Source organism: Acinetobacter sp. ANC_7553, assembly GCF_056779895.1.
In genome coordinates, this window is sequence record NZ_JBWYIV010000002.1 from 1 (window position 1) to 57,671 (window position 57,671).

The following is a 57,671-nucleotide window of genomic DNA, read 5'->3' on the forward strand; positions in this document are numbered from 1 at the left end:
CCCAATCGCAATGGACCCAGGTCTACGTTTTGCGATCCGTGAAGGTGGTCGTACAGTTGGTGCTGGTGTTGTTGCGAAAGTAACTGCATAAGTATTGATTGTGTGAAAAAACGCCCCATTGGGGCGTTTTTTTATGTAATCTAAAAATTGTTAGACAATAAGAATTGTAAGCTGTCCTTAACTGATAATGATGTGACCTATAAGGCATTTATCATAAAAATAATAAATCACTAAGATGAAGTAATGAAAAGAATCATAAAACTAGATTTGGATAGATCCCGAATAGGAGTCCAGCAATGAATGCTAAAGTAAATATTACAAATCGTGCCGGTGCATCATTTCCAGTACGTCGTATGCAATTTGATTTTGATCACGTACCAGAATATTGGATGAATGGTTCAGCAGGACTAACTCATTTCATGACAGCGTTATCTGCATTATTTCCTGCAGGTGAAAAATTCTTTATCGATTCAGTCCGTGCGGTTCGCCAACATCCAGCCATTAAAGATAATGAAGATCTCCAAAAAGAGATTTCAGCATTTATTGGTCAGGAAGCAATGCATACACATGAGCATGCTGGCTTTAATGCATCAGCACAAAAATTTGGTCATGATGTTGCTGCACTTGAAAAAGCCACAGATACGGTCATTCAAACTTTTCGTAAGTCAGCTAGCACCGTTATGAAACCATTTGGTATTTCACAAGAAATGATCGATCTGATGGGAACGACTGCGCTAGAACATTTTACAGCAACCATTGCCTCAGAATTATTGCGTAACGAACATATTCAAGCATTAATGACTGATGAAACAATGGCGACGATGTGGGCTTGGCATGCCGTTGAAGAAAATGAGCATAAGGCTGTCGCATATGATGTATTTGAAGGTGTGTTCGGTAAAGGAATCAAATCTTATCTTGCTCGAACATCTTCTTTAGTGGCAGCAATGGTTGTGCTATTCATGGTGCAGACTTATTTTGTAGCGCGTTTATTGAAAGACGATAAACAGTTAAATATTGCATCTTTGAAAGATATCTATACCTATGGATATAGTCCATCTAAAGGCATTATTTCTGGTATGGGTAAGGAAATGTTGGCTTATTTTAAACCAGGCTTCCATCCGAATGATTTGGATACCGTGGGTTTATTGGTAACATGGAAAGCAAAACTCGGTTTTTAAGTATTTACTTTTGTGCATTCGGGCAGCGTAAGCTGCCTTTTTTTATTTCATTTATTTTCGAACTTTCTATAATGTACTAACTTAAAAAATGCAATGTAATGATTATGATTCGACCGATGCTGACATCAGATGTTGAGGTGGTATATGAAATTGAAAGTTTGGGGCAGACGCATCCTTGGACAAAAAAACAATTTTCAGAAGCGGTTGATTCATATCAATCCACAGTGATTGAATACCAGAATCGTGTTGTTGGTTTCTGTATTTTACAGCCTGTATTGGATGAAGCAAATTTGCTGTTGATGGCAGTTCATCCGAAAATGCGTGGAAAAGGGTTGGGATATCAATTGCTTGAAGCTTCAATGGCTCAACTCAATAATGATCCCGTACAAATCTTTTTAGAGGTCCGAGAAAGTAATAAGGCTGCGATTGCACTATATGAGAAATCCGGATTTCATCAAATTGATATGCGTAAAAACTATTATCCAACATTAGCTGGTGGAAAAGAGCATGCCATCATTATGGTAAAGGCATGCAGTGATAATTTTGCAGATTTATTCAAGTGACAAAATTCAATACCCTACTTTACGATAAAGTTATTCCATTCAGAGGGAAGTGTCGTCATCAGCATATGACCTAATTGATCGATTTCTTCGTTGCTGAGCATTTTATTAACACGTCGCCATTGACCATCCAGTAATAATTCAAAAGGCGCATATTGGGACTTATAGTTCATTTTGAATGAATGGGGTACCCAATATCCTAAATATACAAACTCTTGATTGTGCTGCTTTACATATTCAATTTGCTTAAGGACTGCAAAAACGCCTAAAGAACGTTTGGATTCATCTGGATCAAAAAATGTATAGACGGCGGATACTCCATCATCTAATACATCGCAGGTTGAGACACAAATGAGTCGATCATCTTTCCAAAGTTCTATAAAGAAACTATTGCTACAACTGTGAATCAAAAACTTCTCGAATTGATCATAGCTAGGGGGGAACATATCTCCATCTGAATGACGCTCATTGATGTAACGTTCATAGAGTTGATAGTGTAAATCAGTAGCATCTTGAGTTTGGGTTATTCTAACTTCTAAGTCTTGATTACGTTTCCAAGCTTTCTTTTGTTGACTGTTCATTTTAAAAGCATCAACAGGTACACGACATGAAAGGCATTGTCGACACAAATGACATTCAGGTCGATAGACAAAATCTCCGCTTCTTCGAAATCCTACACGAGACAATTCTGATAAAGTTACAACGTCGATTTTATGAGCAGGATCTAAAAAGACCATCCGTGCTGATTTCTCGGGAAGATAACTGCAGTCATGCGGTGGTGTAATGTAATACTGCAATTCATTTAATAGGGACTGGGGTTGATAAGAATTCATATTGTCCCTCCTATTTCTCAATCCATGAGTCGTTGATCAAATGCTATTGTTTTACTTGAAAATACACCGTCTTTATACTTTTGCCAATCAATCTGAGGCTGTTTTATCACATCTTGTAACGAATTAAGGTAGTCTTGGCGAGAAATTGTGCAAGCACCTAAGCTCATGAGATGATCATTCACCAATTGACAGTCAACCCAGGGTACCTGGTTTTCAAGGCTAATCAACATGAGGGTATAAAAAGCCATTTTTGAAACATCAGTCTCTCGACTAAACATGGATTCACCAAAAATACCCTGACCTATAGAGACACCATAGAGCCCGCCGACAATCGAATTTTCTCTGCGTACTTCGACACTATATGCATAGCCTGACTCAAATAATGAACAGTAACCCTGAATGATATCTTCAGTAATCCATGTTTCATTGGCATAACTTCGTGGTAATGAGCAAGAACGTATCACATGTTCAAAATCACGGTTAATGGTAATCGTATAATCATGTTTTTTCATGTTACGAATGAGTGATTTACTTGGATGGTATGACGAAGGGTAGATAATGCAGCGAGGTTCTGGACTCCACCAGCAGATCGGCTCACCTTCGGAAAACCAAGGAAATAAACCATGTGTATAAGCTTCAAATAATGTAGAAGGGGAGAGGTCAGCACCTATACAGATTAGTCCTTGACCTTCGGGATCGGATTCAATTGGATTAGGGAAAATAAATTCAGAAGGAGGGAGCATAGGGATTAAGTTCTAAAAATAATAATGAAAAACCGAAGATAAAAATGTTTAAAATGATTATGCCAAGTTGAAAGAATAAAAAAACCACCCGAAGGTGGTTTTTTGGGTTTTTAAATAAATATTAGTTGTCTAAATATTTCTCAGCGTCTAAAGCAGCCATACAACCTGAACCTGCTGATGTAATTGCTTGGCGGTAGATATTGTCTGCAACATCACCTGCAGCAAATACGCCTTCAACAGAAGTCGCAGTTGCATTACCACGTGTACCACTTTGAACTTGGATATAACCATCACGTAGTTCAAGCTGACCTTCAAACATTGCAGTATTAGGTTTGTGACCTATAGCGACGAACAATCCAGTCACTTCAACGTTTTGTGTTGTAGTATCAGTTGTAGATTTCAAGCGAACACTAGTAACGCCATCTTGAGGGTTACCAAGTACTTCTTCAACTTCATGGTTCCAGATGATGCTGATTTTGCCTTCTTTCTCTTTTACAAAAAGATGATCTTGAAGGATTTTTTCAGAACGTAATTTATCGCGACGATGTACAAGTGTTACATGTGAAGCAATGTTTGATAAATAAAGCGCTTCTTCAACCGCAGTGTTACCACCACCGACAACCATGACTTTTTGATTTTTATAGAAGAAACCATCACAAGTTGCACACGCACTCACACCTTGACCCATATAAGCAGCTTCGGATTCTAATCCTAAGTATTGAGCCGTAGCGCCTGTTGCAATGATCAAAGCATCACACGTGTATTCTTCCATATCACCTTTTAAAACGAATGGACGTACATTTAAGTCAACTTCGTTAATGTGATCGTAAACCAATTCAGTACCAAAACGTTCTGCGTGAGCTTGCATACGCTCCATTAAAGCAGGACCTGTTAAGCCTTCAGGATCACCTGGCCAGTTATCAACTTCTGTAGTTGTAGTGAGCTGACCACCCAATTGCATACCAGCGATCAAAGTTGGTTTTAAATTTGCTCGTGCAGCATATACAGCTGCGCTATAACCTGCAGGACCAGAACCTAAAATAATCAATCTTGAGTGACGAGCGCTCATGTATAAGCATCCTTTTAATTTGATATATCGATTTACTGAAAATTATACGTGAAACTTCACCACAGTTGTGTGGAATGAATGTGGATTATATTGATCAACTAAATCGAATTGAGCTATATAGTTAAAAGTGTTAACAAGGAAACCTTAGAAAGCTGCACCTTTTTTTAATGAACAGGTGCATAATAGTAAGTTTTCTATAATGAAGAAATTGTTCCATTTCAACATTAGAACATTAATGAATAATCGTTTACAGGACAGTATATGACTGCGGTGTCGAGTGTATATGCACAGCGCTTAGTTTTAACATTCTTCTTAATATCATTTGGTATTTATCTGTTTTTAGCAACAGTGACTTATACGCCATTTGATCCGGGTTGGATGCATATTTCGAGTGATACTCAACAAGTTTCAAATGCAAGTGGTGTCGCAGGTGCTTGGATTGCAGATCTCTTATTTGGATTTCTGGGCTGGGCAAGTTTACTGATCCCAATTTATTTATTCATTGAAGCGATTCAAGTGTGGTGGCCAAGAAGTTTTTTGAGTCGTCCATTTCGTTTTGCTGCTCAATTTTTCATTCTACTTACCGTCGCGAGTTTGTTTTATTTACTTTGGTCAGTGCCTGCAGATACGCTTGCTAACGCTTCAGGTGGAATCATTGGTTACGAATTGGGTGAGAGTTTAAAACAGCTTTTGACGATTTATGGCGCCGTTTTTTTTCTGATCGTACTCAGCATCGTTCTAATCACACTGGCTTTTGGTATTCAGTGGAACAAGACATGGTCTACTTTGAAGGCGACACCCGCTTATTTGCAAGATTTATTCTATAAAAATGTACCTGAGACTGAATCAGCTTATGATTTGACGACTCAGCCAAAAGCGAAAAAAGAAATTGAACCTCCTGTAAAAGATTCAGCTCCAGTCCCTCATCAAGCTGAGCTCAATGATGTCAGTCATTTAGAAGAAATAGATCAATTACAAGCGCGTCATGAACGTACTGCTGAAAAACTATTTGAAGATATGCGTTTCCAAGTGTCTCAACAAAATCATCGTTTTGATGAAGATGATGAGGCAGAGCTCGAGCGTACCATCGCGAAAGCGCATGAGTTAGAGCGTGAGAGTCAACGTATTGTTCCAACGGGTGAAGTTTGGAAAGCCTTGCATAGCGATGAAGATCATAAAAGAGAAATTGATGAGCTTTTGCGCGCAGCAGAGGAGGATCAGCTTGATCAACGTACTTCAGAAATTAATGATTTAAGTAAAAACGTTCGAGTAGAGCAGCGCTCAACTGTTCAAGATACTGCTTTGGACTGGAATGATGATCAAATCTTTGATGAATTGCTTGAAGTTGTTCCACAAGGACAGCACGCCAAAGATATTCATACTCCTTTTCATCATCAAACAAATCCTTCAGGTCAATCTGCTGATGATCAAAATACAGCATCCCTAATCCAAAATACCTCAGCTATTGGTGCAAGTGCTGTATACGCAAGTCAATCGAGCGCAGCGGCGGAAGCGATCACTAAAGCAGATCTGTTAGCTTCTGAGCTTGATGGTCTTGCATCACTTGCGGATGAAGCAGAAGCTTTGTCTAATCCAGAGGTCAAGCGTCCAAATTTGGTGACGCCAAATATTAAATTTATGACTTCACCTAAGTCAGATACAGTCGCAGAATATGAATCAGAGCAAGGTATTATTGCTCCATCACCACAAAATATGGTTGAGCAAGAGGGATCATTAATTCCTGTTGCTAAAGTGAGTGATGAGGAAAAACAACGTATATCTTCAGATAAGGATGCTTTTAGAGAAGCTTGGCAAGAAACGGTAGGTAAGCCCGAAGTTGAAGAGGATGAGTTTGATTTCGATGCGCCATTAACAGATGCTGCTGGTCGTCCAATGTCTCGTGCAATGCAAGTTGCTGAGCGCCGTAAAGATTTATCACCACTTCCTGGTTTGGATTTACTTGATGAAGTAGACCCAAATAAAAAAGTAAACTTCACTGCAGAGCAATTATCAAGATTATCAGAACTGTTAGAAATTAAATTACAAGAGTTTAATGTCAAAGCGAAAGTGATTGAAGCTCAACCGGGTCCTGTCGTGACCAGATTTGAACTGGATCTTGCGCCTGGTGTGAAAGCCTCGAAAGTAACTAATATTTCTCGTGACTTAGCACGATCAATGTCGATGGCATCAGTACGTGTTGTTGAGGTGATCCCTGGAAAACCTTACATTGGCATTGAAGTTCCGAATAGTACACGTGAGATGGTGCGCCTGATTGAATTGGTACAAATTCCAAAATTTAAAGATCCAGATGGAATCTTATCCATGGCCATGGGTAAAGATATTTCTGGCAACCCAGTCATTACTGAGTTGGGCAAGGCACCACATATGTTGGTTGCCGGTACCACAGGTTCAGGTAAATCTGTTGCTGTAAACTCGATGATTCTATCGATGCTTTTAAAATATACGCCAGATCAATTGCGTCTTATTTTGATTGATCCTAAACAACTTGAATTGGCGAACTATAACGATATTCCGCATTTACTCACGCCTGTTGTGACTGACATGAAAGATGCAGTCAGTGCTTTAAATTGGTGTGTGAATGAGATGGAGCGTCGTTATAAGCTGATGTCGTTCTTAAAAATACGTAAATTGAGTGACTATAACCGTAAAGTTGAAGAAGCAATTGCCAATGGTGAAGATCTATTTGATCCAACTTGGAAAGCCAGTGAGTCAGTTGCTGGAGAACGTGCACCTAGACTTACACCATTGCCTTCGATTGTGATTGTTGCAGATGAATTCGCAGATATGATCATGCAGGTGGGTAAGAAAGCGGAAGAAATGATCACTCGTTTAGCTCAAAAATCACGTGCTGCTGGCATTCATTTATTACTTGCGACACAGCGTCCATCCGTCGATGTAATCACGGGCTTAATTAAGGCGAATATACCGACGCGTGTTGCGCTACGTGTAAACTCTAAAATTGACTCGCGTACGATTTTGGATGCGGGTGGTGCAGAAGATTTGCTTGGACATGGTGATATGCTGTTCTTAGGACCAGGTAAAATTGAGCCTGAGCGTGTGCATGGTGCATTTATTGCCGATGACGAAGTGAACCGTATTTGTGATGCCTGGCGTGAGCGTGGTGCACCAAACTATGTGGATGAAATTCTCACCCCATTTGATGAAGAGCCAGCATCACGTGGCTTTGAGGATGGTGATGGTGCTTCTGACCGTGACGCACTTTATGATCAATGTGTTGCTTTTGTTTTAGAAACCCGCAAAGCATCCACTTCATCTTTACAGCGTAAGTTTAGTCTGGGTTATAATCGTGCCGCACGTATTATTGACCAAATGGAAGAAAACGGTATCGTGAGTGCAATGGGCGCAAATGGTAAACGTGAAATTTTAGTTTAACGAAGACTGACTCAGAAAAAGCAACCATAGGTTGCTTTTTTTTTATTTAACTCAAAAAAGTGTTGTTTTTGGGGGTAGTCCATTGGCTGGCAAATGTGATCAGTTCACTCACAGAGTGAACATTCAAGCTTTGATAAACTGACTTGACACAATCTTTAAATACCGCAGGGCTAATGGATAATTTTTGTAAAATTTCACTTTTATTCATGCCTGTAATTAACGAAAAAGCCACTTGGCATTCTCGGGGGGATAGATCAAGTGCTTCTAGTTTTTTTAAAATAATGAGGGAGCGTGGTAATGAGCGCTTTAAGTATAAGGCGATATTTGTATCGGTTGTATTTTGACTACTTAACCATTCAGCGCGAAGGGTTAATATTCCATTAGGAATGGTCAAACTAAGCTTGGGGATTTGTTGCCCATATTTAAGCTCATTGATGACTTGATAGCATGATTTTGGCAACGCTTTATATGGTTCCCAAAATTCATAATGTATCGGGAAGAGATTCAGTAAATCCTTTGCAGCATCAGTCATCATGACTAAATCATTTTGAGAATTCACGATTAACAACGCTTGATCTGATTCAATTACATCGTTGCCATCCTCCATTTGATTGTTAAGCGCATATTCGATATAGACACCAGCTTGTTCTAATAAACGATGATCTTGTAATTGGAAGGGTTGTGACATACGCCTATAGAGGGTAATACCTCCTGCAGGAATATGATTGCGTTCTAATCTTAAATCTAGTGTATGGTGAAGACCGCTTTGGCGCACAATCATCTGGTAGGTTAAGCTATGAAAATACGGATCATCTGGGCGTAAAAGATTTCCGACTTTGGGTAACATAGGGCAGTTGAGCCAGCGGATATGGCTTTCGGTTTTTAAGTTTAAGAATAATTCAGTATTTTCTTGGACATACCTCATCGACTGAGGGTTAAGATTTTTGTAATACAGTATATAAGGTTCACCATTTGGATAGGTCAGTGCCATACCGTAGGCATCATGTGGAATCAAAAAATTCAAATAGTCAAAAATACTGGGCGCAATGGTAAGGAGCGGAAGTTGAGTACAGCAAAGATTTCTCAGGCGATGGAGGGTGCCGAGCCTTGTTCGATCACTTTTACGAAAACTTATTGAATTCATCTTCGATTGAACTGTTTTGATTATAACAAATTCAAATTATAGATTTTTTTAAAAAAATTGAGATAAAAAAGTAAATATTAATCATTTTTTCACAAAAATATTTTTTTCATCCCCCTTAAAGGGGGGCTTCTAGATTATCAGCTTTATGGTTTGATTTTCCTCATTATAAAAGGTCTTTCTTGCAAACTATGGAAAACCTGCAAGTGACATGACCATGTCAAAAACTAAGGGGAATTACATGAACCATATATACCGAGTTATCCGTAATCGTAATGGAAAATTAGTCGTAACAGGGGAACTTGGACGTACACGTTTTGCACAATCTTTAAAAAATATTGGAATGACGACAGGTTATCTGATTTTAATTGGGGCATTAACCGCAATGACGAGTCAGGTGCAAGCTGATGAATGTGAGGGTTCAACAGGCACAGCGACGAATTCAGACACTACATCTTTCATCTGTGGTGAAAATAACTCAGTGGTTGCACCGAGCAGTGTGGTTATGGGACAAAGCAATAACGTCAATATTGGGATGAATCATACTGTTTTTGGTTTGAATAATACGGTGACACCAAACGCTGTAACGACAACGCAAAATAATGTGGTCATTGGAAATCAAAACACAACGCATCATACAAGTAATATTGCCATTGGTAATAATCAAGTGGTTAAGGGGGAAGGGAGTATTGCGATCGGTAGTTCAAATACTGCTGAAGGGGGTATCTCTATAGGTATTTCAAATTTAAACTCGTCTGTAAAATCTGTTGTTGTTGGTATGAATAATACTCATGATGTCGCAAGTAATGGCTCGATGATTTTTGGTAGATTTAATGAGGTTGATGCGACGAATTCTTATGTAATTGCCTCCGACAGTAATGTGGATGGTAGCAAAAATGTGGCTGTCGGTGGTTCAATTATTATTCGATCAAGACCAAATGATGATCGACCAGTAATAGAGTCAGTCGCGATAGGTGAGCTGAGTCAGGTTTATGCGAGCAACTCTGTTGCTTTAGGTAGTGCATCGGTTGCAGATCGAGAGAATGTTATTTCAGTCGGTAGTGATCAATTAAAACGCCGAATCATGAACTTAGCGAAAGGTTTAGATACTCATGATGCTATTAATGTTGATCAATTGACACAAGCTTTACAAAGAATAGTAGGTAGTGAAGTGACTATGTTTCAGGGGAGTGTGATGCCCCTTTCATTTGAAATGCAAGGCAATACATACCAAAACATAAATCAAACTATTGGAGGGATTGATATTGAATTTACAGCGTTAAAAGACCGAGTGTCTGCACTCGAAAATAATGGTGTTGGTGGTGAAACAGGTACAGGTACCACTGGACCAGCTGGAGCAAGTGCGTACGAGGTTGCTGTGAGTAATGGATTTGAGGGCTCTGAAACAGATTGGCTTACATCATTAAAAGGTGAAAAAGGCGATAAGGGAGATAAAGGGGATCAAGGTATACCAGGTACAAGCGGTGGACCTGGTGGCGGTGTAGGACCACAAGGTGATAGTGCTTACCAAGTGGCGGTGAATAATGGATTTGTAGGAACAGAGCAAGATTGGCTGACGTCACTCAAAGGAGATAAAGGTGACCAAGGTCCTCAAGGATTGAAAGGTGATAAGGGAGATCAAGGTGATCAAGGTGATCAAGGACTTCAAGGCTTAAAGGGCGATAAAGGTGATCAAGGACTTCAAGGCTTAAAAGGTGACAAAGGTGATCAAGGATTTAGTGCTTTTGAGATTGCTGTACAAAATGGCTTTAATGGCACCGAACAACAGTGGCTAACGTCTTTGGCTAGTGGTGGAACTGTCGCAATATCTGTTGGAACAAATCCTAGTGAAAATGCAATATTACCAAATGCAACAGGTGAAGATGCTCTTGCAATCGGAAGTTCATCAGTAGCATCGGGTCGTGAGAGTATTGTAATTGGGGCTGAATCACAAGTCGCTGGTGAACATGCAACAGCTTTAGGAAATCACAATACGGTTACGGGTGAAAATACGCATTCAGTTGGTAATTTCAACAATATTTCAGGAAATAGTACTGTAGTTCTTGGGAATAATATAACGTCTGACGCAAATAATGCTGTTCTTTTAGGAAATGCTTCGTCTACCGATCGGGACAATACGGTTTCAGTGGGTTCCTCTACGCAACAACGCCAAATTGTTAATGTGGCAGCAGGTACAGCGGATACCGACGCAGTCAATGTAAAACAAATGCGTCAAGCAGATCAGCAAGTTTTGAGCGATGCACAGGAATATACGAATATCCGAACCAATGAAATATTGAATCAGGCCAATGAGTATACTAGTCGACGTGTAAATGCTTTAGAACAGAGTTTTGCCGATGAACGACGTGACACTCGAGCAGCTATTGCAGCATCTTTGGCTGTCGCTTCATTACCCCAGCCAACTTATGCTGGTGCAAGTATGTTCAGTGCAGCTGCTGGTACATGGGATGGTGAGCAAGGTATTGCCATTGGATTTAGTGGGGTTTCTGAAACGAATCGCTTTGTCTATAAAGCATCTGGAACCGCAAGTTCACAAGGTGATGTTGGTGGTGCTATTGCATTGGGTTGGCAATGGAAATAATCTAAGTTTCACCCAAACGTAAAAGTAACCTTAATACGAAACTATTTTTTAACAGGTATAAGATAGATTTAAATCAAAAAAGCCTGCTCAAGCAGGCTTTTTTATCTGTTTTTTAGGCAAATTTTGCTAAAACAGCAAGGAATTCTGCACTTTGGCGTGGGAATTCTGCGATCACATCATGAATACGTTTGCCTTCAGGATTTTGAGCGTTAAGATCACGACCATCTGCTATAAATTTAGTGAGTAAACGCTCATAGTCATTAGCACGCATATGTTTAAAAGCATGATAGAGAACATGAAAATCAGCGTTTACACCTTCAGGAGGTAACTGATTTAAATAGGCAAAAACACGCTCGTCTGACCATTCTTCATTGAACGTGGCTGGCTGTGATAATGCCATCACAATCTCCTTGGTATTTTTAATCAATAAAAAAGGGCAAAATATGAGACTAGATGAGCAAAGCACTGCTTTGTCTAGTCGCAAGACTTGAAGCTCTGCTTCAAGTGGGCGGAATATAGCTAATAGCCTATTTCTGCCACTCTCATATTTTGCCCTGATTCAATTTGCTTGACTAATCAAAAATCAGATTAACGTTCTTCAGGCAAATTGATATTCATTTCTAGCATTTCGATATTTGCTTCTGAGCGAACCGACATTTGTATATGCTGTTCATCTACACCACGCACATAACGATTCACAACTTGCATGATTTCTTTTTTCATTAAATCAATTTTATCTTGGCTTAAACGCTTACCTAGACCATTTTCAGATGCCACGATAACTTTTAAGCGATCTTTAGCTGTTTGTGCACTTGATGGTTTGTCATCACTACTAAAAAGTTTACTCCAGAATCCTGCCATCTTTATGCTCCAAATAAACGTGCTAACCAGCCTTTCGGCTTCACAGAGATGTGACGATATGGACGTTCTTCACCAAGGAAGCGTGCAACAAGATCGTCATAAGCTTGTCCAGCTGCTTCTTCAGTATAAAGAATAACAGGCTTACCTTCATTCGAAGCTTGTAACACGCTTTTACATTCAGGAATTACACCGAGCGTTGGCACGCGAAGGATATCTTTAGAAATATCATCGACTGTTAACATTTCTTGCTTGTCAGCACGTTCAGGGTTGAAGCGTGTGATACAAAGATGCTTACGAATACGACCTTCGTTATTTTCTACTTTCTTCGTTTTACTGTCCAACATACCAATAATACGATCGGAATCTCGGACAGATGAAATTTCAGGGTTCGTTACAATGATTGCTTCATCAGCATGGTACATTGCTAAAATCGCACCACGTTCAATACCTGCAGGAGAGTCACAAATGATGTAGTCGAACTCTTGAGAAAGTTCGTCCATAACACGTGCAACACCTTCATCGGTCAACGCATCTTTATCACGGGTTTGTGATGCAGGTAAAATATATAGATTTTCGATTTCTTTATCGCGAATAAGTGCTTGTTGTAATCTCGCTTCGTTATTTAATACATTCACAAAATCATAAACAACACGACGCTCACAACCCATGATAAGGTCGAGGTTACGTAAACCTACGTCAAAATCGATTACAACAGTTTTGTGGCCACGAAGGGCTAAACCTGTTGCAAAAGATGCACTGGTAGTTGTTTTACCTACGCCACCTTTACCTGATGTTACGACAACAATTTTCGCCACCGAATCCACTCCTGTTATGTTTATCCCCAATACTATAGGGGTTCTCATGTTTAGTTATACATTAAAATTCGAGTGCTTCAAAGACAAGCTCTTGAGCATCATTTAAATAGATATGTACTGACTTTTTTAGCATATGTGGTGGAATATCATCTGCAACACAATATGTTCCTGCGATAGATACTAATTCAGCTTCTAAAACATGACAGAAAATTCGTGCTGCTGTATTGCCACCGGCGCCGGCGATGACTCTACCACGAGCAGAGCCATAAATATGTATATTTCCTGAAGCGATGATTTCAGAGCCACTATTAATTCCAGCAGTTAAAATAATATCGCCGTGATCTTGTACCAGACATTGTCCTGTTCTAAGCACTTCATCGTGATACGAAGTTTTATGTGTGGTTGCAGGAGCTATGTGTGTTGGAGCCTTCTCAGCTTCAGGGGTATTTGCTGGGGCTTCTACCACTTGTTCTTTTGTTGCTTTGATGCGCTGCAAAGGACGATCAGCCGCAAGAACTGGGAATTGGATCGCACGTGCTTCATCACCCATTAAACCATCAACGACAGCCATGGGCTGTAACCCTAAACTGATGACCAATTGAATGAGTCCAATAAGTTCTTGTTCAACGGTTGTGTCTAGAATGACAAGCGCACCTTCATAAGAGGTTTCACTCATCATGGCACTTAATTGTTGGCGGATAACATTATGATCATTGGTGTCAAAGGTAATTCGGGTAAAATTCACCATTCTACCGGTAATCCGAATATCTGCCATATTCATTCCTTGCTTGCTTCGCGCTTTATAATCGAAGTAAAAATTGTTAATTGTGCAAATGCTAGTTCAATTCTCAAGAATTCTCTAGCGGATATATTAAATTAATAGAGAAATGATCATTCCTTGACTTGATTGTTTTTTGATAACTCTATTTGCCATTGTTTTACTGCCACCTGTTTTCTTAAAGACTCAAGACTTTCATAAACGACAGATTCAACGAGTTGTTCTAATGCATGATTATCAATATTGAGCTGGCTAATTTTTTCAGCAATGAGTTGATAATGCGCATTCGGTTTATCAATGGTTCCAGAAATAAAAGGTTCAACTAAACCGTCGGTAATATTTTCACCTAATCGTTGACCAATGTTGTGGATTTGCTGTTCTATACGACCACCCACCAATGGAATCAGCTTTAAGAGCTGTGTTAGCTCTGGTGTGTCTTCAATTGCTTTAATGACAATGTGACCAACGCCTTGCGAGATATTATCTTTTTGAAGTTTTAATTCGGTTGCTAAAGATTCTTGTAAGACTTGCGCTAATGTCGTGGCAAACATGTCTCGATGGTGATTCACCAGATCATGAATGATTTTTTTATGGGTTGAGCTAGTGTCTAACTCTTTTTTTACACTATCAATGACAGTAATCACCACACGATCAGAGAGCTCTTCCATGATCACGTTATAGTAAAAATTAAGACGTCTGAACCATTTATTAGGTATGACTTTATAGCCTAGCTCATGCAGTCTATAGGCAATCACTCCGACGCGAATTAAACGTAAAAAGCGAAGGTAAGGGATAATAGCTAATATTTCATACCAATGAATGAAGGGAAAGAAAAACCAACGCTGATGATGTTTATTGACGATTGCAATCAGCCATCTTACAGCGAGTTCAACAATTAAAAATGTGATAAACCAACTTTCAGTAATGATGACCCATGGGTGAAGCTCGGATTTATAAAACTCCAGAATTTGAGGTAATTGAACCGTGTCAAATACCCATGAGCCAAAATTACTCATTAAAAATGCATTGGCACATAGACAAAACAAATTGACTAAAATAATGAGCATCATAAAGATGTCATAAATCAGGAACATCTTCCAAAATAACGTATCGTGACGCTGTGGACGGAAAGTTTTTCGAGAATTAGTCATGCGTTCTGTCATATGCAATACATTCTGAGGACAGCTTAATTTACAGATTCAGCTTGAAGCTGTTGTTTTAACTGTGTAATTAACTGATCTTTTTCTGTCCAAAGCTCATCAACCCATTTTTGGAAACGAGCGCGATAGTCGGCATCATCCTCATAATTGCCGCTATGAACCCAAGCAGGAATTTCAATTTTTCTTAAATTCACGGCAATTTGAGAAACTTCTCCTAACCAAAAATCTCCATAACCTGGCACACCATCTGGATAGACAATGGTCATATCGACTAGTGCATCAATTTCACTTCCTAGAATATTTAGGGCAAGTGCTAGACCACCCGCTTTAGGCTTGAGTAAATTTTTATACGGAGATTTTTGTTGAGCATGTTTTTCGGGCGTATAGCGCGTACCTTCTAAATAATTTAATAAGGTAAAAGGTTGGCTGAGCAGTTGTTCACACGATTTACGCGCTTCTTCCATATCACGATATTTCAGCGCAGGATTTTTTTCGATTTGCGCTTTGGTATGACGCTTCATCATAGGAAAACCAAGGATCTTGAATGCTTGCCCAACAAAAGGAATAAAAATGAGTTCCCATTTCGTAAAAAAACGTGTGAGCGGCATACGTTTAAGACCAAAATATTGAGTAACAGTTGTATCTACCCAGCTTTGGTGATTACAGGTCATGATGTAACGACCTTGTAGATTGAGATCTAGATCTTCATCAATCGTGATGTGCCATTTAAGCTCAGGGAGAACTTTTTCAATGAGCCAGTTATTCGTACCAATCCAACCATTGGCGATATTGATATTGGTTTCATCGATTTTTGATGATTTTTTTACGAGTTTAGTCAAACCTAATGCAAGAATAGGTGGGCCACGAAAAAATGTACTTCCTGTGATCACAGAACCTACGGTTAAACCCTTAGAAATTTTTTTTAAAATAGGTTGTTTCTGCTTCTCTGCTGCCATTGCACAGTCCTAAAAAGTGATTGCATGTGATTGAAATTTTTAAAACACTATAAATCGAGTCGCTCAAATCACAAAGCCCGTTTTCTTAACTATGTATAAAATATGATGAAGCATTAACGAAAGATGCTACAAAAGATTACATATTGTTAATAAACTGTTTATTATTAACAAAATAGTAATGGTTAAATTGTTTCTAACAAATCATTATTCATCACATACAAAAACATATAAAAGGAGTCATCCCATGCGTGCATTAGCTATTTCAGCTGCAGTGGTTGGGGCAATGGTACTTTCTGGTTGTCAAACAACTGGTAACAATATTGGTGGCGTCGAGTATGACAAAACTGCATTGGGTGCTTTAATTGGTGCAGCAGCTGGTTACGGTGTTTCTAAAGGTAATGCGAACACTAGCCGTCAAAATAACCGTGCAGCAGCGATTGGTGCTGTATTAGGTGGTGCTGCAGGCGTATATCTCGACAATAAAGAGAAAAAATTACGCCAAGCAACTGCTGGTACAGGTATTGATGTAAACCGTAATCCAGATGGCTCTATTAACTTAGTAATGCCAGGTGCTATCACGTTTGATACAAATAAATCAAATATCAAGCCAAACTTCTATGACACTTTAAACCGTGTTGCACAAGTTTTAACTGAAGACAACAAGAGCGGTATCCTTGTAACTGGTTATACTGATAGTTCAGGTAATGATGCGATTAACATCCCATTGTCACAAGCACGTGCTCAATCTGTTGCTAGCTATTTAGCATCTAAGGGTGTTTCTACAGCACGTATTAATGCTCAAGGTTTAGGTTCTTCAAACCCAATTGCTGATAACACAACTGCAGCAGGTAAAGAACAAAACCGTCGTGTAGAGATTGCTGTTTACGCAGTTCAATAATACATGATCTTAAAAAAGCCACCTTCGGGTGGTTTTTTTATGTCTGAAATTTATTCAAATATACCTTCATTAAATTTAACGTTAGTCATATTCGAAGCAGATGACTATAATCGAGCGCTGAAGGAAAAGAGGAAAGAATATGTCATCAGCCAGTCATTTGAACGACAAGCAACTTGAAGCCATGAAATACACTCAAGGACCCTTGTTAGTACTTGCTGGGGCAGGCTCAGGTAAGACCTCTGTAATCACACAGAAAATTGCATATTTAGTCAAAAAATGCGGTATACCAGCACATCGTATTACTGCGATGACTTTTACCAACAAAGCTGCACGAGAGATGAAAGAGCGTGTCGGTAAATTGCTTGGTAAAGAGGATGGAAAGGGTTTATCTGTTTCTACCTTTCACACCTTTGGTTTGAATTTATTAAGACTAGAATTAAAACATACGCCACTTAAAGCAAACTTTTCCATTTTAGATGCTGATGACTGTAAGCGTATTTTAATGGATTTAATGCACCGAGATAATTTGTCTGGTGCAGAAAGTAAAGAGCTGATCGCAAAAGCGATGAAGATGATCTCAGATTGGAAAAACGATCTAATTTTGCCGGAGCAAGCACATACGACTTGTGAAACGGCTGAAGATGTTCAATTTGCGCATCTCTATCAACTTTATGAGCGTAATTTACGTGCCTATAATGCGGTCGATTTTGACGATTTAATCGTAATGCCGACACGCCTTCTTCAAGAAAATGCTGAAGTCCGTGATAAATGGCAAAACCGTGTACGTTATTTGTTGGTTGATGAATATCAAGATACCAATACCGCCCAATATATCTTGGTCAAACTGCTTGTTGGTGTCATGGGACAATTTACGGCTGTAGGGGATGATGACCAATCAATTTATGCTTGGCGGGGGGCAAAGCCAGAAAATATGGCCTTATTGAAGGAAGATTTCCCCAATTTAAAAGTCATTAAGCTTGAGCAAAACTATCGTTCAACCAGTCGTATTTTAAAAGCTGCAAACCATGTGATTGAGAATAACCCACATATTTTTGATAAAAAATTGTGGAGTGATAAAGGTCATGGTGAGGTGATCCGCATTATTACTTGTCGTAATGATGATGATGAAGCGGAACGCGTTGTTAAAGATTTGCTGACTCATAAATTGATGAATGGTAAAAATTGGAAAGATTACGCCGTGTTATACCGTGGAAACTTCCAAGCACGTGTTTTAGAAACACAACTTCGTCAGATGCAGATTCCCTACAAACTTTCTGGTGGTCAGTCGTTCTTTGGTCGTGCTGAAATCAAGGATATTATGAGCTATCTACGTCTCATTATTAACCCTGAAGATGACAGTGCTTTCTTACGCATTATTAACACACCTAAACGTGCCATAGGACCTGTGACTTTAGAAAAACTAGGTTTATTTGCGCAAGAGAATAATCTTTCTTTACTAGGTGCCGCGAATGATCAGCGCCTAAGTATGGTATTACCGAAGAAGGCGACATCTCAATTGGCTGAGTTTGCTGATTTTATCGAAGGTTTTACGCGTGAACTGTTAGATGATGATGAACCTGTGCCTAAAGTCCGCCAAATGATGGTTGAGGCAGGATATATCGACTACATCAAAGAAACGGCAGCGACGCCAGCACAAGAAAAAACTAAAATTGACAATATTGAAGTGCTTTATAGCAGTATTCAAAGTTTGATCAATCGTGCTGAAGATGTCGATGAAAAAAATATCGAAAGTGTCATTCGTAAGATGGTGTTGCTGGATATGTTGGAGCAACAGCAAGAAGATGAAGATATCGATAAAGTAAACTTACTGACTTTGCATGCTTCTAAAGGTCTGGAATTCCCATTTGTTTATATTATGGGGCTTGAGGAAGAGTTGCTTCCGCACAAGAATTCAATTGTGGCTGATACCATCGAAGAAGAACGTCGACTGATGTACGTTGGTATTACCCGTGCCAAACAAGGTCTGACTTTGACGCTTGCAGAACAGCGTAAAAATGGCGGTCAGATGAAACAAATGACACCAAGTCGCTTCTTGGATGAATTGCCACAAGATGAAGTCGATTGGCTAGGTCGAAAAAAGAAATTGGCTGAAAATATCGATCCAAAATTACAGGCACAGCATTATCTGCAAAATCTGAAAGCTTTACTCAAACGTTAATTACATTTTAAAACAGGATTGAATATGAAAGTTCAAGTGAAAGTACTCGACCAACGACTTGGTCAAGAATGGCCATTACCTACTTATGCAACAACAGGATCGGCAGGTTTAGATTTACGTGCATGTGTAGATGAAGCGATCACTATTGAGCCTGGTCAGACTGTTTTAGTTAAAACAGGTATGGCAATTTATATCGAAGACCCAAGTTATGCGGGTTTGATTTTGCCTCGTTCTGGCTTAGGTCATAAACACGGGATTGTATTAGGAAATCTCGTCGGTCTAATTGATTCAGATTATCAAGGTGAATTAATGGTTTCAGTTTGGAACCGCAGTCAAAATGCATTTACATTAGAGCCGGGTGAGCGATTGGCTCAATACGTATTGGTTCCTGTTTTACAAGCTGAATTTGATTTAGTTGACGAATTCAAGGCAAGTGAGCGAGGAGCTGGTGGATTCGGACACACTGGAAAACAATAGTATTTTGGATAAAAGCCTGTAAAATCAGGCTTTTATTTATATGTTGCAAAATATTAACAAAGATTATATAAATTGAAATTGGTACACGTTATATAAAGAATAACGATATTTTTTATTACTCAATATATTCAAAATTTATTTGGATCAACTCTCATCACGCTGTTCTGACTCAGCAGTCAACGGTGTTAATTAAGAATGAATACCCAACCACTTATTTTTCCAAGACAAATTTTCCGCGCTTATGATATTCGCGGAAAAGTCAGTCAATTGGATACAAGAACAATTTATGCGATTGCGCATGGGCTTGCTGCTCAGTATCAATCACGTGGCCAGAAAAGTATTGTGCTAGGTTACGATGCTCGATTGACTGGGCCTACTTTTGCTTGGATTATTGAATCAGTCTTCAAAAACCAAGGGATGAATGTCGAGAACATTGGATGTTGTTCAACCCCACAAATGTATTTTGCTGCTCGACATAAAAATGGCAATGGCATCATGGTGACCGCGAGTCATAACCCTAAACATGATAATGGGATTAAATGGATTATTGAATACGAACCACCTTGTCCAGACATGATTCAAAATGTTGGGGAGTATGCAGAAGGTTTCTATTTTCAACATGATCACTTTCCAACGCCACCTCAACTGACACATCAGATTAAATCAGAGTATTGCTTGGCTTATCAGCATGCTTTGCTCAAGGATATTCAATTAAAGCGTCCACTCAAGGTTGTATTAGATGGTATGCATGGTGCCGCTGGGCGTTGTGCTGATTTAGTACTACAAAAAATGGGATGTGAAGTCATTTCAATACGTTGTCGTGAAAATGGAGAGTTTCCTGATCATCCTCCAGACCCTTCACAAGCGAAGCATTTGACGCAGCTAAAAGAAAAAATTTTGTTGCATCAGGCGGATTTGGGGATTGCTCTTGATGGTGATGGTGATCGTGCCGTCATTTTGGACGAAAATGCTCACATTGTGTCTGCTGATCGCTTGTTAGCATTATTCGCATCATTATGTTTAAGTCAGCATCCTCATCATGAAATTGTTTATGACGTAAAATGTTCAACGATGGTGTCAAAAACCATTGAACAATTACAAGGCATCGCAAAAATGATTCGTACTGGCAGCAGTTTTATGCGCCGTTATATTTCCCAGTCCAAAGGTCGAGCTGTTTTTGGGGGAGAATATGCGGGTCATTATGTTTTTAATGATGGTCGTGGTTTTGGTTACGATGATGGTATTTATGCAGCATTACGGGTCATGGAGGCATTGAGTCAACTCAATATCACGCTATCTGAATATCTCGCCCAATTTCCAGATCGCTTTGGTACTGAAGATACCTACATTGAAACTCAAGATGCAAATCCGCAAGACGTCTTAGCCTTGATAGAGCAGAATTGTAAAAGTACTGGGGCTAAAATGAGTAAAATCGATGGTATTCGCCTTGATTTTGACTACGGATTTGGCATTATGCGAGCATCAAATACTGGTGAATACTTCACGGTACGGTTTGATGCAGATAGTCCATCAAAACTTTATGAAATTCGCCAGCATTTTGTAAAAATTTTAAATGAAAAATATCCTGTGCTTGCTCAAAGTATTTTGAATGCACACTAATGTAGGAATGAAGGAGAGGCGAATGCCACACCAACAAACTGGCATCGACAAAGCTCAAATTTTGACAGAAGCTTTGCCATACATCCAAAGATTTACAGGTAAAACACTTGTAGTGAAATATGGCGGCAATGCAATGACTGATCCTGCATTAGAAAGTTCGTTTGCCCGTGATATCGTGCTTCTGAAAACAGTTGGTCTTAATCCGGTTGTGGTTCATGGTGGTGGTCCTCAAGTCGATTCATTTTTGAAACAACTTGGGCGTGAATCAGACCGTATTGATGGAATGCGTGTAACTGATCCTGCAACTATGGAAGTTGTAGAAATGGTGTTGGGCGGAAGTGTAAATAAGTCTATTGTGAATTTGATCAATCAACATGGTGGTCGTGCAATTGGATTAACGGGTAAAGACGGTAACTTAATTCGTGCTCAAAAGTTGTTGATGGAAAAAAACCAAGAGGATGGATCTGTTCAACAAATTGATCTTGGGTTAGTGGGTGAAGTGGTCGGTGTAAAAACTGACGTTCTGGAAATGTTCACTCAAAGTGATTTTATTCCAGTGATTGCGCCACTCGGTGTTGATGAGGAAGGTAACACTTATAATATCAATGCGGATTTAGTTGCTGGTAAAGTTGCTGAAGCTTTGGGTGCAGAAAAGTTAATTCTTCTTACGAATATCAGTGGTGTATTGGACGAGAATAAAAACCTACTCACAGGATTAACAACACAAGAAGTTGATCGCTTGATCGATACAGGTGTGATCTACGGCGGTATGATTCCGAAAGTGGGATGTGCGCTTGATGCGGTGAAAGGTGGTGTAGTGAGCGCGCATATTGTGGATGGTCGTGTTCCACATGCGACTTTATTGGAAATTTTTACGGATCACGGTGTTGGAACATTGATTACCAATCGTTCTAAGTCGGCGCACTAACTCATAATCACATAATAAAAAGTCACTTCGGTGGCTTTTTGTTTGATAAGAATAATCGTTTTATGTCCCATATATCCGGTATAAAACATATTCAATTGCCATATTCATATTTGCAACATCTATAAGGCTGATGCACAATAAAACTGATAACTAAAGCAAAATGAAAGATTATGTGCCAACTACTTGGAATGAATTGTGCCACCCCTACGGATATTACGTTTTCTTTTCGTGGTTTTTCTCAGCGCGCTGGAATAACGTCAGATCATTCAGACGGTTTTGGCATTGCTTTCTTTGAGGATAAGGCATGCCGCTTATTTGTTGATAACCAATCTGCAGTCGAGTCTCCAATTGCAGAATTCGTTCGTAATTATCCGATTAAATCGCGTAATGTCATTGCGCATATTCGTAAAGCAACACAGGGAAAAATTACTTTAGAAAATTCTCATCCGTTTATTCGTGAATTGTGGGGGAGACAATGGATTTTCGCGCATAATGGTGATCTGCATGATTTTCATCCAAGGTTGTCGGGACAGTTCACACCAGTAGGTAATACAGATAGTGAGCTTGCATTTTGTTATTTATTAGAACATCTCGTACAAAAGTTTGGTTATGTAGAGCCAAGTGTCCAAGATGTATTTCATGCTTTAGAAGAAATTTCGCCAACAATAGCAGAGCATGGGACATTCAATTTTTGTTTATCAAATGGACAGGCTTTGTATAGTTATGCGACCACAAAATTACACTGGATTGTTCGCGAATATCCATTTCAACCTGCACGATTAATTGATATTGATGTTGAAGTCGATTTTAGTCAGGTCACGACACCTGAAGATCGTGTGGCTGTAATTACGACAGAACCATTAACAGATAATGAAGCTTGGTTTGCATATACGCCCGGCGAAATGATTTTATTTCAGGATGGTAAGCCAACACTACGTACCATAACTCACGTTGAGCGATTAGTCAGAGAAGCTCGTGACCCAAGCTTGAAGCGTGTTACTCGCGCGGATCAGTATTAAAAATTTAATGTGAAGTGGCTAAGATCTACACTTACTTTTTTAACGCCAGACTTTGATTTTAATGATTGAGCTAGGCAAAATAGCGTAAAACTTTTTAATGGAATACCTCATGCAGGACACCGCTATGTCACGATGGTTATCGCCGCTGATGGCATTTTGTTTATCATTTATCATTATTGTGGGTCTGGCACCAAGCTTAGGCTTGCAAATTGATCGACAACTCGATTTTTGGTTGCTTTGGTTTGCAACGATGTTGTTTTTAGCGTTGCCAATTATCTATTTAGAAATTGGATTGGCGAAACGAGCTCAAACATCAGCGCTGAACGCATTATCAAAATTGACCCGTGAAGCCGATGCGCACCAACGTTGGAGAGTGGTTGGTTGGCTTGCTGTGATTTTTATTCCATTCTTAGCGGGCGGTATATTACTTAATACTTCTAATGCTGTAGCACAACAAAATGATTTTGGTATTGGTTCAAATATTTTGATGGGTATCGCAGCATTCATTGCATTTAGTTTATCATTTCTTCAACGTTCTGTATTGGTTGTACTTACTGCGATTGCAACGATTGCAAGTTTAATCGCGGCTCAAGTTTTTGGTGTCCAAGTTAATGAGTGGCAGCTGACTCCTGTTGAGTTTAAAGAGTGGGGTAATGCAACTATTCTCGCTTTAGTGGCTTCTGGTCTCGGGCTTGGATTGTATTGGCAGACAAATCTTAATCAAGAGAAACAAGATGCTGCAACGCCAAAAACTTTACCGATTTGGCTAGCGCAACTGGTGGCTGTGGCTGGATTTGGATATTTTGCAATTAGTGCTGCAATTCCAGCATATATCGTTTTAATCGCAACAATATTTGCAGTAGCTTTACTCCTGCAACTTGGCAAGGAACAACTCGTACATCGTGGATTAGCACAAGCGGTGCAATATATTTTATTGCTTGCACCACTTTTAATTTGGGTATTCCCTGCAGCCGATCTATTTTTAACTCCGATTTTAATGCTTTGGGGATTAAGCATTTGTTTAATCTATGCAATTTTCGTGGGTTGGATCATGAAAATTAGTCATTTACGTAAAGCGCTGAATTTTAGTAATGAAGCTTTTTATAATATCTGGCGTGTGGCTGTACGTATTGTGACACCTTTAGCAATTGTGGTTGCAATGATTTCTTACTTAGGTCAATTGTTACCATGATCCAAAATGCAAAAGTTTGGGTTGCTTATGCTGCTGTAGACCAGCAGTTTCACATTGAACTTGAATTTGTGGAAGGCATGTCTGTTGCGGATGCTATTACACAAAGTGGTATCGCGTCGTGTACGCAGTTGCCAGACGAGTATGCTGTTGGAATTTTTGGGACGAAAGTACAAGATCAATCGCATGTTTTGCAAGCAGGTGATCGGGTGGAAATCTATCGGGCATTAACGATTAATCCAAAAGATATACGCCGTAAGCGAGCGGCAGCGAATCCAGTTGGGCGCTATTGTCGTGGCAATCGCTTTAAACAATTGAAATGATATGAAAAACCCCTCTTTGAGGGGTTTTCTTTTATGTCTAATTCTTTATAGTGGTGGCGCGTTCAAAATCGCATCTTTCGAACCTGGTAAACCAGGTTGAGTTTCTGGGATAGTTTCTAAACCTTCGATTTTATTCACGACGCCAGAACCATCGAAATATACTTTTAGATGCTGACCTTGAGTTGCAGGAATATTTGCTTTTTTAGCATATGTACCTGGGGTATAATTGTAGATGTAATCCCAACGTAAAGGATTCAAAGGATCTGAAATGGTTGGGCTACCAAGTAAAAAACGAACTTGTTGGTAAGTCATCCCGACTTGAATTTTTGAAGCTTGCGCTTGGGTTAATGGTGTTCCTTGAGGAATATCAACTTTGTATACACCAAAGACAGAACAACCACCCAGTAAAGAAGCGACGAATAACGTCAGCATGATTTTTTGCATTTTGCTACACTATCCCAAATTAATTATGATGCAATTGATCCAAGGATAGATCATACTGCATCTCAACTCTGTTGCATATTCCAACTTAAAATTTGTTGAGAGACCTTTTTATATGCCTATTTCAAATCAAGATTTACGCAAAGCTGGACTTAAAGTTACCCTTCCACGAATCAAGATTTTGGAATTATTAGAAAATTCAAGACAGCATCATTTGAGCGCGGAAGATATCTATAAGACCTTACTTGAGCAAGGCGAAGATGTCGGTCTAGCAACTGTATATCGTGTGTTAACTCAGTTTGAAGCTGCTGGTATTATCCAACGTCATCATTTCGAGAATAATCACTCTGTATTCGAAATCATGCAAGATGATCACCACGATCATATGGTCTGCCAGAACTGCAACAAAGTTGTTGAATTCCACAATGATTTGATTGAACAAGAACAACATAATGTTGCTGAACAACTTGGTTTTGTTTTAACAGGTCACTCTTTGAATTTATATGGTTACTGCGATGCGCCTGAATGCCAAGAAGCATACCGTAAAAAATAAATCTTGATTAAAGTAAAAAAGGAGCAATGATTGCTCCTTTTTTATTCACTATTGATTAATCATCTTGACCATCAAAAGTGAGGCGGGGGCCAGAATTCAACAGATAGTTTGGATCTTCTTCAGAGAGTTTGATTTGTAAGCGTAAATCATTGGCAGAGTCAGCATGACGTAATGCTTCGTCATAAGTGATTTTCTCAGCTTTATATAAGTCAAATAGCGCTTGATCAAACGTCTGCATTCCAATTTCACGGGAACGCTTCATGACTTCTTTAATTTCATGAACTTCGCCTTTACGCACCAAGTCTGAAATCAGTGGAGAATTGATTAAGATTTCAATTGCGGGATGACGTGATTTTTTATCAGGAGTCGCAATTAACTGTTGTGCAATGATCGCCTTCAAATTAAGTGAAAGGTCCATAAACAGTTGGCTGTGACGATCCGTCTCAAAGAAATGAATAATACGATCTAAGGCTTGGTTGGCATTATTTGCATGTAAGGTCGCAAATACTAAATGTCCTGTTTCAGCAAAACTAATCGCATAGTTCATGGTTTCACGTGAGCGAATTTCACCAATAAGAATGACATCAGGTGCTTGGCGGAGTGTGTTTTTCAGTGCAATTTCAAAGGAGTCTGTATCAATTCCAACTTCACGTTGAGTAATGATACAGCCTTGATGTTGATGAATAAATTCGATTGGGTCTTCAATGGTAATGATATGACCTTTAGAATTTTGATTACGATGACCGATCATTGCTGCAAGCGAAGTCGATTTACCTGTACCAGTAGCACCTACAAATAAGATGATCCCGCGCTTAGTCATTGCTAGATCTTTAAGGACGGGCGGTAGTTTCAGCTCATCAATACTTGGAATGATAGTTTCAATCCGACGTAAAACCATGCCAGGTTGATCACGTTGCTGAAAAGCGCTGACACGAAAACGCGCAGTTTTATCACGATTGGCAATAGCAAAATTACATTCGTGTGTTGCAGCAAATTCGATTCGTTGTCTTTCACTCATAATCGAGTGAATCAATTGACCTATGATTTCACCAGTGAGCTTTGTTTTAACTACAGGCACAATTTCACCATTAATTTTCATTGATGGTTCAATATCTGCACTGATAAATAAATCTGAAGCCTTGCGCACAATCATCATGTCGAGCAGGTCATTAAAATCCATTTTGATTCCCCTAAATCAAATGACGTTCACTTTTTTATAAAAATGATTCTGGTTGTTTAGCCGCAGTACGTGCAACTTGCGGGGTAATAATGCCTTTCGCGACAAGATTTTTGAGACTTTGATCGAGTGTGGTCATGCCGTAATTTGCACCGGTTTGTATTGCAGAATACATTTGTGCAACTTTGTTCTCACGGATGAGATTTCGAATCGCTGGAATTCCAATCATAATTTCGTGAGCAGCTACCCGACCGCCACCTGTTTTCTTTAAGAGCGTTTGAGAGATGACGGCTTGAAGCGATTCAGAAAGCATGGCACGAACCATGTCTTTCTCATCGGCAGGAAACACGTCGATAATACGGTCAATTGTTTTTGCTGCAGATGTGGTATGCAGTGTTCCAAACACCAAGTGACCAGTTTCCGCAGCAGTGAGTGCAAGTCGAATGGTTTCGAGGTCACGCATTTCACCGACGAGAATAATATCTGGATCTTCACGCAGTGCAGAGCGTAGCGCTTCATTAAAACCGTGTGTGTCACGATGCACTTCACGCTGGTTAATCAAACACTTTTTGGATTGGTGCACAAATTCAATTGGATCTTCAACGGTTAAAATATGGTCGTAACGGTTGTCGTTAATGTAATCCATCATCGCCGCAAGCGTAGTCGATTTACCTGAACCCGTTGGTCCTGTGACCAAAACAATTCCTCGTGGATAGGCGCAAATGTCTTTGAAAATTTGCCCCATGCCCAAGTCTTCCATAGAAATCACTTGAGAAGGAATGGTACGGAATACCGCGCCAGCGCCACGATTTTGGTTGAATGCGTTGACACGGAAGCGTGCTACACCGGGTACTTCAAATGAGAAATCGGTTTCTAATTTTTCTTCATAATCGCGACGTTGTTTATCATTCATGATGTCGTAGATTAAGCGGTGTACTTCTTTGTGTTCTAAGGCTGGTAAGTTAATACGACGAACTTCACCATCAACACGAATCATCGGTGGCATTCCTGCAGAAAGGTGCAAGTCAGACGCCCCGTTTTTCACTGAAAATGCCAGTAATTCTGTAATATCCATAAATTCCCCGAACGCATTAAAATCGTAATTATTTTGATAGAATAATAAGGCTTTCCTACAGCTTAACCAACAGTTAGCGTGCAAGAAAGTAAAAAAAGATGAATTAACTGAGAAAGCTATACATGATGGGTCTAGAGCAAGCGAGAAATAGTGTCATTCAACAAATTGAACAAGCCTGTGAAGTTGCTCAACGACAATCTAACGAGGTTAAACTTCTGGCTGTTTCCAAAACGCATCCTGCAGAGATTTTGCGAGAAATGTATCAGACTGGTCAGCGAGCATTTGGTGAGAATTACCTGCAAGAAGCATTAGATAAAATCAAAGCGCTGAATGATTTAGACATTGAATGGCATTTTATTGGTCATGTTCAACGCAACAAAACCAAACAGTTGGCTGAACAATTTGCATGGGTGCATGGGGTTGATCGCCTCATTATCGCAGAGCGACTCTCTAATCAACGCACCATTGAACAGGAACCAATCAATATCTGTCTTCAAGTGAATATTGATGCTCAAGAAAGCAAAGATGGTTGTGCGGTTTCAGAGGTCGAAGATTTTGTGGCTCAAATGAGCATATTACCTCGACTTCGATTACGAGGATTAATGGTCATTCCAGCGCCTGGCAATGTAGATGCACTCTATGATGCCAAGACACTTTTTGATCGGATGAAAGAGCATCATGCACATCCTTCTGATTGGGATACCTTAAGTATGGGAATGTCAGGTGATTTACAAGATGCGATTAGTGCTGGATCGACTATGGTTCGAATAGGGACGGCCTTATTTGGGGCGAGAAATTACTCAAAATGATTGGATTCAGTCTGCACTGAACTTTCGGGTTCAGTCACTGTCATTGTAAATACAACTTTTTATGTATAAAAATAAACCAATATATTTCACATAATCATAAAACAGGGAAGGATTAGATGAGTTCGTATTATCAGCTTTTAGAACGAAAAGTGTGTGATGATGGATCAGTAGTGGCTACGTATAAGTCGACCATACATGCTCAAGGTGCATGGAATACGCACGAACAGCATATGGCGCCCGCAACAGGGATTATTTGTGCAGAGTTGGATCACTTCTCAGCTCGGTCTGACCTAAGGATTGGACGTATAAGTTTGGATATTTTGGGCCTGATACCCGCTGGGGAGTTTCAAATTGAAACTCGAATTATTCGACCTGGAAAAACCATTGAGTTGATCGAGTCGACCATGTCTGCACATGGTAAAAGCTGCATTCAGGCACGTACTTGGCGAATGATGATGAGTGATACTCAGGCAGTCGCAGGATTAGAAGATCAAAAAGTTGCTGATCCTGACGAGGGGATCTTATGGGAAGAAATTAGAAATTGGCCTGGAGGCTATATTCAATCACTTGAGGCACGCCGTTTAGATCGACGGGCAGGTAAGGGCATTGTATGGCTAACCAATCCTTATGATATGGTTGAAGGACAAATACATTCAGACTTTGTGAAGTTGATGGGAATGGTCGATACAGCGAATGGAATTGTCACACGACAAGGTTGGCCGTTTAACTATACTTTCCCAAATTTAGATTTACAGATACATCTCTATCGTATGCCAATAGGTAAGTGGCTAGGTCTGGAAACAGTGCAACAATATGGTGATGACGGTATCGGGTTAACTTCATCTATTCTTCATGATCTGAACGGACCTTTTGGACGAGCTGAGCAAATTTTAACTTTAAGAAAACTGGCTTAGATTAAAGCCGTCATTTGACGGCTTCAACTTATTATCATTAACCATTAACCGACAATATTAATGGTACTCGCACCTGCACCTACAGGTTTGACTTGAATCTGTACAGGAATACGTTCATGCATTTCTTGTACATGAGAGATGAGCACGACCTTACGACCTTGGCTTTGTAAATGATCGAGGGCATTCATGACCATATGTAAGGATGCCGGGTCGAGCGTACCAAAGCCTTCATCAATAAACAGTGATTCAAGTTTCATTGAACCTGATGCCATGTTAGCAATCGCTAAAGCAAGGGCTAAAGACACTAAGAAAGTTTCACCACCTGATAAGGACAAGACAGGTCGAACTTCGCTGTTCATATCTAGGTCAATAATGGCCAAACTTAAACTGTCAGGAATACGATGCAACTGATAGCGTGGCGCAAGTGGCTGTAATTGCTGATTGGCATATTCCACCAAAATATCTAAATGGTGTTCTTGAGCAATCTTTTTAAACTTGGTGCCTTCCTTATGCCCAATCAAATCGTAGATACGTCCCCAACGATATTCTTCCGCCTTGATTTGTTCTATTTGGCCTTGATACTTAGCATAGTTGGCTTGATTGGCAGCATTCATACGTAACTGAGTTTCTGTATCAGTGAATGCTTCTTGTTGAGCGAGCTTTTCCGTTTGCAAGTTCGCAAGTTGCTGCTCGAGCATGCTGAGATCATGTTCAGGCTGATGTTTTAAATGGGCTTGATAACGTTCTTCTAAAACTTGCCAAGCGGTTTTGGCATTCTCTAAAAGTTGTCGCTGCGTATTTAACTCATGGCGTATTTGTTGATGTTGGGCTAAATCAATGCTTAACCATGTCGTGATTTGATCTGTGGTCACGGTCGGATGGCTCAGTTGCCATTGCTGAATAGCCTGTTGTACTTGCTGTAATGCCTGTTCAATATGATGTAAATCACTGAGCAACTGCTGCTGTTGTAAATTGGCTGCATTCAGCTGTTGTTCAGCATGTGCAGTTTTATTGCGTTGTGCATGAACTTCATTGGCATGAGTGACAGCAGTTTCCTCTAAATGTTTTTGCCAATCCGCAGCATAACGGTAGCTTTGACCGGCATAGTCTTGGGTCAGTTCCGCAAGTTTCGAGCGTAACATTTTGCCTTGCTCAATCAGTTGTTCAATCTGTTGTGTCAGGCGTTGTTCGTGTTTTTGTGCTGCTTCAAAGCGTAGCGTCATTTTTTCAAGTTCTTGCAGTGCTTGCAGCAGTGATGTCTCTACTTGTTTTTGCGTCGTGAGCAATGCAACACGCTGCTGCAGCTGCTGTTGCAATTCGGCAACCCAATGTATTGGTGTGTCTTGCTGATAGCGAGCAGGCAGTAACTGCACAATAGGTTGAATACCTTGTTCAAGCTGTACACGACGTTGAATATTCAATAGTAATTGCTGTTGTTGCTGCTGATCTTTACGCCATTGCTCAAGCAATTTACTAAGTTCTTGTTCTTGCACCTGTTGTTGTTCAATGTGCGATTGCAGTGTTTGGATCTGCTGCATTATGCGCTGCTGCAACTGAATCGGGTCTGCCGTGTCGAGATTTAAACCCAGATGTTGTAATGCTGCTTGAATATGCTCGAGCTGTTGCTGAGTGAATTGCGTGAGCTGTTCCATACGCTGTTGTTGCTGTTCAAGTAAGGTCTGTACTTTGGATTGCTCAATCTGTGCTTGCTGTACCTCACGATTGACCTGTTCCAATTGTTGACGAGCCTCTTGCAATTGGTGCTCGTGTAGTTGCAATAAACCTTGTTCTAAGCGTTGATGATGGTCTAAAAACGGATGTTCATGGCTACCACAGACCATACACGGTTGATTGGCTTTTAGCTGTTCACGTAACTGCTGCACGTTTTCGCTATGTAATAGACGCTGTGCCTCCAAGATGCTTTGTAGTTGAGTATAAGCAGCTTCTTGTGTGGCTTTTTCGCTCAAGCGTTTTTCAAGGGTCTGTTGAATAATCTGCAGTTGCTTTTGTTGTTCAGCGATTGAGCCTGTCAGGTCGTGTGTTTCGCTGATATGGGTAATGACTTGATCAAGCTGCTGCTGTTGATGTTGCAGTCGTAATACCGTACTTTGCTGATGTTCACGCTGTTGTTGGATGTTTTTTAGCGATTGTGTCAAAGCGTCAAGACTTTCATGTTGAGCCACATAGCTTTGCAGACGTTGTACAATGGTTTGCTGTTGCTGTTCTAAAGTTGCGAAGGATTGTTGTAATAGTTCTGGATCTTGTTGATGAAGCAATTCATATTGCTCGACATAGTGTTGTAGCACTTGCAAAGCACTTTGTGGCTCTTGATCAAAGCCTTGTAAAAATTGGCTTTGGGTTAACTCAAAGTTGATTTGTTGCTGTTTGTTTTGCCAAGCCAATACGCTGGTCTGTTGTTGTTCCACAGCATGTTTTGACGGTTCTAATTCATTGAGAACAAGCTGATCTTTATCTGTACTGAGTTTTTTATACTGTTCAGAAATACTGTGAATGTCATGATCCAACTTTAAGCCTTTTTCAAGATGAGGCTTAATATCCAAACGTTGCTGCTCAAATTGCGCTTGGGCATGTTCATAGGCTTTTAAGCGCTGTTGCTCAGTAGTAGCTTGTTGTTGTAAAGCGACAAACTCAGCTTGAAAGGCGAGTTGTTTTTGTTGCACCTCAAGTTTTTGAGGTTCTAGACGTGCACGCTGTACATATTGCTCACGAATGGCTTGAAATGCATCAAGCTGTTGTAGCAATTGTTGTTGTGCTGCGGATTTATTTACGGCATCAAGCTGAACCTCATAAATCTCTTTTTTGCCATGGACTTCAGCATACAATTGATCACGCTCAAGATACCATTTACGTTCATTTTCAAGCAGCTTTTCTGATTGTGCCAAATGCACGAGTTGTTGTTTTAGCCGCTGATGCTGCTGATTTAAGGCTGCAAGTTGCTCTTCACTCAGAATATCAATATGACCGAGTTGCTTTTCTAAATCAGTACGTTGCTGTTTGATTTCACTAAATTTTTCTGCGGCTTTCTTACTAACCTCACTAAAAATTTGCGAATTGGTTAAATATTCGAGTAAGTCTGCACGTTCATGGTCTTTGGCTTTTAAAAATGCCCCCACTTCAGACTGTGCTAACAGGACTGCACGGGTAAATTGCTCGAAACTCAGCCCAATTAGTTTTTCAATCAGTGGCGTCACTTCCGAGATTTTTTGCGTTAAGGTCGTGCCATCATCTAAACATTGAACAAAGCGCTCGACTTTTAAATTGCCATCAACTTTTTTACGCGCGCGGCTAATGTCCCAACGCGCCAAATAGCGTTTTTGATCAAGCGCAATAAATTCCAGTTCACAAAAGCCTGAGGTGGTGCCGCGACGTAAAATATTCTTGGAATCTTTAATTGAAATGTCTTTGCCACCCACATCTTTGATACTGCCGGCAGCGCCCCGTAAACGTGGGATTTCATCATAGAGCGCTAAACACATAGCATCGAGAATTGTCGACTTTCCTGCACCCGTTTTACCGGTAATGGCAATCAGACCTGCCTGCGCCAATGGGCTATCTTCAAAATGGATGTGTTGTTCACCGGCTAAAGAGGCCAAGTTGTTTAAACTGAGTCGAATAATTTTCATGGCCTGTCCTTAGTGCGCTTGTTGATCCAAATCGTGTTGTGCCGCTTCAAGCAAAGTTAAGAAATCACGCTTCACCGATTCATCCTGCTCATAGCCCATTTTTTCCCAAAGGCTTAAAAATAATTTTTCAGGGGTGGGGGGCGCTAAATCAACTTTGTGACAGGTATCATTTTGCTCAGTTTGTTTTTGATAAATTCGAGCAATACGCAGTAAACGATAACGATTTGGTGGCAGTGCCAGTTCAATCTGCTGACGTAAGTCTACAGGCGGTGGGGCATCTGTCGTATATTCAATTTCTAGAAAATGACGTGCATTGAGATTGTCAATTTCGCCTTTTGGCAGGGCATGTACCGTAGTGATTAATTCAGACAAGGGTTCACGAATTCGAATCAAATCCACGGTACGTGGAATAATGTGCGCTTGATATTGAAAATGATTTTGTTCATCAGCTTCGGGGTCAATGGTGACTTCAACCACTTGATGTTTATAGTTGCGTTCACTAAAAGACAGTGGAATAGGTGAGCCACTGTAGCGAATATGTTCCTGTCCAACTTTTTGCGGTTTATGCAAATGACCGAGTGCTACATAATCAATCACATCATCAAATAATGCAGTGGATAAAGCCTCTTCGTTACCAATCACAATTGGACGTTCGGAATCTGAGGTTTCACCGCCTTGCATATGGGCATGTGACATCAAAATTAAGGCTTGATTGGGTTGTTTACGCGCTTTAGCTTCCGCAATAAGTTGTTGGTGTAAATAGGCAATCGCATTTTGGCTGTTGGTGGTATTTTCATTTAAGCCTGTAATTTCGGCACTGCGTAAATAAGGCAGGGTTAAGCACCAAGCAACGATATTTTTATCAGCATCATAAATAGGTACCAACAAACGATCGAGATCAAATTCACCATCCTGTTTGCCAATAATACCGACCGCTTTGGCATTGAATTTCGCTAAAAAAGGTTCAACCTGTTCAATGCGGTAACCGGAATCATGATTACCTGCGATCATTAAGGTTTGCATATGCGGGGCAATGGCATGGGCATCGGTGAGAAACTGGTATAACTGTTTTTGAGCAGATGATGCAGGATTGACCACATCAAAAATATCACCGGCAATCAGCAGGGCATTCGGTTGTTTTTGTTGAATTTGCGCAAGTAGCCAGTTTAAAAATTGTGTGTGTTCATAGTCACGATCATGATTGTGAAAAAATTGCCCCAAATGCCAATCTGAAGTATGAAAAAAACGCACTGCCATTACCGAACCCCAAAACATCTCAATTGTCATCTTATCCAATATCGGACTTTAAAACATCGAAATTTTTAACATCTCTATAAGACAGCTTTTAATCGCTATTTTTTATTCGATTTACTCTTTTTTCGTCTTTTTCTCTTTTTTCTATTTTTGATTCTCGAGTTGATCGAGATTTGCTTATGAGAAGAGGATGCATGCAGTTTAGCTGCTGTTAACGAATGATCTATTTTATGATGAAAAAAAGATTGGATGACTAAGGGTACCAATAGAATGCTTAGCCAAATACTCATATTGATGGGAATTATTTGATAGATATAATTCAAAGAATAGACTGAGACCGTAAAAATGAGAGCAAAGCAGGCTTCTGTTTTAGAAATTTGATCTTCTGAAAAACGTTTGATATGGATCAGCGTATTTTGTTTGACATCTGAAAAATAAGAACGCGTATATTTATTGGGCAAATAGCTGAGAAGCAGCATTAAGTTTTGAAAAACATATAAAGACGATAAACCGAGTAAAAAATATCGAAATAATAAAATTAAACGCTCAACCCAACGATGCTCAGATGTAATATCGCCCTGTGAATAAAGTTCTATAATTTGATCAATAGACAAAATTAAAATTGAACAACAAGTAAAGAAACTCAGTAGAAAACGGCTTAAATGATGATGCTTAATTTCAAAAAAGGCATGTAAAATCGAATAGAGTAAAAATATTAACAAGATTATTGTGATGAATGTCGATAATACTGTATCAACACCAAGCATCTGTTTTTCGAAAAACCAATAGCAAATTCCAAATGCGAATAAAAAACTAATTCCTTCACCAAAAGGTGTGGTTAAACTCTGATGATGCTCTAGAGAAAAAACTATTAAGTAAGCACCAAGATAGAAATAGACCCAAATTATTAATGGATTCGAGCTATTACTCTGTATAGAAATAAATGAAAGTGCACTCAAAAATAGGCTTAAAATTGAATAAATTAAGATTTTTTCTTTGTTTCTAATGATTTGATAACTTTGATAAAAAACACCACAGAGTAAACTGATGATTGTAAGCGGTATGTGAAATTGATGATTAATAAATGCTTTAATAAAAACAAAGCAATAGCAAACTAATACGATACTGATAAGAAAGCGAGTGAATGGATAATTCAATACATCCCAAAAGTCTGATTTAAAATTTAGACGTTTTTTTAGACTAATTTTATGTTTAATTTTTTCTTTATACATTGGGGCTAGGATTTATTCTGATTGTTATCTCATCTTTATGGATAAAAGTATATTTAGAAAATTTATTAAGTTCAAAAATAAAGCCGACGATTCGAGTGATGTGAAATCGTCGGCCAAAATACTTCAGTCATTCAAATTTAGGCTGCTAAACTAAATTTTTCTGCAAGAAGCATGATTTATAGGTCTCATTGGGGTATAAGGTCACCGTGTATCATTGCGGATGCCGGTGCAATGACTACGCGGTTGCTACTGACCTTGTACCCTATATAACGCATAAGGTTGTGATTCGGTTGACAAGAAAATTAAAAATATTTGATTTATTTTCGGTTATGCTTTGAGACAGGATTTTATCGCGTCTGAGAGTTATGGTTTCTTTAAGAAAATATTTTTTATGGTTCTTTTTACTTTGTTTAGGATTAACGCTGGTTGCAGGTATTTTGGCAGCGTTATTGCCTTCGGCAATTGCAGGAATAGTCACTGCACTTCCATATTTAATAGCGATGATTGTTGTTTTATATAAATTTATTCATCAACAACAACGGGCACCTTCGGATCAAGAACGTAAGAAATTCACATTAGGCTTTACCTTGATTTTTTGGGGCTATAACTTTCTTGGTGTTTTTTTAAGTATTTTATTTTTCTCGAGAAAAGACCCTGAAATTTGGCAGAACTTTTTACTCTATATCCAAAATTCCAGTTTCTTAAGTCTCAGTGCAATTATGATTTTGATGCTGGCGATACCATTATATTTAATTACCTTTTGGTTTTATGGTCCACAAGCGAAGCGCATGGCGAATAAATTGGTGGTAAATAAGTAATCATGAATTGAGCTCAAAGGCATCTTTCACCACGATAGAGTGATCAGATCATAAGAGTACTTCTATGTATCATCCTTGCGTTTTGGTTACTGGTGCAACAGGTTTTATTGGATCTTATTTGGTTGCATATCGGCTAGATCAAGATTATCAAGTGATTGGTTTAAGCCGACAGTCCAATCCAAAAATGAAGCATCCACGTTTGACATGGGTTCAATCTTTCGATGATATCCAACACGCTCAAATTGACTATGTTATTAACTTAGCGGGTGAAAGTATTGGTGATGGTCGCTGGACGCAAAGGCGAAAACAAAAACTCATCGACAGCCGAGTGAATACGACCGATGCATTATTACATTATCTGCTGACCCATCAGCAACATCCCAAGCGAATTATTTCTGGTTCTGCTGTAGGATATTATGGTATTGATCCTGATCAAGTATGGTCAGAAAAAAACAATGAGCAGGGATCATCTCAACCGATCTTTATGTCCGAACTTTGCCAAGAGTGGGAGAGGTCGGCTCTCCAACACAAAAATCAGTTTGATATTAAGGTCATTCGTTTAGGCGTGGTGTTTGGGCATGGCGGAGGAATTTTACAACAATTACTCTTACCGATTCGATTTAATCTGGTAGGTAAAATTGGTTCAGGTCAGCAGCCCTTAGCATGGATTCATATTCAGGACGTGATTCAGGCGATTGAATTTCTGATGTTGAATGACACTCCAAACGAAATTTTTAATTTCGTTGCTCCTGAACAAACGAATCAGGTGTATTTTGTTCGCACCGCAGCAAAAATTTTAAACAAGAAACCGCTTTTAAGTCTGCCTGATTCATTGTTTAAAATCATGTTAGGTGAGCAGTCTCAATTGGTTTTAAATGGACAATACGTTATACCAGAAGCACTTATTCAAGCAGGTTATACATTTCAATATCCAGAACTCAAAATGGCGTTGGAGCAACTACTTCCATCACATTAAACTTGAAACTTCAAAGATGGGTCATAGGGGCTAGGATCAACGAGGGTGGTCTGATTCAGCATGAGTTGTCGTAGTAACTGCGCTGCAGCTGGGCCCATGCATAAACCATTTCTAAAATGACCAAAATTCGCCCATAAGTTTTTCATTTCAGGCATTAAACCGATATATGGAATTCCATCAGGTGAGCTAGGTCTCAAGCCTGCCCATTGTTGCACAATCGGGAAATTTTTAAGTTCAGGTATGAGTTGAATGCATGCTTGGTAAATGGATTGTTGTGTTTTCAAATTTGGGCGATGTTCAAAACCTAATTCTGCCATACTGGAACCACAGACGATATGGCCATCTCGACGTGGAATCATATACATGACCTTGTACATACACATCGTGGGTAGCCAGTTTTCAGGGGTTTTGAATAGGATCATCTGCCCCTGAACAGGTTGAACAGGGATATTGAAATCGAGTTGTGATGCCCAATGTGCCGACCAAGCTCCAGTAGCGATAACATACTGATCAGCTTTAATTTGATGTTGATCATGCAGAACAATGGATTGCACTTGCTGATTTTGAATCAGTAATTTTTCTACCCACTTATGCTCGATAATCTTTACTTTTGAATGTGATTTAAGATAAGTCAGAATAGACTTTAAAAGACGAGGATTACGAACATTAGACAATTGTGGAAAATGCAAAGCCTGCTTGAAAGTATTAGAAACTCGTGGATTCAGATTTCTTAATTGAGTCTCGTCGAGTAAATTGCAATGCTGCATCGGCTCGTTATATTGCGCCTTATAACTGAGTCCAATCTCAAAATCATCTTCATCAAAAATTAACATACCTGAATCGTGAATTTCGAAATCAATGCCACTCCATGGTTGAATTTTTTGATTCCAAGATTGATATAACGATTTACCATGTTGTGCCAATTGATTGACTGCTTTGGGATAACGCCAAGGATACATAGGTGACAAAATACCACCACCTGCCCAAGATGCAGCTTTAGCTGCTTGTTTTTGATCAATGAGGGTAATTTCACAACCTTGTTCGAGTAATTCAAGCGCTGTTAGTAAGCCGCTAATTCCACATCCAATGATGGCAACGTGCATTTTTATCCACCTTCAAAATGACGGGGTGTATTAGACCATATTCAAGCTCTAATCGTGCAAATAATCTCAATGATGTAAAGAGATCGATGAGATGTAAGATGTTAAATGAGTGAGTTAAAAGTTAGGTCTCGAATACAATGATAATGATTTTAGTAGAAAAAAAGCGCTTTATGGAAAAGCGCTTTTGATTCAATAGTGTATTACAGATCTTTAAGCATTTTTGCAGCATCTTCAGCAAAATAGGTCCAAATTCCATCTGCACCAGAACGACGACAGCTCATCAGTGATTCTAAAATCACACTTTCAGAAAGCCAGCCGTTTTGGATTGCTGCTGCCAACATGGCATATTCACCACTCACTTGATAAACAAATGTTGGAATGCCAAATGTGTCTTTAACTTCACGTACAATATCTAGATATGGCATCCCTGGTTTTACGATCACCATGTCTGCACCTTCTTGAATATCTAGTGCAATTTCGTGAAGAGCTTCAGCTCGGTTTCCTACATCCATTTGGTAGTTATACTTATTACCACCTTTTAAATTAGATGCTGAACCCACTGCATCACGGAAAGGACCATAGAAGCTTGATGCATATTTGGCAGAATAAGCCATGATATTGGTATAAATATGACCATTTGCTTCAAATGCTTGACGAATCGCAGCAATACGACCATCCATCATATCACTCGGTGCGAAAACATCGGCTCCTGCTTCTGCATGGCTTAAACCTTGTTTAATCAGACACTCAACAGTTTCATCATTCAGGACATAACCTGTTTCATCGATGATGCCATCCTGACCATGTGTTGTATAAGGGTCTAAAGCGCCATCAGTGATGAGTACCATTTCTGGTAATTCTTTTTTTAGAAGACGGACAGTGCTTTGAACTAAACCATCATCTTTCCATGCTGCTTCAGCAGTTAAACTTTTGTCTTCTTGTGGGGTAACTGGGAATAAAGCTAATTTAGATACACCTAATTCTAAAAGTTTTTCAGCTTTGTTTAACAACAAATCAGCTGAAAGACGGTGAATATTTGGCATACTAGGTATTTCTTGGGTTTGATTTTGACCTGGTAGAACAAATACCGGATAAATGAGATGTTCAGCAGAAAGATGTGTTTCTCTCACCATCGCTCTGAGTTTGTCATTTTTTCGAATACGGCGCATGCGTGTTGCAGGAAAAGCAGGGCGATTAAACGTATAAGTCATCACAATCTCGATGTTTGGTATTTTACTTGGGTCTAATTGTAGCCCCCTTAAGGCGGTTTTTGGGAAAATGCTGATGGTTTTTTCTCATGATGTTAATTTGAGTTTTGTATGAACGATTCCCAAAAAAAATGGATGGGTAACCTCCATTTAGGTGCTAAACCTGATCTTGAAGTGGTATTAAATCAACTCACTCAAGTATTTAATACCTCTCCTTATTTCGCTTATAACGAAATGCAAATGCGTGTCGTAGAAGGTGAAATCCAAGGCTATATTGAGATGAAACCTAATCTCATTGGTAATATTTCTTTCCAAATTTTGCATGGCGGTGTAGCGGCAACATTACTTGATAGTATTGGCGGGATTGTTGCAATGGGCGAGCTTTACAAGCGTGCAGAGCCTGATATGTTGCCTGAAACTTTAAAGAAAGTTTCACGTTTAGCAACAGTGGATATGCGAGTGGATTATTTATCACCAGGGCGCGGAAAGTATTTTATTGCCACTGCTGAAGTCCTACGCATGGGTCGCAAAGGTTGTACGATGCGCATGAATATGGTGAATGATGAAGGTAAAGCAATTGCAACAGGTATTGCTTCATACGCATATTGAAAAATCCATGTATCTCTTATAAAAAAACCGCCCTTGTAGGCGGTTTTTATACTAAATATCTGATCTTGAACGTTTTAAAGCACTATTCCATTGATGTAAATGGAATTGACGTTGATCTTCAGACATTTTTGGCTCAAAAGCTTTTTCCAATTTCCATGATGCCGCAATATCAGACGGATTTTTAAATACATCTGCAGTTAAACCTGCCATTGCCGCAGCTCCCCAAGCCGTTGACTCCAAAAGTTGCGGTCTTAACACAGGAACATTCAGTAAGTCGGCTTGAAATTGCATTAGCATATCATTTTGACTCGCACCACCATCTACACGTAATTCTTTTAAAGGGTTTCGAATATCAGATTGCATGGCATTCAAAACGTCAGCGACTTGAAATGCGATTGATTCGAGAGCTGCTCGCGCAATATGTGCTTTATTTGTCCCTCTAGACATACCGCATAATAATGCGCGGGCATCCGTATCCCAATGAGGTGCTCCTAAGCCTGTAAAGGCAGGAACAAGTACGACACCATCGGTACTGTTAACTTGACACGCCAATTGTTCAACTTCTTGGCTACTTTGAATAATTCCAAGTCCATCACGTAACCATTGCACAATTGCACCAGCCATAAAAACACTACCTTCAAGCGCATACGAGGTGTGTTCTTTACATTGCCAAGCTAAAGTGGAGAGGAGTTGATTTTGACTCAGTTGAATTTGATCACCTGTATTGAATAACATAAAGCAGCCAGTACCATAGGTGTTTTTAGCTGAGCCTATATCAAAACATGATTGACCAAATAAGGCTGATTGTTGATCACCTAGAATCCCTGTAATTGGAATTTCTGCACCTAAGAGACCTTTGGCTGTATTGGCAATATGGCAATCAGAAGCCACGATTTTGGGTAGTATTGCTTTTGGGATGTTAAATAGTGCGAGTAAGTCGTCGTCCCATTGCTGGGTATGCAAATTCATTAACATGGTTCTTGAAGCATTAGAAACCTCAATTACGTGTTCAGCACCTTGAGTGAGATTCCAAACTAACCAACTATCAATGGTGCCAAAAGCCACTTCGCCTTGTTCCGCACGAGCTCTTAAACCATTAATATTTTCAAGTAACCACACTAATTTTCCAGCACTGAAATAAGGATCAATGCGGAGTCCAGTGGTGAAATTTATCTTTTTTTGTAAGTCTTGTTGAATGAGGGAATTACACCAATCACTCGCTCTGCGATCTTGCCAAATAATCGCAGGGGCTAGAGGTTCACCAGTTTTTTTATCCCAAATTACTGTCGTTTCGCGTTGATTGGTTAGGCCTAAAGTTTTGATATCTTTAGGCAGTAATCGCGCATCAGCAATTGCTTGCTGCACTACTGCGATTTGTGAACTCCAAATCTCTTGTGCATTTTGCTCTACCCAGCCTGACTTTGGTGTTCGTATTTTAGTTTCTCTTTGAGCTGTTGCATGAACGTTTCCATGTTCATCAAAAATGATCGCACGACTTGACGTCGTACCTTGATCCAGTGCAAGTAAATAACTCATAAAATATGCAATTGTGATCTTGAAAAAAGGGATTTTATCTCAATTATTCAACTAAGCGCATGTGTATGTGTAATTGTTGTGAAATTAGAGGTCGTATTTTCAAACTTTTATGCTATGATTGCGTTGTACTTTGGGGATGTTCCTGGCTTCGACGCTGGTGATGAAACTCATAGATGCATGCCGAGAGCGCATTTTCTCTCGTAAATAAAATTTGCATTTTAAATAGTCGCAAACGACGAATCTTACGCTCTAGCTGCCTAAGGGCAGCTTGTCCGCATCTCTGAATACTTGTGGTTAGAGATCCCGACTGAAGCGCACGCACACAAGTCCGTATAACATCAAGCCTTGGGGTGTTGTACTAAACTTAAAGGATCGCTCTCTTAACCCTGTTCGTCGGGTCTTTGAGGGTTAAAACAATAGACGATATCTAAGCATGTAGTAATCTCGAGTGTAGTGCTTGCGGACGCGGGTTCGACTCCCGCCATCTCCACCAAAATTCTTGTAATAAAAAAGCCACTTATTTTAAGTGGCTTTTTTATTGCTACATATTTGCCACATTTTCACTCCAGGTGATTTTGATTTCAAAGTTTTTAAGCTGCACTTGCCACGCTAAGTTTCGTAATTTCTTGCCAGTTCTATATTCATGCAACCATTTAAAATAGCGTTTGATCAGCATGTGTAAGCTATGCCCAAGTTGATCAGAGACAAACATTGGATTTACGACATCCATGAGCAACATCATCACATAAGTATGTCTTGCATTGTATGCAGGGCGATGACGTATAGAACACGATTTCATTGCTTCTACAAGACGCTCTCTCGGTGGTTTTTCATTAAATAATGGTTCCTTCATCTTGGGACATAGCATTACATAATCTGTTTGGTAGCCTTGATCCTTTTTAAATTGAAGCAAAGCTTTTAAAGCCAAAGTCAAGCGTTCATTCAAATAGACCTCACGAGAAGTATGTGTTTTGGTCACTTTCTTTTCTAAACCACGTACATGACTTTTGCTAACTTTGAATGTGCCATTGAACCAGTCAATAACACTTTTTCTGAGAGCAATCATTTCTGAAGGTCTACAGCCTGTCCAAAAAGCAAATTCAAAATACTAGCGACAAAATTTATCCTCATCATGTAAGCTTTTGTCGAGCCAAGCTAGTAAGGCTACCATCTCCTTACGTGTGAAGGGGGCAGGTATTTCTGCCTGAACCTTACGATTCTTAATTGTATGCATAGGATTTGGAGAAATCAGATTATGCTTAACAGCCAATTTAAATACCCCGCTTAGCGTAGTTGCACAGTTATTAAATGTTTTCGCTGTTTGAAAATCACGATCGATGATAGATCTGTTTCATAAATCACAAAACGATCTATCTCTTGCTGATTATTTGTACCGAAAAATTTAAAAATCCATACATAATTTGCGGACTAAAATCATCAACTGAAAGAAACTTTTTGATACACATTTCAAGCGATACACAGGCATCTTATAGTCAACCATTGATTTAATGGTTGAACTACTAAAAATGCTTGTGCCTGCTAAAGGTAGACTATCCAAGTTAAGTGAAGAAAATCAGGCTTTACTCCGTCTGAACTATTGGCGTGTCAGAGCCTACTGCTCCACAAATCTTCCACGATGTAGATGATTGCCTGATCAAGTCCAATCTATTTAATTTACCCGAGAGTCTGCCTGAAGGCGAAGGTATCGACTGGAATGTGGTGATCGTAGATGCCACAGAAACTCCAACACAAAGACCTAAAAAAACAGAAGAAAAGCTATAGTGGCAAGAAGAAGGCACATACATTTATAGAACACAGCAATTTCTGAGTTTATGCACGAGTCGTGGTGCTGTACATGATTTCGAGCTTTTCAAACGCAACTTGAATCCGATTCCTAAAGGTGCTTTTATTCATGCAGATGAAGGCTATCATGGAATCTATGCAATGTATCCAAATAGCTCATTGCCTCTAAAAGCAAAGAGATGCTGCAAACTAGATCCCGAGCTAAAAGTTTACAATTGAGAAATCAATAAAAGAAGAATTGGGATTGAACATGTATTCGGCAGTTTGAAAGCCTTCAAAGTCCTTGCGGCGCGATATCGTAATCGAGTCAAAAGACTAGGTTTAAGATTCAATTAAATTGCTGGAATCTATAACATGGAACTGCATAAAAATGAATTATGAAAGAATTCTATAATTTTAATAAACTCTTAAAGTGTAAATTTAAAAATTCTTAGATTCTTAAATGAAGTGCGACAGAGATTAATTCTTAGTAGAAAGAGGTTTTAGTTTTTTGTCAAATTTGTACTTATCAACTCCAAAAGAGTCTCACATTTATTGGCTATTTTGGGCTCAAAGATTTTCAACTGAATATATTGAAAAATAGAAATTTATAAATTAAAAAATTGCATTATATAATGTTATAACATAACATTATAAGCAATAAAAAATAACCTTAAATATCACTATGCGTATCTTTTTAGGAATGGGTCTCTTTGTAACTCATGTTGTCTTTGCAGAATCAACAGACACAAATCATCATCCAGCACACAGTATGAATACGATTGTGTTCACAGCATCTGCAAAAAAAAATATTCATGAAGCAATGGCGAGTATTGATGTGATTGATGGTAAGCAACTTAATCAACGATTTATAAATGATGTTTCAGATGCTTTGAACGATCGAGTAGGTCTACAAAATGTAGGTATCGGGCTAAATCGGAAAGGGGTTTCGATTCGAGGAATGAACCCGACACACACCCTATATTTAGTCGACGGACAACGAATTAATAGTTCATCCTCAGCCATTGCTCACTCTGATGGTGAATTAAATTGGGTTCCAACCGAAGCGATAGAACAGATTGAAGTGGTTCGAGGACCGATGTCTTCACTCTATGGATCAGAAGCTTTAGGTGGAGTAGTGAATATTATTACTAGAAAACCAATCGAAAAATGGACAGGCTCTGCTTCGATTCAATCGTTATGGAATGAATCTAATTTGGGTGGTGATCAGTATAAAACCAGTGCTTACTTGTCTGGTCCACTCATTGAAAATAAATTAGGTGTCAATTTCTGGGCCGAATTTAGAAAACGTGATGCGCTTGAAGATCCTACCAATTCTCGTTTAAGCAAACACGATGAGCAGAAAAATACCAAAGAGCATCTTGGTCTATTTTGGCAAGCAACAGATCAACAACAGATTGAATTCATAAGTGAGTACGGCCATGAGGATCGACAAGATTTAAGAGGTGGAACACGTAATCAATATTATCAAGTTGATGATGAAATTGAGCGGGCTCGATTCGGGTTAAAACATGAAGGTGAATGGAGTTGGGGTAAAAGTATTGTTAAGCTTTATCAAACACAATTCAAACGAGAAAGTGAGCGCAGTGATGGCGGAGATACGACATCTCCACAAAAATTAACTGATCAAGTGGCTTCGACACAGTTTCAATTTGATTTATCTAATCATCATTTAATACTGGGTAATGAGCTTCGTAAGGAAAAGTTGGAAGATCCAACGGTCAATTTAAAACAAAAAGACAGTATTACCCATTATGGAATTTATCTACAAGATATTTGGCAAATCTCTGATCAATTTAAAGTTGGATTTGGGGCACGTGGCGATGAGCATTCAGATTTTGGATGGGAACTGAGTCCGAAGTTTAATGCGTCTTATCAACTCAGCGATGCATGGACAGTCAAAGCTGGTGTGGGCAAAGGCTATAAAGCGCCAACTTTAAAGCAACTATCTAAAGAGTTTGAGTCTAATGCTGCAATGGGTGGTATGGGTATTATTCGAGGCAATCCTGATCTTAAGCCTGAAACCAATACCGCTTATGAAGTTGGATTACATTTCCATCGAGATAATTTTGAAACCACATTAGGGTGGTTTAGAAACAATGTCGATGATTTGATAGATACACAGCGTCAGCCTACATGTTCAGTCGCAGGGAAAATTTGCTTAGATTATGTCAATGTGACAAAAGCAGAACTACAAGGTATTGAATGGAGTGGTGCTTATCACATAGAGCCATATTTACATTTAGAAGCCAATTACACTTATTTAGACGCAAAAGATAAAAGTAAAAATATCCCTTTAGCCGATCGTTCAAAGCATCAATTAAATAGTTCAGTCATTTGGCAAGTGAACGACAAACTCCAAACCAAATTACGCCAGCAATATCGCAGTAAACAATTTCAAGCTGTGAATACACCACACAGTCAAGGATATATCTTCTGGCACATGTATGCAGATTATAAAGTGACTCCGAATTGGACAGTCCAGACAGGAATTGAAAATCTGACAGATAAAAAAATTGGCATGCAACCTGATCAATTACAAACTTTTAGTGATGCAGGACGTCGTTACTTTGTTGGTATGAATGTGAGATTTTAATGATGAAGAAATCTTTCATTCTGCATGCAATAGATCCAACTCATATTCAAAAAAGTTTGGATCTAAACTCCATCCTGCGTATTTTGAGCATCTTCTTATGTGTTTATCTCACATTAAATGTGGCTTTTGCACAAACAGCAGATGCTCAAACTAAGGTATTGGTGTTACATACCGATTTTGTGGCAAATACTAAATTTGAAAAACTTGTGCCAATTGCAGCGAAACAAAATGTGCAATTACAGCATTTACAAGTAAATCAAAATCAAAAAGCTGTTCAGCAATCTATTCAGCAGGCGGATGTGATCATTTTAGATGTTCCGCGACCGCCAGATCGTAAACAGGTTGAAGAGCTTGCACTTGAAAGTTTAAAGGCTCAAGACAAAGCATATATGACCGTTGGTGGTGGAGCACCGCAGTTCCAGAAAATTCCAAAATTATTTGGATTTAAATTATTAGATCTGTATTACAACGGTGGAGAAATTAACTTTTCACATTATTTTGAAGCAGTACATCTTTGGAATACTGAAGGTAAAAAAGCCACATTTAAGACGCAAAAATTACCAGAAATTTCGATTTATCACACCAGTGCACAAGACTATTTTGACAATGTGCAATCCTATTTAGATTGGTATCAACAGAATCTAAAACATCAGAAAAAATCAACTATCCAAGGACAAAATGCCTATTTAGTTTATGTGCTTCATCCAAGCAATATCACCAATTTAACGTCTGAAAAAATTGATCAACTCATAACGCTTACTGAACGAAAAGGTGTTGTTCCCATTGTCTTGCTTTGGAATGAGTCGAAAACCAAAACCAAACTTTCAGATTTTTTTAAAGATGTACCAATCACCGCAATGGTCAATATGACGCATATTCAAAATGGTCAGGACTTAGTTGCCGAGCTACAAAAAATGAATGTGCCTATGGTTCAAAGTTTGAGTTTTAATGGCAATTTTGAAGAATGGAAAAACTCGAAATCAGGCATACCTCCGCATTTAGCATCTATCTTTTTGAGTCTTCCCGAAACTTGGGGATTTTCTGATCCTTTAGTGCTGTCTTTAAATGAGGGTGGTCGCGAGCAATGGATTGAACCACAGGTCAATATATTACTTGAACGTGTAATTGCCCAATCCAAATTGAAGATTAAACCCAATAAAGAAAAGCAAATTGGGGTGATGTTTTGGAATTATCCTTATGGTCAAAATAATTTATCTGCATCAAATTTAAATATTCCGCTGAGCATCGAAAATATTCAAAAAAGTTTAAAAGAACGTGGATACGACACCGAACTGATCAGCGAAAAACAAATTATTTCAGATGCTCAAACTTTATTATCTGCATATTACCAGCATGAAAAATTAGCTGACCTACAACAGAAAGAAATGCTCAGCTATTTTCCTGTTCAGTATTATCTTGATTGGTTAAAAACCTTGCCTGAACAGCGTCAACACGAATTAAAAGAAAGCGCGGATATTCAAAAATTATCTAAACATTGGGCAGTCGTGAAAAGGGAGGGCGAGTTTTATTTTGCAATTCCAAGTCAGCGTTACGGAAATTTATTACTACTTCCTCAGCCTACTCGTGGTTCTAAATTAGGTGAGAATTACCACAGTCTAGACGCTGTTCCAGATCCATTATATTTAGCGACTTATCTGTATTTGCAACAAGCAACCGATGCATTGATTCATTTGGGAACACATGGCACACAAGAATGGTTGCCTGGAAAAGACAAAGGCTTAGCAGCGAATGACTATCCTTTATTGACCGCAGGTGCTTTACCGATTTTTTATCCTTATGTTCAGGATAATATCGCAGAAGCCATGCAAGCGAAACGACGTGGTCGTGCAGTTATAGTGAGTCATCAAACTGCGCCTTTAGCACCCTCTGGTTTATATGATGAATTACGAGATATTCACGATTTAATTCACCAATATGCTCAGCTCGATGAGGGTTTAGTCAAGCAGCAAACTCAAGGAAAACTGATCGCTTTAACAGAGCAAAGTGGTGTGCTTAAAGATTTAAACCTGACTCAGGTTCAGGCTCAGAATAATTTCCCTCAATTTTATACTCAGCTTCATGATCATTTGCATCGCCTAGCGCAACAAGCTGTACCCATGGGCTTGCATCGTTTCGGTTTGTCAGCCCAAGATGATCAAAGATTAATGATTGTTTTACAGCAGTTAGACTCAGACTATTTCAAAGCATTAAAGCTGGATAAAAATGAAGTGTTTAATGCCGATATTGAAACAATTCGTCAATCTCTAGCTTATCGTTATTTGGCGCATTATGTTTTAAATCCGGCTGAATCCACAGGTTTAGGATGGTTTAAATCTAAGGCTTCAAATGTTGAGGTTGATGCAGATATTCAAAAGATAGGGCAAAGTGGAAAACTAAAAGCGTATATCGAAACTGCACAAAAAAATTATGAATATTTGAGTGCAGATAGAGAAATGCAAAGTTTGTTGAATGCTTTATCTGGAGGCTATGTTTTACCGGGAACGGGGGGAGACCCGATTCGTCAGCCTGAAAGTGTCAGTGGACGCAATTTATATGCTTTTGAAGCCAATAAAATCCCGACTAAAGCGGCTTATGAAATGGGACAAAAAACCTTTGAGCAGATGATTGCGCAGTACCAACAAAAGCATCCTCAGCAGTACCCTAACAAAGTTGCATTTAGTTTGTGGTCTTCTGAAACGATTCGTCATTTAGGTGTTTCGGAAGGACAAGTTTTGGCAGCGCTTGGTTTAAGACCTGTGTGGGATCAAGCAGGTAAAGTGGTGAGTTTAGACATTATTCCACAACAAGAGCTCAAGCGCCCACGTGTGGATGTTGTGATTCAAGCCACCAGTGTTTATCGAGATCAATTTGATGGTTTTATGCGTCTACTTGCTGGTGCAATGGCAAAACTTTCAGCGCTAAATGAACCCAATAATCAGCTTTATCAAAATTCACAACAGATACAGCAATCATTAATTGCTCAAAAAGTTGATCCTGAACGAGCTAAAGCGTTATCACAACTTAAAATTTTTAGTAATGAACCTGGAGAATATGGCTCAGGTTTAACGAAAAAAACCTTGTCCTATGATGATTGGGAAAATGATCAAGAATTAGCAAATACCTTCTTAAATAATCTGCAATATGCCTATGGCGATAAAACGTGGGGTGAGCAAGCACCAGTCAATCTATTCGCTGAAAATTTAAAAGGCGTTGATGTTGCCATTATGTCGCGTTCTTCAAATGTGCATGGCGTGTTATCGACAGATCATCCATTTGAATATTTAGGTGGATTATCTTTGGCAATTCGTTCCGTTCAAGGGAAATCACCGGAATTACTCATTACAGATTTACGCCAAAATAAAGCTGAAGTCACCTCATTGAAAGCTTATTTGTCAGATGAATTACGTACCCGTTATTTAAATCCTGAGTGGATTAAAAGTATGCAAAAGGAGGGTTATGCTGGCACATTGGAAGTAATTAATGTGACCAATAATTTATATGGCTGGAATGTGACTGACCCTTCAGTTGTCCGTGCTGATCAATGGAAAGATATGTATGAAACTTACGTTCAAGATAAGCGCGAACTTGGTGTAAATGAATGGTTCAAACAACATAATCCATCTGCGCAACTCCAAGTATTAAATCGTATGGCGGAAGCGATTCGTCAAGATTATTGGCAATCTGATGATGAGACAAAACGAGAAATTGCAGAAAAAATTCAAGCGTTGCAAGAACAAGTGAATTTGCCTTTAGAGTCTGAAAAGCTTAATGAATTTACCCAAAGTATTTTGAAGCAAAATGACAGTGTATCACTAGAAAAAAATGCACAGATGACTGTAGTAACTGATCAAGTAAATCTTGAAAATTCATCTGAAACAAAACGCACAGCCGATGAGCAAAATACTCAAAATCAGCAAGCTATAGGACAAGGTTTAAACCCAACAACACAGACTTTGAAAGCAGCCGATGCCAATCAGTCTACTCAAGATCAACATCCATCTTCTATAGAAATACAAACCCCCAAAATAGATCAAAAAAATACTCAGAATCAGGCACAACAGAAAGTCAAAGGTCAGGCTTTGGAACAAGTCCAGAAAAAGTCGGAAGTACAAGATTATGCTTGGGTTGGTGCCTTCATACTGAGTTTATTGATTGGATTTGGTTTTTTTAAACAATTTATGCAACAGCGAAAAAAATAAGAGGAAATTTATGCAAATTTTAGAAGTCGAAAGTTTGATTTATCAGGCTTCAAAACTTTTCTTATGGCCTGTGATGTTGCTCATCCTTATCTCATTGATTTTTTCATTGGTTTCTTTGGGTAGCTTTATTATGGAATGCGTGTTCAGAACCTCTAAACGTTATCGATCGATTTTGATGAAATATGCAGAACAAAATCAATTTCAAGCCTCGACTGATGATTTAGAACTTTGGATTATTAAACGTTTGGAATGGCTAAGAATTGTATCCCGAACTGCACCGATGTTGGGATTGATCGCAACTATGATTCCAATGGGTCCTGCATTACTCGCTTTATCTTCAGGTCAAGCTGAACAAGTGGGGCAGAATATGGTGATGGCATTTTCTTCAGTAATTTTATCTTTAGTTTCGGCTTCTATATGTTTTTATATTTTGGTTATCAGACGTCGTTGGTTGCTTGAAGAATTACGTGAGTATGAAAAAGAATTTGAAAGTCTTCATCAAGGGGAAGCTTAATGCGATTTTTGGAACAGGATGAAAGTGATGATCCTATGCTTTCTGTTGTGAATTTGATTGACCTTTTTTTAGTTATTATTGTGATTCTAATGATGTTGGTAGTACAAAACCCGCTAAATCCATTTTCAAATAATAATGTCGTTGTAATTGAAAATCCTGGTGAAAAAAATATGAAAATTTCATTTAAAGAAGGACAAGAACTTAAACAATATGAGTCTACAGGTCAAATTGGTGAGGGCGAAGGAAGTAAGGCAGGGGTGACCTATAAACTGAATGATGGCCGAATGATTTACGTGCCTGAATAAAATGTACGTGTGATACAAACTCATCTATTAATCTAAACTTTAACATTTGATCTATTTTTCTAAATATTAATACATAATTTGCGGACTAAAATCATCAACTGAAAGAAACTTTTTGATACACATTTCAAGCGATACACAGGCATCTTATAGTCAACCATTGATTTAATGGTTGAACTACTAAAAATGCTTGTGCCTGCTAAAGGTAGACTATCCAAGTTAAGTGAAGAAAATCAGGCTTTACTCCGTCTGAGCTATTGGCGTGTCAGAGCCTACTGCTCCACAAATCTTCCACGATGTAGATGATTGCCTGATCAAGTCCAATCTATTTAATTTACCCGAGAGTCTGCCTGAAGGCGAAGGTATCGACTGGAACGTGGTGATCGTAGATGCCACAGAAACTCCAACACAAAGACCTAAAAAACAGAAGAAAAGCTATAGTGGCAAGAAGAAGGCACATACATTTAAAGTTCAAGCCATTATCTATTATAGAACACAGCAATTTCTGAGTTTATGCACGAGTCGTGGTGCTGTACATGATTTCGAGCTTTTCAAACGCAACTTGAATCCGATTCCTAAAGGTGCTTTTATTCATGCAGATGAAGGCTATCATGGAATCTATGCAATGTATCCAAATAGCTCATTGCCTCTAAAAGCAAAGAGATGCTGCAAACTAGATCCCGAGCTAAAAGTTTACAATTGAGAAATCAATAAAAGAAGAATTGGGATTGAACATGTATTCGGCAGTTTGAAAGCCTTCAAAGTCCTTGCGGCGCGATATCGTAATCGAGTCAAAAGACTAGGTTTAAGATTCAATTAAATTGCTGGAATCTATAACATGGAACTGCATAAAAATGAATTATGAAAGAATTCTATTGTTGAATGTCTTTATCTAAAAAATTATATACCAATTTATCAAAGATAGATGTTTTAAATACAACTCAGAGCTTTGCTGTATTCAAAACAGATTCAAAAGAAATCTCAAGTTTTTATGAAAATTAACTACATACCCCACCAGTAATCGGCTGATTCCTATTTTCTAAGTGCTTGACTGAACTTGCAATACTGATTGAAAGTTGATCAATGGCTTTTTGCGAAACAGTGACTAAAGTGTTTAAGTCTTTATTTTTTTGTGGAATTTCTTCATAAAAACTCATCCGACAACTGAGTTGATGACGTTGAGGTAATGTTTGAGCGTTTTTGGGTATGGATAAGGGGCGATTAGGATCATCATATCTTAAAGTCCAAGTCGCATTCATGAGCATAAAGCGTTGCTGATTTGATTTTTCGATGAAATCAAAGTTAGAAAAATCTAAGGCAATTCGATAAGCTGCTTGTCCACCAGTCATACCACTATTATAACGATCCACTGCACCTAATGTTTGCTGTAAACGCGCAGAAACAGCATCTCTCAATTCAGCCGATAAAGTAGATGTCCAACGATCATCGAACAATACTTTAGCCTGCCCATTTTCTTGTTGAATTACCAATGGAATTCGGTTTAAACGATCGGATAATCCAACAGGAAGCACCTCAATCATCCTCACTTTTAGATTTGACGAAGATGATGTTAGCGTTTGAGTGCTCAATGAATAGAACATAGGCGTAGGGGATGAAGAGCACCCACTGACGATGAGTGCAAACAAACCAACACTCAAGCTTGAAAGGACTTTTAGGTAGCAGCGTTGCTGAGATTTCAATAATTTATTCTCTGTCATCTTTCTTCGGCTCCGCTGTTTTTCCACGAATCAATGACTCAGGATTTTGTTCTATTTGATCTGCCATTAACTGCAATGAAGCTGCGGCACGGGTAATTTGTTGTAAAGCACGACGTAGATCTTGTTGTAATGGTGCATCACTTGCCAAGATGGTTTCAGAAGACTGAACTGTTTTACGAACATCATCCAAAGTGGCTTGTAAATTAGGCGCAACTTTGCCATCCAGTTGATCGACCAAACTTTTTGAAGATCGTATAGTTTTATCTAAGTTTGCCAAGGTTTGACGAAAGTCCTGACCAATTTCAACCAATGGAAATTTAGATACATTATCGGCGATTTGGGACACTTGTGCTTGAAGGCCTTTTAATTCTGTAGGAGTTGTTGGAACTTCAACTACACCATCATTTCGACGGATTGCAGTGGCATATTTAGCTTTAGGGAAAAGATCAAAGCTAATGTAGTTTTGACCTGTAAGTAAATTGCCAGTCCGCATTTGAGCTCGCCAACCACGCTCAACAAATTGCTTGAATACTGTACCTTGCGGGTCCAACTCATGACCTCCAGCAATACGTGAAGGATAAACTTCAGCATCAACACGCATTCGAATTTGCGAGTGATTATTGTAGAACTCAGTGTTGATTTTTTTCACAGTACCGACTTCGACACCCATGAAATCAATTGGAGCTCCTACTGATAAACCTCGCAATGACTCATTGAAATACATTACGATCCGTCTTGGATTAAGATCAGGCTCTTTAAGCGCAAGCTTTTCAGAGTCAAATAATTCAAATTTCATTTTATTCGGAGCAGGAGCTGCATCAGAATTTTCAGGATAACCAAATGCGATCCCTCCCGAAATGATGCTTGCCAAAGATTGTGTGTTTAAACTAAAGCCCGAAGCATTCAAATTGACATCTACACCACTGGCTTGCCAGAAACGCGCATCTGTGGTGACAAATTTGTCATAAGGTGACTTAATGAAAGTTTGAAGTTCAACGCTTTTTCCATCATCAGCCAGTTGGTAAGAGGTCACTTGTCCAACGTTGATTCTTCGATAATAAATAGGTGAACCGAAATCGAGCGAACCTAAATCTTGTGCCTTTAAGAAAAAGATTTTTCCAGGAACATCGGAAGTTACAACTGGTGGAGTTTCTAGCCCTTTAAATGAAGTGGTTTTGACATCTGATTTACCGCCATCTACTTCAATATATGCGCCAGAAAGTAAAGTATCGATACCTGAAACCCCACTTGCACCAATACGTGGTCTCACTACCCAAAAACGTGAATCTTCCGTGGCAAAATTACTAGCATCTTTCCGAAGTTCAATTTTAGCAATGATATGAGACCGATCTTCCGAAAGGTCAATTTCACGCACTAGACCCACATTAACTTGACGATAACGAACTGTAGTTTTGCCAGCTTCAATGCCTTCTGCAGTCCTAAAAGAAACCTCAATAACAGGACCAGTATTCAAATACGCCTTGAGAGCTAATGAAAATGCAATGAGTAATGCAACAATTGGAATAATCCAAATGAGAGAAGGTTTCCATTTGCTACGTTTCTTATCAGGTACACCGACCTGACTCAGAACTTGTTCATCATGTGGATGACCATTACTCGATTGGTTTTCTGACATAGTTATTGATCTTATTAAATCGTAATGTGGTTGTTGTTTGTACGCTTCATCATATGAATATCAAGCAAGAAGTGAAAGGGTTTTATGTAAATCTCAATGTTCTGTAGCGTCATTTTTTTTTTCATGCTGACTCAGAATTGAAACGTAATAGTTGTCCCAAATGATTCTAGGATCAAAACTCAGTGAGGCTAACATGGTCAAAACCACAACTGCACCAAAAGCGACTGCACCTGTGCCTGCTAAAATAGTTGCCAATGATTGAATTTGGATTAGTGCTGCTAGCATGGCGACAACGAAAACATCAATCATTGACCAACGGCCAATAAACTCCACGACTCTATACATGATCGAGCAATGCTTCGGTGAGAGGTGAATTTTTTTTGAGGCTTGTAAATGTACAGCACTGAGCAGGAGAGCAAGGATGACCAATTTCAGTAGGGGAATAAATATACTGGCAATAAAAATAACGGACGAAACGAAATAGTCACCACTTTTCCAGAAATAGATGACTCCACTCATAATAGTGTCTTGTTGACGGCCAAGAATAGATTCTGTAATCGTCATCGGTAAAACATTAGCTGGTATATAAAGAATACTCGCTGCAATTAAATAAGCTAGAGTTCGTTCTAAACTTCGGGTTTTACGGGTATGTAATGGGCTATCACAACGAGTACAGCGGGATTTTCGTGCTTGTTCCATGGCAGACAAGGACGTCATGCGGTTGAGTGTTCCACAGCAATGACAAAGTGTGAGCTCAAGATCAATTGCACGCGGTGCAAGCGTTTCTAATGAGACAGATTTCTGCATAGGGTGTGGCGAATGCTTCATCTGATCGGGTTGATTCGTATGAGTGGAAGTAATGGTCATGAGATTTGATTTCCATCAATTACGTTCCATAGATCCTTGATTTTGATTGATACCAAATAGACCAACAAAACACTTAAAATGGCAAATGCCCATAAGGCAATTCCAGGAATCACAACCACCATCCCCACTAATTTCACCAAGGTGACCAAAACGCCAATCAGAAAGACTTCAACCATTCCCCAAGCTCTCAGTTGAAATAGTGACCGTAATGCGAGTTTAAGTGATGCATACTGTTGGGTTGCAATAACATTTTTATTGAACATTGCCATCAAAAGAATATATCCCATCAGAAGTAAGTAGGCCAAAGGGACAACAAAAGTGGTCATCAGAATAAGAAAGCCTACAAAAGCACGATCAGCCTCGAACATTGCCCAAGCCGCACCCAATAATGTGGTTTCTGAATAAATGCCTTGGAGTTCAACTTTGACAATTGAAAAACTATTGGCAATCGCAAAGATAATTAACGCAGTACAGACTAAGGCCAACAGTGTGTTAAATTTTGGAATTTTACGATAGAGCTCGGAACCGCAAGCCGAACAATAGGCACGTTCATTCTTATATAAATCGGATTTACGAAAGAGAGTATCGCACTCTTCACAAGCAACATAATTTTGATTGATTTGCACCATTTTTAAATCAGGGGCGAGTTTAGAATCCGATACAGTTTCTACATTCGTTTCAGACATCGTTGTCTCAACTTTTTCATCAATATTCTTGGTTTTTTATTTCTCCCTATAGTTTATATCGAGATTCAATAGGTTTGCCTATGATTATTTTGTTGAATCGAGATACATAGCGCTTTAGTTTGGCTTATCAGTGTGCAGTCATGTTGCTCAACGAGGGTATAAAAGGGGTTGAAGTGCTAATTGATCAGCATTTATGTAGTCAAAATGAGGGTGAGTTAAGTTTATATGATGAAATTAAATTAATATTAAATTCAATGATTCAGCATAAAATTCAAGATGCAGCGTGTGCTTCACATAAACTTCATATATCAAGAACTACACTTCATTTAAATCATAAAGATCGATTGCTTAGTTTGGGATGACTGTATGTTGAAAAGCCTCATGCAATGGCTGGATAGTTGGTCCGTAAGCGTGCCACATGATGCATTGACCTCTGAGAGTAAACAGATTCAATGGCTCAGAATAATTCCTTTTATCCTACTGCATCTTGCTTGTCTGGCAGTGTTTTGGGTCGGGTTTTCTTGGTTTGCTTTTGCATTTATGTTGTTTTTTTATTTTATTCGCATGTTCGCAATCACGGCTTTTTTTCATCGTTATTTGTCACACAAAACTTTTCAAACTTCGAGATGGCTGCAATTTATCTTTATTTTAATTGGCACAATGAGTGCGCAGCGTGGACCATTATGGTGGGCAGCACATCATCGATATCATCATCGTTATACAGATACTCCTCAAGACCCACATTCATCAACGCATGGATTTTGGTATAGCCATGTTGGTTGGTTTTTAAATGAATATAATTTTTCAACGCGTAAAAGTGTTATTAAAGATTGGCTGAAGTTTCCGGAGCTGATTTGGTTAGATCGTTTTAGTTTGATGATCGTATTAATAACGGCTATCGGAATTTATGGTCTAGGGGAATGGGTTGCTTGGATGTGGCCGCATTGGGGAACCAGTGGTTTGCAGTTATTGGTATGGGGAGGCGCAATTTCTACTGTTCTGCTTATTCATGCCACATTGTGCATTAACTCACTGGCTCACCATTATGGAAGCCGAGATTTTGAGACGAATGATCATAGTCGCAACAACTTATTTTTATCTCTGATTACACTTGGTGAAGGCTGGCACAACAATCATCATTTTTATGCAGGAAGTACGCGCCAAGGGTTCTATTGGTGGCAGATCGATGTGACCTATTACATCTTAAAATGTATGTCATGGTTTGGCTTGGTTTGGGGAATGAAACCCATACCAGCTC

52 protein-coding genes, 1 other RNA gene and 1 pseudogene (1 of these 54 running past the window's edge) are annotated in these 57,671 nt (G+C 39.1%); 30 read left to right on the forward strand and 24 right to left on the reverse strand.

The window, feature by feature from the left end:
* The 3 genes from AC1M9I_RS01725 to rimI form a co-directional block, all read left to right on the forward strand.
* Positions 1-91, forward strand: a 91-nt coding sequence (locus tag AC1M9I_RS01725; RefSeq protein ID WP_019509660.1) for an EF-Tu C-terminal domain-related protein, incomplete at its 5' end; no start/stop codon positions are given.
* Between the two features lie 205 nt (positions 92-296).
* A complete protein-coding gene (locus AC1M9I_RS01730) occupies positions 297-1,178 on the forward strand; it encodes a metal-dependent hydrolase (RefSeq protein WP_481594459.1) in 882 nt (293 codons plus the stop codon).
* A 104-nt stretch (positions 1,179-1,282) separates the two neighbouring features.
* Positions 1,283-1,741, forward strand: a complete 459-nt coding sequence (rimI, locus tag AC1M9I_RS01735; protein WP_481610654.1) for a ribosomal protein S18-alanine N-acetyltransferase — start codon at positions 1,283-1,285, stop codon at positions 1,739-1,741.
* Positions 1,742-1,755: 14 nt separating this feature from the next.
* Here rimI and AC1M9I_RS01740 read toward each other — a convergent pair whose 3' ends face one another.
* From AC1M9I_RS01740 to trxB, 3 genes are all read right to left on the reverse strand, one after another.
* A complete protein-coding gene (locus AC1M9I_RS01740; RefSeq protein WP_180028761.1) occupies positions 1,756-2,571 on the reverse strand; it encodes an arginyltransferase in 816 nt (271 codons plus the stop codon).
* Positions 2,572-2,588: 17 nt separating this feature from the next.
* Positions 2,589-3,320: a leucyl/phenylalanyl-tRNA--protein transferase gene (gene aat / locus AC1M9I_RS01745; RefSeq protein WP_481594471.1), complete on the reverse strand. Its 732-nt coding sequence runs from the start codon at positions 3,318-3,320 to the stop codon at positions 2,589-2,591.
* Positions 3,321-3,435: 115 nt separating this feature from the next.
* Positions 3,436-4,383, reverse strand: a complete 948-nt coding sequence (gene trxB, locus AC1M9I_RS01750) for a thioredoxin-disulfide reductase (RefSeq protein WP_481610604.1) — start codon at positions 4,381-4,383, stop codon at positions 3,436-3,438.
* Positions 4,384-4,644: 261 nt separating this feature from the next.
* On the opposite strand from trxB, the gene AC1M9I_RS01755 reads away from it, so the two are divergent.
* Positions 4,645-7,797 (forward strand): DNA translocase FtsK 4TM domain-containing protein, encoded by a 3,153-nt coding sequence (locus AC1M9I_RS01755; protein ID WP_481594458.1) that lies wholly within the window; start codon positions 4,645-4,647, stop codon positions 7,795-7,797.
* 46 nt (positions 7,798-7,843) lie between these two features.
* Here AC1M9I_RS01755 and AC1M9I_RS01760 read toward each other — a convergent pair whose 3' ends face one another.
* Positions 7,844-8,941, reverse strand: a complete 1,098-nt coding sequence (locus AC1M9I_RS01760; RefSeq protein WP_481594457.1) for a helix-turn-helix transcriptional regulator — start codon at positions 8,939-8,941, stop codon at positions 7,844-7,846.
* 238 nt (positions 8,942-9,179) lie between these two features.
* On the opposite strand from AC1M9I_RS01760, the gene AC1M9I_RS01765 reads away from it, so the two are divergent.
* Complete coding sequence (locus AC1M9I_RS01765) at positions 9,180-11,540, forward strand: YadA-like family protein (RefSeq protein WP_481610605.1); 2,361 nt, start codon at positions 9,180-9,182, stop codon at positions 11,538-11,540.
* Between the two features lie 112 nt (positions 11,541-11,652).
* Here the strand turns inward: AC1M9I_RS01765 and AC1M9I_RS01770 are convergent, their stop codons facing one another.
* From AC1M9I_RS01770 to AC1M9I_RS01795, 6 genes are all read right to left on the reverse strand, one after another.
* Positions 11,653-11,940 (reverse strand): PA4642 family protein, encoded by a 288-nt coding sequence (locus tag AC1M9I_RS01770; protein WP_035267385.1) that lies wholly within the window; start codon positions 11,938-11,940, stop codon positions 11,653-11,655.
* Positions 11,941-12,128: 188 nt separating this feature from the next.
* On the reverse strand, positions 12,129-12,401 hold the full coding sequence (minE, locus tag AC1M9I_RS01775) for a cell division topological specificity factor MinE (RefSeq protein WP_035267388.1): 273 nt from the start codon (positions 12,399-12,401) through the stop codon (positions 12,129-12,131).
* Between the two features lie 2 nt (positions 12,402-12,403).
* A complete protein-coding gene (minD, locus tag AC1M9I_RS01780) occupies positions 12,404-13,216 on the reverse strand; it encodes a septum site-determining protein MinD (protein WP_035267390.1) in 813 nt (270 codons plus the stop codon).
* 61 nt (positions 13,217-13,277) lie between these two features.
* Entirely contained in the window at positions 13,278-13,991 is a 714-nt protein-coding gene (gene minC / locus AC1M9I_RS01785; protein WP_180000266.1) for a septum site-determining protein MinC, read from the reverse strand.
* Positions 13,992-14,107: 116 nt separating this feature from the next.
* On the reverse strand, positions 14,108-15,145 hold the full coding sequence (locus AC1M9I_RS01790; protein WP_416202018.1) for a preprotein translocase subunit SecA: 1,038 nt from the start codon (positions 15,143-15,145) through the stop codon (positions 14,108-14,110).
* Positions 15,146-15,180: 35 nt separating this feature from the next.
* Positions 15,181-16,110 (reverse strand): acyltransferase, encoded by a 930-nt coding sequence (locus AC1M9I_RS01795; RefSeq protein WP_035267399.1) that lies wholly within the window; start codon positions 16,108-16,110, stop codon positions 15,181-15,183.
* A 244-nt stretch (positions 16,111-16,354) separates the two neighbouring features.
* On the opposite strand from AC1M9I_RS01795, the gene AC1M9I_RS01800 reads away from it, so the two are divergent.
* The 8 genes from AC1M9I_RS01800 (at position 16,355) to AC1M9I_RS01835 (ending at position 24,743) form a co-directional block, all read left to right on the forward strand.
* Entirely contained in the window at positions 16,355-17,008 is a 654-nt protein-coding gene (locus AC1M9I_RS01800; protein ID WP_092768184.1) for a YiaD family glycine zipper/OmpA-like lipoprotein, read from the forward strand.
* 139 nt (positions 17,009-17,147) lie between these two features.
* On the forward strand, positions 17,148-19,187 hold the full coding sequence (locus AC1M9I_RS01805) for a UvrD-helicase domain-containing protein (protein ID WP_035267404.1): 2,040 nt from the start codon (positions 17,148-17,150) through the stop codon (positions 19,185-19,187).
* Between the two features lie 24 nt (positions 19,188-19,211).
* Positions 19,212-19,664 (forward strand): dUTP diphosphatase, encoded by a 453-nt coding sequence (gene dut / locus AC1M9I_RS01810; protein ID WP_035267418.1) that lies wholly within the window; start codon positions 19,212-19,214, stop codon positions 19,662-19,664.
* Positions 19,665-19,859: 195 nt separating this feature from the next.
* On the forward strand, positions 19,860-21,284 hold the full coding sequence (locus AC1M9I_RS01815) for a phosphomannomutase/phosphoglucomutase (protein WP_481610606.1): 1,425 nt from the start codon (positions 19,860-19,862) through the stop codon (positions 21,282-21,284).
* 22 nt (positions 21,285-21,306) lie between these two features.
* Positions 21,307-22,212, forward strand: coding sequence for an acetylglutamate kinase (gene argB / locus AC1M9I_RS01820; RefSeq protein ID WP_481594454.1), 906 nt, complete (start codon positions 21,307-21,309; stop codon positions 22,210-22,212).
* Positions 22,213-22,382: 170 nt separating this feature from the next.
* Entirely contained in the window at positions 22,383-23,231 is an 849-nt protein-coding gene (locus AC1M9I_RS01825; protein WP_481593835.1) for a class II glutamine amidotransferase, read from the forward strand.
* 109 nt (positions 23,232-23,340) lie between these two features.
* A complete protein-coding gene (locus AC1M9I_RS01830; protein ID WP_481593836.1) occupies positions 23,341-24,423 on the forward strand; it encodes a hypothetical protein in 1,083 nt (360 codons plus the stop codon).
* Complete coding sequence (locus tag AC1M9I_RS01835; protein WP_092768198.1) at positions 24,420-24,743, forward strand: RnfH family protein; 324 nt, start codon at positions 24,420-24,422, stop codon at positions 24,741-24,743. The genes AC1M9I_RS01830 and AC1M9I_RS01835 overlap by 4 nt, the downstream gene beginning before the upstream one ends.
* A 45-nt stretch (positions 24,744-24,788) precedes the next feature.
* Here AC1M9I_RS01835 and AC1M9I_RS01840 read toward each other — a convergent pair whose 3' ends face one another.
* Positions 24,789-25,187: an outer membrane protein assembly factor BamE gene (locus tag AC1M9I_RS01840; RefSeq protein WP_092768200.1), complete on the reverse strand. Its 399-nt coding sequence runs from the start codon at positions 25,185-25,187 to the stop codon at positions 24,789-24,791.
* A 112-nt stretch (positions 25,188-25,299) separates the two neighbouring features.
* On the opposite strand from AC1M9I_RS01840, the gene fur reads away from it, so the two are divergent.
* Positions 25,300-25,737 carry a ferric iron uptake transcriptional regulator gene (gene fur / locus AC1M9I_RS01845; protein WP_035267453.1) on the forward strand — a complete coding sequence of 146 codons (438 nt, stop codon included), beginning with the start codon at positions 25,300-25,302 and terminating at the stop codon, positions 25,735-25,737.
* A 55-nt stretch (positions 25,738-25,792) separates the two neighbouring features.
* On the opposite strand, the gene AC1M9I_RS01850 is transcribed toward fur, so the two are convergent.
* Both AC1M9I_RS01850 and AC1M9I_RS01855 read right to left on the reverse strand, forming a co-directional pair.
* On the reverse strand, positions 25,793-26,917 hold the full coding sequence (locus AC1M9I_RS01850) for a PilT/PilU family type 4a pilus ATPase (RefSeq protein ID WP_481594453.1): 1,125 nt from the start codon (positions 26,915-26,917) through the stop codon (positions 25,793-25,795).
* Positions 26,918-26,951: 34 nt separating this feature from the next.
* Positions 26,952-27,989: a type IV pilus twitching motility protein PilT gene (locus AC1M9I_RS01855; protein WP_092768204.1), complete on the reverse strand. Its 1,038-nt coding sequence runs from the start codon at positions 27,987-27,989 to the stop codon at positions 26,952-26,954.
* 122 nt (positions 27,990-28,111) lie between these two features.
* On the opposite strand from AC1M9I_RS01855, the gene AC1M9I_RS01860 reads away from it, so the two are divergent.
* Complete coding sequence (locus AC1M9I_RS01860) at positions 28,112-28,798, forward strand: YggS family pyridoxal phosphate-dependent enzyme (protein ID WP_481594452.1); 687 nt, start codon at positions 28,112-28,114, stop codon at positions 28,796-28,798.
* A gap of 116 nt (positions 28,799-28,914) precedes the next feature.
* Positions 28,915-29,712, forward strand: coding sequence for a thioesterase family protein (locus tag AC1M9I_RS01865; RefSeq protein ID WP_481594451.1), 798 nt, complete (start codon positions 28,915-28,917; stop codon positions 29,710-29,712).
* A 44-nt stretch (positions 29,713-29,756) separates the two neighbouring features.
* On the opposite strand, the gene AC1M9I_RS01870 is transcribed toward AC1M9I_RS01865, so the two are convergent.
* From AC1M9I_RS01870 to AC1M9I_RS01880, 3 genes are all read right to left on the reverse strand, one after another.
* A complete protein-coding gene (locus tag AC1M9I_RS01870; protein ID WP_481594450.1) occupies positions 29,757-33,356 on the reverse strand; it encodes an AAA family ATPase in 3,600 nt (1,199 codons plus the stop codon).
* A gap of 9 nt (positions 33,357-33,365) precedes the next feature.
* Entirely contained in the window at positions 33,366-34,613 is a 1,248-nt protein-coding gene (locus AC1M9I_RS01875) for an exonuclease SbcCD subunit D (RefSeq protein ID WP_481594449.1), read from the reverse strand.
* A gap of 95 nt (positions 34,614-34,708) precedes the next feature.
* Positions 34,709-35,842, reverse strand: a complete 1,134-nt coding sequence (locus AC1M9I_RS01880; RefSeq protein ID WP_481610607.1) for a hypothetical protein — start codon at positions 35,840-35,842, stop codon at positions 34,709-34,711.
* A 365-nt stretch (positions 35,843-36,207) separates the two neighbouring features.
* Here AC1M9I_RS01880 and AC1M9I_RS01885 point away from each other — a divergent pair, with 365 nt between their 5' ends.
* Positions 36,208-36,660 carry an ABZJ_00895 family protein gene (locus AC1M9I_RS01885; RefSeq protein ID WP_481594447.1) on the forward strand — a complete coding sequence of 151 codons (453 nt, stop codon included), beginning with the start codon at positions 36,208-36,210 and terminating at the stop codon, positions 36,658-36,660.
* Positions 36,661-36,724: 64 nt separating this feature from the next.
* A complete protein-coding gene (locus tag AC1M9I_RS01890) occupies positions 36,725-37,636 on the forward strand; it encodes a TIGR01777 family oxidoreductase (protein ID WP_481594446.1) in 912 nt (303 codons plus the stop codon).
* Here AC1M9I_RS01890 and thiO read toward each other — a convergent pair.
* Both thiO and hemB read right to left on the reverse strand, forming a co-directional pair.
* A complete protein-coding gene (gene thiO / locus AC1M9I_RS01895; protein ID WP_481594445.1) occupies positions 37,633-38,739 on the reverse strand; it encodes a glycine oxidase ThiO in 1,107 nt (368 codons plus the stop codon). The two genes, AC1M9I_RS01890 and thiO, sit on opposite strands and share 4 nt — an antisense overlap.
* Positions 38,740-38,939: 200 nt before the next feature.
* Positions 38,940-39,950, reverse strand: a complete 1,011-nt coding sequence (hemB, locus tag AC1M9I_RS01900; protein ID WP_481594444.1) for a porphobilinogen synthase — start codon at positions 39,948-39,950, stop codon at positions 38,940-38,942.
* Between the two features lie 108 nt (positions 39,951-40,058).
* On the opposite strand from hemB, the gene AC1M9I_RS01905 reads away from it, so the two are divergent.
* Positions 40,059-40,556, forward strand: a complete 498-nt coding sequence (locus AC1M9I_RS01905) for a thioesterase family protein (protein WP_035266285.1) — start codon at positions 40,059-40,061, stop codon at positions 40,554-40,556.
* 51 nt (positions 40,557-40,607) lie between these two features.
* Here the strand turns inward: AC1M9I_RS01905 and glpK are convergent, their stop codons facing one another.
* Complete coding sequence (gene glpK, locus AC1M9I_RS01910; protein WP_481610608.1) at positions 40,608-42,092, reverse strand: glycerol kinase GlpK; 1,485 nt, start codon at positions 42,090-42,092, stop codon at positions 40,608-40,610.
* Between the two features lie 132 nt (positions 42,093-42,224).
* On the opposite strand from glpK, the gene ssrA reads away from it, so the two are divergent.
* Positions 42,225-42,585: a transfer-messenger RNA gene (ssrA, locus tag AC1M9I_RS01915) on the forward strand.
* Positions 42,586-42,682: 97 nt separating this feature from the next.
* Here the strand turns inward: ssrA and AC1M9I_RS01920 are convergent.
* Positions 42,683-43,434: pseudogene (locus AC1M9I_RS01920) on the reverse strand (tyrosine-type recombinase/integrase); the annotation flags it as partial.
* Between the two features lie 260 nt (positions 43,435-43,694).
* On the opposite strand from AC1M9I_RS01920, the gene AC1M9I_RS01925 reads away from it, so the two are divergent.
* The 8 genes from AC1M9I_RS01925 (at position 43,695) to AC1M9I_RS01960 (ending at position 52,326) form a co-directional block, all read left to right on the forward strand.
* Positions 43,695-43,874, forward strand: coding sequence for a hypothetical protein (locus AC1M9I_RS01925; protein ID WP_481594440.1), 180 nt, complete (start codon positions 43,695-43,697; stop codon positions 43,872-43,874).
* A 243-nt stretch (positions 43,875-44,117) separates the two neighbouring features.
* Positions 44,118-44,231 carry a hypothetical protein gene (locus AC1M9I_RS01930; protein ID WP_416224330.1) on the forward strand — a complete coding sequence of 38 codons (114 nt, stop codon included), beginning with the start codon at positions 44,118-44,120 and terminating at the stop codon, positions 44,229-44,231.
* Positions 44,232-44,577: 346 nt separating this feature from the next.
* Positions 44,578-46,491 carry a TonB-dependent receptor plug domain-containing protein gene (locus AC1M9I_RS01935; RefSeq protein ID WP_481610609.1) on the forward strand — a complete coding sequence of 638 codons (1,914 nt, stop codon included), beginning with the start codon at positions 44,578-44,580 and terminating at the stop codon, positions 46,489-46,491.
* The gene (gene cobN, locus AC1M9I_RS01940) at positions 46,491-50,690 is read left to right on the forward strand and encodes a cobaltochelatase subunit CobN (protein WP_481610610.1); all 4,200 of its coding nucleotides are present in this window, start codon (positions 46,491-46,493) and stop codon (positions 50,688-50,690) included. The genes AC1M9I_RS01935 and cobN overlap by 1 nt, the downstream gene beginning before the upstream one ends.
* A 10-nt stretch (positions 50,691-50,700) precedes the next feature.
* Positions 50,701-51,204, forward strand: a complete 504-nt coding sequence (locus AC1M9I_RS01945) for a MotA/TolQ/ExbB proton channel family protein (protein WP_092768924.1) — start codon at positions 50,701-50,703, stop codon at positions 51,202-51,204.
* Positions 51,204-51,509 carry a DUF2149 domain-containing protein gene (locus AC1M9I_RS01950; RefSeq protein ID WP_092768927.1) on the forward strand — a complete coding sequence of 102 codons (306 nt, stop codon included), beginning with the start codon at positions 51,204-51,206 and terminating at the stop codon, positions 51,507-51,509. The genes AC1M9I_RS01945 and AC1M9I_RS01950 overlap by 1 nt, the downstream gene beginning before the upstream one ends.
* A 259-nt stretch (positions 51,510-51,768) precedes the next feature.
* Positions 51,769-52,209, forward strand: a complete 441-nt coding sequence (locus AC1M9I_RS01955; RefSeq protein ID WP_481594437.1) for a transposase — start codon at positions 51,769-51,771, stop codon at positions 52,207-52,209.
* A gap of 3 nt (positions 52,210-52,212) precedes the next feature.
* Entirely contained in the window at positions 52,213-52,326 is a 114-nt protein-coding gene (locus AC1M9I_RS01960; RefSeq protein WP_416224330.1) for a hypothetical protein, read from the forward strand.
* A 178-nt stretch (positions 52,327-52,504) separates the two neighbouring features.
* Here the strand turns inward: AC1M9I_RS01960 and AC1M9I_RS01965 are convergent, their stop codons facing one another.
* From AC1M9I_RS01965 to AC1M9I_RS01980, 4 genes are all read right to left on the reverse strand, one after another.
* Positions 52,505-53,224: a PqiC family protein gene (locus AC1M9I_RS01965; RefSeq protein WP_481589477.1), complete on the reverse strand. Its 720-nt coding sequence runs from the start codon at positions 53,222-53,224 to the stop codon at positions 52,505-52,507.
* A complete protein-coding gene (locus tag AC1M9I_RS01970; RefSeq protein WP_481594436.1) occupies positions 53,211-54,860 on the reverse strand; it encodes a PqiB family protein in 1,650 nt (549 codons plus the stop codon). Before AC1M9I_RS01970 ends, AC1M9I_RS01965 begins: the two co-directional genes overlap by 14 nt.
* A gap of 93 nt (positions 54,861-54,953) precedes the next feature.
* Positions 54,954-55,688 carry a paraquat-inducible protein A gene (locus AC1M9I_RS01975; protein ID WP_481590812.1) on the reverse strand — a complete coding sequence of 245 codons (735 nt, stop codon included), beginning with the start codon at positions 55,686-55,688 and terminating at the stop codon, positions 54,954-54,956.
* 35 nt (positions 55,689-55,723) lie between these two features.
* Positions 55,724-56,356, reverse strand: coding sequence for a paraquat-inducible protein A (locus AC1M9I_RS01980; protein ID WP_481589494.1), 633 nt, complete (start codon positions 56,354-56,356; stop codon positions 55,724-55,726).
* Positions 56,357-56,553: 197 nt separating this feature from the next.
* On the opposite strand from AC1M9I_RS01980, the gene AC1M9I_RS01985 reads away from it, so the two are divergent.
* Entirely contained in the window at positions 56,554-56,775 is a 222-nt protein-coding gene (locus AC1M9I_RS01985; RefSeq protein ID WP_481594435.1) for a hypothetical protein, read from the forward strand.
* A 4-nt stretch (positions 56,776-56,779) separates the two neighbouring features.
* Positions 56,780-57,671, forward strand: the 5' portion of a protein-coding gene (locus tag AC1M9I_RS01990; protein WP_481594434.1) for an acyl-CoA desaturase. 83 nt of this gene lie beyond the right edge of the window; 892 of the gene's 975 nt are visible here — the first part of the coding sequence; its start codon is at positions 56,780-56,782; its stop codon lies beyond the right edge, outside the window.

Bases quoted from the DNA above. Each gene is read 5' to 3' on its own strand.
- AC1M9I_RS01730 (WP_481594459.1), top strand. From the start codon at position 297: ATGAATGCTAAAGTAAATATTACAAATCGTGCCGGTGCATCATTTCCA.
- rimI (WP_481610654.1), top strand. From the start codon at position 1,283: ATGATTCGACCGATGCTGACATCAGATGTTGAGGTGGTATATGAAATT.
- AC1M9I_RS01740 (WP_180028761.1), bottom strand. From the start codon at position 2,571: ATGAATTCTTATCAACCCCAGTCCCTATTAAATGAATTGCAGTATTAC.
- trxB (WP_481610604.1), bottom strand. From the start codon at position 4,383: ATGAGCGCTCGTCACTCAAGATTGATTATTTTAGGTTCTGGTCCTGCA.
- AC1M9I_RS01755 (WP_481594458.1), top strand. From the start codon at position 4,645: ATGACTGCGGTGTCGAGTGTATATGCACAGCGCTTAGTTTTAACATTC.
- AC1M9I_RS01760 (WP_481594457.1), bottom strand. From the start codon at position 8,941: ATGAATTCAATAAGTTTTCGTAAAAGTGATCGAACAAGGCTCGGCACC.
- AC1M9I_RS01765 (WP_481610605.1), top strand. From the start codon at position 9,180: ATGAACCATATATACCGAGTTATCCGTAATCGTAATGGAAAATTAGTC.
- AC1M9I_RS01770 (WP_035267385.1), bottom strand. From the start codon at position 11,940: ATGGCATTATCACAGCCAGCCACGTTCAATGAAGAATGGTCAGACGAG.
- minE (WP_035267388.1), bottom strand. From the start codon at position 12,401: ATGGCAGGATTCTGGAGTAAACTTTTTAGTAGTGATGACAAACCATCA.
- minC (WP_180000266.1), bottom strand. From the start codon at position 13,991: ATGGCAGATATTCGGATTACCGGTAGAATGGTGAATTTTACCCGAATT.
- AC1M9I_RS01790 (WP_416202018.1), bottom strand. From the start codon at position 15,145: ATGACTAATTCTCGAAAAACTTTCCGTCCACAGCGTCACGATACGTTA.
- AC1M9I_RS01795 (WP_035267399.1), bottom strand. From the start codon at position 16,110: ATGGCAGCAGAGAAGCAGAAACAACCTATTTTAAAAAAAATTTCTAAG.
- AC1M9I_RS01800 (WP_092768184.1), top strand. From the start codon at position 16,355: ATGCGTGCATTAGCTATTTCAGCTGCAGTGGTTGGGGCAATGGTACTT.
- AC1M9I_RS01805 (WP_035267404.1), top strand. From the start codon at position 17,148: ATGTCATCAGCCAGTCATTTGAACGACAAGCAACTTGAAGCCATGAAA.
- dut (WP_035267418.1), top strand. From the start codon at position 19,212: ATGAAAGTTCAAGTGAAAGTACTCGACCAACGACTTGGTCAAGAATGG.
- AC1M9I_RS01815 (WP_481610606.1), top strand. From the start codon at position 19,860: ATGAATACCCAACCACTTATTTTTCCAAGACAAATTTTCCGCGCTTAT.
- argB (WP_481594454.1), top strand. From the start codon at position 21,307: ATGCCACACCAACAAACTGGCATCGACAAAGCTCAAATTTTGACAGAA.
- AC1M9I_RS01825 (WP_481593835.1), top strand. From the start codon at position 22,383: ATGTGCCAACTACTTGGAATGAATTGTGCCACCCCTACGGATATTACG.
- AC1M9I_RS01830 (WP_481593836.1), top strand. From the start codon at position 23,341: ATGCAGGACACCGCTATGTCACGATGGTTATCGCCGCTGATGGCATTT.
- AC1M9I_RS01835 (WP_092768198.1), top strand. From the start codon at position 24,420: ATGATCCAAAATGCAAAAGTTTGGGTTGCTTATGCTGCTGTAGACCAG.
- AC1M9I_RS01840 (WP_092768200.1), bottom strand. From the start codon at position 25,187: ATGCAAAAAATCATGCTGACGTTATTCGTCGCTTCTTTACTGGGTGGT.
- fur (WP_035267453.1), top strand. From the start codon at position 25,300: ATGCCTATTTCAAATCAAGATTTACGCAAAGCTGGACTTAAAGTTACC.
- AC1M9I_RS01850 (WP_481594453.1), bottom strand. From the start codon at position 26,917: ATGGATTTTAATGACCTGCTCGACATGATGATTGTGCGCAAGGCTTCA.
- AC1M9I_RS01855 (WP_092768204.1), bottom strand. From the start codon at position 27,989: ATGGATATTACAGAATTACTGGCATTTTCAGTGAAAAACGGGGCGTCT.
- AC1M9I_RS01860 (WP_481594452.1), top strand. From the start codon at position 28,112: ATGATGGGTCTAGAGCAAGCGAGAAATAGTGTCATTCAACAAATTGAA.
- AC1M9I_RS01865 (WP_481594451.1), top strand. From the start codon at position 28,915: ATGAGTTCGTATTATCAGCTTTTAGAACGAAAAGTGTGTGATGATGGA.
- AC1M9I_RS01870 (WP_481594450.1), bottom strand. From the start codon at position 33,356: ATGAAAATTATTCGACTCAGTTTAAACAACTTGGCCTCTTTAGCCGGT.
- AC1M9I_RS01875 (WP_481594449.1), bottom strand. From the start codon at position 34,613: ATGGCAGTGCGTTTTTTTCATACTTCAGATTGGCATTTGGGGCAATTT.
- AC1M9I_RS01880 (WP_481610607.1), bottom strand. From the start codon at position 35,842: ATGTATAAAGAAAAAATTAAACATAAAATTAGTCTAAAAAAACGTCTA.
- AC1M9I_RS01885 (WP_481594447.1), top strand. From the start codon at position 36,208: ATGGTTTCTTTAAGAAAATATTTTTTATGGTTCTTTTTACTTTGTTTA.
- AC1M9I_RS01890 (WP_481594446.1), top strand. From the start codon at position 36,725: ATGTATCATCCTTGCGTTTTGGTTACTGGTGCAACAGGTTTTATTGGA.
- thiO (WP_481594445.1), bottom strand. From the start codon at position 38,739: ATGCACGTTGCCATCATTGGATGTGGAATTAGCGGCTTACTAACAGCG.
- hemB (WP_481594444.1), bottom strand. From the start codon at position 39,950: ATGACTTATACGTTTAATCGCCCTGCTTTTCCTGCAACACGCATGCGC.
- AC1M9I_RS01905 (WP_035266285.1), top strand. From the start codon at position 40,059: ATGAACGATTCCCAAAAAAAATGGATGGGTAACCTCCATTTAGGTGCT.
- glpK (WP_481610608.1), bottom strand. From the start codon at position 42,092: ATGAGTTATTTACTTGCACTGGATCAAGGTACGACGTCAAGTCGTGCG.
- AC1M9I_RS01935 (WP_481610609.1), top strand. From the start codon at position 44,578: ATGGGTCTCTTTGTAACTCATGTTGTCTTTGCAGAATCAACAGACACA.
- cobN (WP_481610610.1), top strand. From the start codon at position 46,491: ATGATGAAGAAATCTTTCATTCTGCATGCAATAGATCCAACTCATATT.
- AC1M9I_RS01945 (WP_092768924.1), top strand. From the start codon at position 50,701: ATGCAAATTTTAGAAGTCGAAAGTTTGATTTATCAGGCTTCAAAACTT.
- AC1M9I_RS01950 (WP_092768927.1), top strand. From the start codon at position 51,204: ATGCGATTTTTGGAACAGGATGAAAGTGATGATCCTATGCTTTCTGTT.
- AC1M9I_RS01965 (WP_481589477.1), bottom strand. From the start codon at position 53,224: ATGACAGAGAATAAATTATTGAAATCTCAGCAACGCTGCTACCTAAAA.
- AC1M9I_RS01970 (WP_481594436.1), bottom strand. From the start codon at position 54,860: ATGTCAGAAAACCAATCGAGTAATGGTCATCCACATGATGAACAAGTT.
- AC1M9I_RS01975 (WP_481590812.1), bottom strand. From the start codon at position 55,688: ATGAAGCATTCGCCACACCCTATGCAGAAATCTGTCTCATTAGAAACG.
- AC1M9I_RS01980 (WP_481589494.1), bottom strand. From the start codon at position 56,356: ATGGTGCAAATCAATCAAAATTATGTTGCTTGTGAAGAGTGCGATACT.
- AC1M9I_RS01985 (WP_481594435.1), top strand. From the start codon at position 56,554: ATGTTGCTCAACGAGGGTATAAAAGGGGTTGAAGTGCTAATTGATCAG.